Consider the following 56957-nt stretch of genomic DNA (forward strand, 5'->3'; position numbering starts at 1 on the left):
GCGCCGTCGCCGCCCGTGCCGACGATATCGACGGCATCGGCGGGGACATCGACGGGCAGCATCCGCGCCCGCATGGAGCCGACTGCGCCGCAGATTTCCTCGACAGTCTCGCCGCGCACCCGCAGCGCCATCAGGAAGCCGCCGATCTGCGACGGCGTGGCTGCGCCCGACATGATGATTTCGAAGGCGGCGCGCGCCTCCGTCCGGTCGAGCGGCGTGCCGAGGGCGACCTTCGCGATATGGGATTTCAGGTCGGACATGGAGCTCCGCCTCCTCTTAGCGGGGAACGTTCTGTTCGGCGAGCGTGCGGTTGATGGAAACGCCGTAGCGAGCCTGGAGGGCATTGACCATCTGGTCGAGAATGTCGTCGCCGCTGGCGCGGGCGACGGCTGCGACCTGTTGCTCCTCGCCGGACAGCGCGTCGCCGGCAGCGCCGGCATCGACTTCCGTCACCTGGAGAAGGATCTGGCCCTCGCCGTCGACGCCCGGAGCATTGGCGATGTGGCCGGCCGGCCCGCCGAAGGCGGCGGTGACCGCCGCAGCGCTCAGGACAGGATCCTGTGCTCCGCGCTTGAGACCGGTCTTGGTTTCGACCGCCAGGCCCATGTCGCTGGCAACCGTCGCCAGATCGTCGCCGTTGCGAAGGCTTTCCGCCAGTTCGCCGGCCTTTTCCGCGAGCGACTGGCGCTGCTGTTCGGCCGTCCAGTCGGCCACGACGCGATCGCGAACCTCCTCCAGCGTGCGGTCCCGGTCCGGAATGATGTCCAGCACCTCGAACCAGGCGTATCCTTCACGCCCGATGTTGACCGGCGCCGTCTCGGCGCCGACATCCGCCTTGAAGACATCGGCGAGAAGGGCCGTACGCTCGGGAATGCCGATGATTTCCTCACCTTCCGCATCATTACCCCGGGCGTCGATCGCCTCGATCGTGACGGCCTTGAGATTGGCCTGCTGCGCCGCCTCGGCAAGCGTCGCACCCTCGGCGCGGCTGTCCTCGATACGGTCGTGAACGCCGAGAATCCCTTCGGAGGCTTCCGACAGGGCGAGTTCCTGACGCAGTTCTTCCTTGACCTCGTCGAAGGATTTGACCGTTTCGGCGCGGATATTGGTGATCCGCAGGATGACCGGCCCGAAAGCGCCTTCTACGACGGGCGTCGTGCCGCCGTCGGCGGCGACGGCAAAGGCGGCTTCCGCCAGTTTCGGGTCGGGCAGGCCGCCGCTGGTGAAATCGCCGAGCAGCACGTCGGTCGAGGATTTTCCCTGTTCCCGGACGAGATCGTCGAAGGTGGAGCCGGAGGAAAGCTTCGCCGCCGCCGCATCCGCTGCTGCGCGGTCGGGGAAGGCGAGTTGCTCGACGGTGCGCGTGGCGGGCGTGCGGTAACGCTCCTTGATACGATCGTATTCGGCGTGGATCGCCTCCTCCGTCACGGTGGCCGTATCGACGAGGTCCTTCGGTTCCAGCGAGACATAGACGAATTTGCGATACTCGGGCGCCCGGTAGTTCGCCTTGTTTTGTTCGAACCACGGAGCGAGCACATCGTCGCCGGGGGCCTTGACCGGATCGATATTGGCGTTGGTCAGCAGCAGGTAATCGATGGTGCGGCTTTCGTCCCGGTAAAGGCGCAGCGCATCGACCAGTGTCGCGGGCGCCTCATAGCCGTCGGAAAGAGCCTCGACGATCTGGGTGCGGACCGCCACCTGGCTGCGGTTGTTGATATAGTCGTTTTCCGAAAGGCCGGCGTTGCGCAGGATCGCCGAGAAGGCGAGGCGATCGAACTGGCCGTTCGCGCCGTGGAACGCCGGATCGTCGGCGATGAGCTGCGCCAGCCGCCCTTCCGAAAGGCCGAGGTTCATGTCGCGCGAGAGCTGATCGAGGGCGGCTCCCGCGACGAGCTCGGCGTAAACCTGATTTTCGACGCCGAAGGCGCGCGCCTGTTCGGCGGTGAGCCGCGTGCCGAAGCGTTGCGAGAGCGTGGCCACCTGACGCTCATAGGCAAGCCGGAAATCAGTGGGTGAAACGGTGACATCCCCGACGGTGACCACCGCGTTGGCCCCGCCGGTTACGACGGAACTTGAAACGCCCCAGACCGCGAAGGAACCGACCAGAATGATAAGCAGGCCTTTGGCAACCCAGGTCTGGGCGCCGCGTCTCAGTGCGTCGAGCATCGTCTCTATGTCCTCATGTGGCGGCGGGTCGGCCGGAACCCGTCTCATAACGGAAAGTTCGGCGGAATTGAAGTCCGCGAACATGCGGTTTGAAACGCCTGTTTCCGGCAGTCTTTCCGCCGCCGGCGCAAATGGAGCAGGCAAGAGCGGTTTCTTTCGCCGGCAAAGGATTTTTTTCTGAAATTATACGCTTATCTCCGGGTTCCGCACTTTCGTTTATGGCCGGTTCATGCTCGCATGGGCGGCTTGCGCGGAGGTGGTCCCGGGCGCAGACGGAGCCGATAGATAGAGGATAGCCGTGGAATCGACCGTTGTCATGATCAACCTGTTCGGAGCGGTGGCGTTGCTGCTGTTCGGCCTGACGCTGGTCAAGGACGGTATGACCCGGGCTTTCGGCGTGCGGCTGCGCCGTGGCCTCGGGGTGGGGACGGGCGGTCCGGTGCGTTCTTTCGCCGCCGGCTTCATCGCCACGGTCGCGCTCCAGAGCTCCACGGCGACGGCGCTGATGATCGCTTCCTTTGTCGAACGCAATCTCGTTCGCGCCCGTATGGCGCAGGTCGTGCTGCTGGGAGCCAATGTCGGCACTGCCGTCACGGCCTGGCTGGTGGCTTCGGGCATCGAGTCCATATCGCCGCTGATCATCCTGACGGGGGTCGTCATCTACAAGTCGAGCAGTTCCAGCGCGCGCCAGGGACTGGGTTTCGCGCTCGTCGGCATCGGCCTGATGCTCCTGTCGCTGCACCTGCTCGGCCTTGCCACGGAGCCGATGCGCCAGTCGCCGGCGCTCGGAGCCTTCCTGACGCTGCTCGACGGGGCATGGCCGGCGGCGCTCGCCTTCTCGACCGTGCTTGCCATCCTCTCCTCGTCGAGCCTCGCGGTGGTCGTGCTGATCCTCTCGCTTTCGGCCATGGGCATCCTGTCGCCGCCGCTGACCGTCATTCTCGTCCTCGGCGCCAATCTCGGCGGCGCGGTGCCGCCGGTCATCGCGACGCTGAACGCGGCCGCCCCGGCGCGGCGGGTGACGATCGGCAATCTGCTGGTGCGGGCGATCGGCTGCCTGGCCGCGCTGCCGCTCGCCGACGAGATCGCCATGCTGCTCGCGGCGCTGCCGCTGCCGCCTTCGAAACTGCCGGTCGATGTCCATCTCGCCTTCAACATTGTCGTGGCGCTGGTCTTCTGGCCGCTCTCCGGGCTGCTGTCGCGGCTGATGGAACGGCTGGTTCCGGAAGAGGCGCAGCCGGAAACCGGCCCGAAATATCTCGACGAATCGGCCTTCTCCAGTCCGGTGGTGGCGCTCTCCGGCGCCACCCGCGAGGTGCTGCGCGTCGGCGATCTCATCGAAACCATGCTGATCAGGACGATGCGGGCCTTCAACGAGAACGATCTGGCGCCGCTCAAGGATATCGATGCGCTGGAGCAGCAGGTCGATGCCTTGCAGCAGGAGGTGAAGATCTATCTTTCCCGCCTCGGGCGGAAGGGTATCACCGGCGAGAATGCCGCCCGCTCCAGCGTCATCATCGATTATGCCATCAACCTCGAGCATATCGGCGACATCATCGACAAGAGCCTGCAAGGGCAGGTGCGCAAGAAGATCGTCAACGGCATGAAGTTTTCCGAGGACGGCTATCAGGAACTGTGCAACCTGTTCAACCTGACCATCGAGAACCTGCGCATCGCGCAGACGATCTTCGTCACCCGCGACACGGGGCTTGCCCGCCAGCTCATGGAGGTGAAGGTGGAGGTCCGGCATATGGAGAAGGACTCTTCCGAACGCCACCTCGAACGGTTGCGCGACGGCCGGCTCGACAGTCTCCAGACGAGTTCCGTCCATCTCGATATCCTGCGCGATCTCAAGCGCATCACCGCCCATGTCGTTTCCGTCGCCTATCCGATTCTCGACGAAAGCGGGCTGCTTTCCGAAAGCCGCCTGCGCAGCAGCGCCGAATAGACCGCAGGCGGCGTCGCTTTCCCGGTCGAAATCCCTTTGTGCGGCGCGATGGCTTTTTGCTAAGAAGCGGCAAGATCGAAAGACAGACGAGGATTCCCATGACCGCCGCTTCGACGAAACGTACATCCCTTGCCGTCGTTCTGGCCGCCGGCGAGAGCACGCGCATGAAATCGTCGCGTTCCAAGGTGCTGCATCCCGTGGCCAACCGGCCGATGATCGCGCATGTCGTCGATACGCTCGCCGGGGCGGGCATTTCGGAGGTGGCGCTGGTGCTCGGCCGCGACGCGGAGAAAGTGGCGGCGGCGGCGGCCCATCCGTCTGTCGAAAGCTCCGTCCATATCCAGACGGAACGTCTCGGCACCGCGCATGCCGTGCTTGCCGCCCGTGAGGCCATCGCGAAAGGGCACGACGACCTGATCGTCGTCTTCGGCGATACCCCGCTCATCACCGCAGCGACGCTCGAAGCCGCGCGTGCGCAGCTTGCGGACGGCGCGGACGTCGTGGTCATCGGCTTCCGCACCGCCGATCCGACCGGTTACGGCCGGCTGATCATCGAGGGCGAGGAACTGCTGGCGATCCGCGAGCACAAGGATGCGAGCGAGGCGGAGCGCGCCATAACCTATTGCAACGGCGGCCTGATGGCGCTGAACGGCTACAAGGCGCTCGACCTGATCGCGCGTATCGGCAATGCCAATGCCAAGGGCGAATATTACCTCACCGATATCGTCGAGGTGGCGCGGGCGGCGGGCGGCAGGGCCGTCGCGGTCGAAGCGGCCGAGGCGGAACTGACCGGCTGCAACAACCGCGCGGAACTCGCATTCATCGAGAAGCTGTGGCAGGAGCGCCGGCGGCGGGAGATGATGGTCGACGGCGGCGTCTCCATGATCGCGCCCGAAACGGTCTTCCTGTCCTGGGATACCGAAATCGCCGGCGATGTGACGATCGAGCCGAATGTCGTCTTCGGCCCCGGTGTCCGTATCGAGAGCGGCGCGGTGATCCACGCCTTTTCGCATATCGAGGGCGCGCGGGTGGCCGCCGGCGCGCAGATCGGTCCCTACGCCCGCCTGCGGCCCGGCGCATCGGTCGGCGAGGGTGCGCGGGTCGGTAATTTCTGCGAAGTGAAAAAGGCTGAGATCGGCCCCGGCGCGAAGGTCAACCATCTGACCTATATCGGCGACGCCTTCATCGGTGCGCGAACCAATATCGGCGCCGGCACGATCACCTGCAATTACGACGGCATCAACAAGCACGTGACGCAGATCGGCGCTGACGCCTTCATCGGATCGAACACCTCGCTTGTCGCGCCGGTCTCGGTCGGCGAGGGGGCCTATGTCGCCTCGGGCAGCGTTATCACCGCCGACGTGCCGGACGATGCCGTGGCCTTCGGCCGCGCCCGCCAGGAAAACAAGGAAGGGCGCGCCGCCGTCATCCGCGAGCGCAACAGGGCGCTCAAGGACGCGCGCGGCAAGTCCGGCGCCTGAGGCCCTTCGCCTGCAACAGCCGTGGTCGTCCGCGTTAACGCTTGCAATCGAAAGTGAGCACCCCCGTGTTGCGCCCCGGGCAAAAACCTCTACCAAGGGGCAAACATCTTCAGGCCTGATCGAGGGAAGCGGCTCATGTGCGGAATTGTCGGTATCGTTGGAAACCAGCCTGTTGCCGGCCGGCTCGTGGAAGCGCTCAAGCGGCTGGAATACCGGGGCTACGATTCGGCGGGCGTCGCCACCATCGTCGACGGCCGGCTGGAGCGCCGCCGCGCCGAAGGCAAGCTGTTCAACCTGGAGAGGCGGCTGGCCGAGGAGCCGCTGGGCGGCACGATCGGCGTGGCCCATACGCGCTGGGCGACCCACGGCGCGCCGACCGAAGCCAACGCCCATCCGCATTTCGTGGAGGGTGTCGCCGTCGTTCACAACGGCATCATCGAGAATTTCTCGGAGATCCGCGATGAAATGACCGCCGAAGGCGCCGCCTTCACCACCGAGACCGATACGGAAGTGGTGGCGCAACTGCTGGCGAAATATCGCCGCGAAGGCCTTGGCCGCCGTGAGGCGATGCATGCCATGTTGCGCCGCGTGACGGGAGCCTATGCGCTGGCGGTGATCTTCGAGGACGACCCGTCCACGATCATGGCGGCGCGCAGCGGTCCGCCGCTCGCCATCGGCTATGGCCAGGGCGAAATGTTCCTCGGCTCCGACGCGATCGCGCTTGCGCCCTTCACCAATGAGATCGCCTATCTGGTCGACGGCGACTGGGCGATCCTCGGCCGTGACGGCGCTTTCATCTTCGATAACGACGGCAATCGGGTCGAGCGTCCGCGCCAGATCTCGTCCGCCGCCGCCTATCTCATCGACAAGGGCAACCACCGGCATTTCATGGAAAAGGAAATCCATGAGCAGCCGGAGGCGATTTCCCACGCGCTGGGCCACTATGTGGATTTCCTGCGCCACGAGGTGAAGCCGGTCACGGGCGAGATCGATTTCGCATCGGTGCCGAGCCTTGCGATTTCGGCCTGCGGCACCGCCTACCTGTCCGGCCTGATCGGCAAATACTGGTTCGAGCGCTACGCGCGCCTGCCGGTCGAAATCGACGTGGCCTCCGAGTTCCGATACCGTGAAATCCCGCTCAATCCGGCCTCGGCCGCGCTCTTCATCTCGCAATCCGGCGAGACCGCCGACACGCTGGCGTCGCTGCGCTATTGCCGCGAACAGGGCCTGAAGATCGGCGCGGTGGTCAATACGCGCGAATCGACCATCGCGCGCGAAGCCGATTCCGTCTTCCCCATTCTCGCCGGGCCGGAAATCGGCGTGGCCTCGACCAAGGCGTTCACCTGCCAGCTCGCCGTGCTGGCGGCGCTTTCCGTCGGGGCGGGCAGGGCGCGGGGCACGATTTCGGCGGAAGAGGAAAGGGAACTCGTTCGCCATCTGTGCGAAATGCCGCGCATCATGAGCCGCGTGCTCAACACCATCCAGCCGGCCATCGAGCAATTGTCGCGCGATCTCTCGAAATGCCGCGACGTGCTCTATCTCGGCCGGGGAACCAGCTATCCGCTCGCCATGGAGGGCGCGCTGAAGCTCAAGGAGATTTCCTATATCCACGCGGAAGGCTACGCCGCCGGCGAACTCAAGCACGGACCGATCGCGCTGATCGACGAGAACATGCCGGTCATCGTCATTGCGCCGCACGACCGCTTTTTCGAGAAGACCGTATCCAACATGCAGGAAGTCGCCGCGCGCGGCGGACGGATCATCTTCATGACCGATGAGAAGGGGGCGGCGGCCTCGCGGCTGGAGACCATGGCGACCATCGTCATGCCGACCGTCCACGAGATCGTCGCGCCGATGATCTATTCCCTGCCGATCCAGCTTCTCGCCTATCATACGGCGGTCTTCATGGGCACGGACGTCGACCAGCCGCGCAATCTTGCGAAGTCTGTGACCGTCGAGTGATCGTCCGGACCGAGCAGGGCGGCGATGTCGAGGCGATCCGTCACCTGACGGAGAGGGCGTTTGCGAGCGCGCCGCATACGGACGGGACGGAACATCTGATCATCGATCGTCTGCGGGCCGCGGCGGCGCTGACGCTTTCGCTGGTCGCCGAGGACGCCACCGGGATCGTCGGCCATGTGGCCTTCTCACCGGTCGCTCTTTCGGACGGGACGGACGGCTGGTTCGGCCTCGGTCCCCTTTCGGTTGCGCCCGAACGGCAGCGGACGGGGATCGGCGGCGCGCTGGTGCGAACCGGCCTTGCCCGCCTGCGGGAAAAGCCGGCAGCCGGTTGCGTGCTGCTTGGCGATCCGGCCTATTATGGCCGTTTCGGTTTTGTCGCAGATGCGCGCCTGCGGCTGGAGGGCGTGCCGCCGGAGTATTTCCAGTCTGTGGCGTTTTCGCCGGTTTACGGCGAGCGAACGGTTACCTATCATCCCGCTTTTTACGGCTGAGCGCCTCCCACGTTCAGGCCGGTCTCGCCATGATGCTGGATGATCGATGAACGAAACGGTTCCGAGACAGTCGCTTGCAATGCGGCTGCGCAATAACTTTCTGGCCGGCCTCGTCATCTGCGCGCCGATCGCTATCACCATCTGGCTGACGTGGACCTTCATCCATTGGGCCGACAGCTGGGTGAAGCCCTATATTCCCGCCCGGTATAATCCGGAAAGCTATCTGCAATTCGCCATTCCCGGCTTCGGTCTGCTGATCGCCCTGGTCCTGATCACCCTCGTCGGCTTTCTCGGCAAGAACCTGATCGGACGTTCCGTCCTGCAATTCGGCGATTCGCTGTTCTACCGGATGCCGCTGGTGCGCACGGTGCACAAGAGCCTCAAGCAGATTTTCGAGACGGTGCTGCGCGACAAGGGAACCTCCTTCACGCAGGCGGCGCTGGTCGAATATCCAAGCGCCGGCCTGTGGTCGGTCGTCTTCGTGGCGACCGACGCGCGCGGCGAGATCGCCACGAAATTCCGGGCGATGGGCAAGGATATGGTCGCCTGCTTCCTGCCGCCGACGCCGTTTCCAACCGCGGGTTTCCTTGTCTATGTGCCGCGCGAGAAGATCGTCCCGCTCGACATGAGCGCCGAGGACGCCGCGAAGCTGATCATCTCCGTCGGCCTCGTGACGCCGCCGGTTGCATCAGGCGCGCCGCCCAAACCCGCGGAAACGGGCACGGCGGAGACATAGGCCGGCGTAAGGGGCCTGCCGTTATCACTCTGCGTCGGCGGGCGTCGTATCGCCATCCCGCTGGAGCACCGGAGCTTCCGTTGCCGGCAGGCGTTCCTGCTTCTGGGTGGTGCGGACGCTTGCCGTGACGATCGTCCGGTCGATATCGGCGGCGGCGCTTGCCTTGGTGTGCCATGCGCAATCGGCCAGAGCGGCCGAGGGTGAAAGCGCAAGCACGACTGCGACTGCGAGAACTGTCTTCATGGCATTTCTCCTTTTCGCGGATGGACCATAATGCGGCTACCGCAGCCATCTGCGAAATCACGTTTTCGTGGCGATGGAGAAGTCCCGTCAGCCGGCGCGCAGGAAGCGGATCGCCTCGTCGCGGCGATAGAGGTAAAGCAGGGTGCGGATCGCCTCGCCGCGTTCGCCCGTCAGGTCCGGATCGCGCTCCAGCGTATAGGCCGCATCCTTGCGGGCGATCTCCAGCAGATCGCCATGCGCCTCCAGGCTTGCGACGCGAAAGCCGGGCGTTCCCGACTGCCGGGTGCCGAGAAGCTCGCCTTCGCCCCTGAGTTTCAGATCCTCCTCCGCGATCCGGAATCCATCTTCCGTTTCGCGCATGATCGATAGCCGGGCGCGGCCGTTCTCGCTGAGCGGCCCCTTGTAGAGCAGGATGCAACTCGATGCCTCGTCGCCGCGCCCGACGCGACCGCGCAACTGATGAAGCTGTGCCAGTCCGAAGCGTTCGGCATGTTCGATCACCATGATCGTGGCGTCGGGAATGTCGACACCGACCTCGACGACGGTCGTGGCCACCAGAAGCCGGGTCTCGCCGTTCTTGAAGGCGAGCATCGCGGCGTCCTTCTCCGGCCCGCTCATCCGCCCGTGCACGAGGCCGGCAGCCGGGCCGAAGACACCCGCAAGCGTCGCATGCCGCTCCTCGACGGACATGAGATCGCTTTCCTCCGATTCCTCGACCAGCGGGCAGATCCAATAGGCCTTCTTTCCGGCGCCGAGTGCGCTGCGCAGGCGGTCGACGATCTCGCCGGTCCGCTCCTGCGGCATCACGACGGTCTGGATCGGCTTGCGGCCGGCCGGTTTCTCCGTGAGCCTGGACACGTCCATGTCGCCGAAGGCGGCGAGCACGAGGGTGCGGGGAATGGGGGTCGCTGTCATCACCAGCATATGCGGGGAAATGCCCTTTGCCGTCAGCCGCAGGCGCTGATGCACGCCGAACCGGTGCTGCTCGTCGACCACGGCGAGCACGAGATCATGGTAGCTGACATTGTCCTGAAAGAGCGCATGGGTGCCGATGACGATCTGTGTCTCGCCCGAGGCGATACGCTCCAGGATGGCGTCGCGCTCGCGTCCCTTGGTGCGGCCGGTGAGCACGTCGATCGCCACACCCGACGGCCCGGCCATGCGGGAAATCGTCGCGAAATGCTGGCGTGCGAGAATTTCGGTCGGCGCCATCAGCACCGCCTGTCCGCCCGATTCGACCGCCGCCAGCATGGCCATCAGCGCCACCGCCGTCTTGCCCGCGCCGACGTCGCCCTGAAGCAGCCGCAGCATCCGCAGGTCCTTGCCCATGTCCGCGAGAACATCGGCAATCGCCGCTTCCTGGCTGTTCGTCAGCGAAAACGGCAGGGCGTCGACGACGGGAGCGGTGAGCAGGCCGGTTGCCCGCACGGGCCGGCCCGCCACCTTGCGCAGTTTCTGCCGCACCAGCGCCAGCGAGATCTGTCCCGCCAGGAACTCGTCATAGGCAAGGCGGCGGCGCGCCGGAGCCTGCGGATCGAGATCGGTCTCGTCGCGCGGGTCGTGCAGGCGCTGGAAGGCGGCGGCGGCGCTGGAAAAACCCTGTTGCCGGCGCAGGCTTTCCTCGATCCATTCCGGAAGGTCGGGCAGGCGGGCGACGGCGGTTTCGACGGCCTTGCGCAGCACTTTCGGCGAGAGCCCGGCGGTGAGCGGATGGACAGGCTCCACCAGCGGCAGGTTCTCCTGCTCGTCGAGGCGGACCATGTGATCCGGATGCACCATCGAGGCGCGACCGTTGAACCAGTCCACCTTGCCGCTGACGACCACCGTCTCGTCGAGCGGAAGCGCCTTTTCCAGCCAGTTTCCCTTCACGCGGAAGAAGGTCAGCGCCAGTTCGCCGGTGTCGTCATGCAGGAAAACCCGATAGGGCACGCTGGATTTTCCGGAAGGCGGCGGCTGGTGCCGGTCGACACGGCCGGTAATGGTGACGATCGTCCCTTGCGGCGCATGGGCGATGCCGGGCTGGTTGCGCCGGTCGACGATACTGTGGGGGAAATGGAACAGGAGATCGACGACGCGGCAATCGTCGATGCTTTCCGCGTCGAGCAGGCGGGCGAAAAGCTCTCCCACTTTCGGCCCGATACCGGGAAGCGAGGCGAGCGGAGCGAAAAGGGGATCGAGCAGGGCCGGGCGCATGCCGGCAAAATCGCCGGAGAAGGACGCTTTGGCAAGGCTGACAAGCGGCTTTTGCCGGTTTATAGAGGCCACGACAGTCGCATGCGGTGAAGAAAGGCGGAACGATCATGACGGGAACGACACGCTCGAGTGCGGGGATCGATCCGCGCCGCAAGCGCATCCTGTTTCGCTGCTGGCATCGGGGCATCCGCGAAATGGATCTGGTTCTCGGTGCCTTTGCCGATGCGGAGATCGCGACGCTCGACGAGGCCGAACTCGACGAACTGGAGGAGATCATGGCGAAAGAAGACGCCGATCTCGTGAAATGGGTGACGGGAGAAGCGCCGCCACCGGAACGATATCGGACCGGCCTGTTCCCGCGGATTGCCGCCTACAGGCCCGATTTCTCGCCGCTCTTCGTCGAACGCACCGGAACAGACCCATGATCGCCGGCTTCTTTCCCGAGCGCGTCGCCGCCGCCGGCCAGCCGCTGACTATCGGCGGGGTTCCTTCCGGGCTCGAACCGCTGATCCTCGCCGATCTCGTGCGCGCCACGGGGCCGGTCGCCTATGTCCTATCCGACGGGCAGCGCATCGCCGATCTGGAGCAGATGCTGGGCTTCGTCGCCCCGGATGTTCCGGTCTTGACGCTGCCGGGCTGGGATTGTCTTCCCTATGACCGCGTTTCCCCGAGCGCCGAAGTTTCCGCGCGCCGGCTGTCGGCGCTTTCGGCGCTGATCGCGCACGCGAAAAAGCCGCATCCCGCCATCGTTCTCGTCACCGTCAACGCGCTGTTGCAGAAGACCGCGCCGCGCACCGTCATCGAGAGCCTCGCCTTTTCCGCCCGCCCCGGCAACCAGATCCGAATGGACGATATCGCCGGGCGGCTGGAGCGCAACGGTTTCGAGCGCGTGGCGACCGTCCGGGAGGTCGGCGAATACGCCGTCCGCGGCGGCATCCTCGATGTCTTCGTGCCGGGCAGCGGCGAGCCGCTGCGCCTCGATTTCTTCGGCGATACGCTGGAATCGATCCGCTCCTTCGATCCGGCAAGCCAGCGCACGACGGGTCAGGCCCGTTCTCTCGATCTCAACCCGATGAGCGAGGTGACGCTGACGCCGGAAACCATTTCCCGCTTCCGCACGCAATATCTCGCGCTCTTCGGCGCCGCGACCCGGGACGACGCGCTTTACCAGGCGGTTTCCGAAGGCCGTCGTTTCGCCGGGATGGAGCATTGGCTGCCGCTGTTCTACGACGGGCTGGAAACGATCTTCGACTATCTGGCGGGATTTCGGATCGTCACCGATCACACCGTGCGCGAGGCGGCGGTCGAACGCTCGCGGCTGGTGCGCGACTATTACGATGCGCGCCTCGCCTCGGCCACGCCCGGCAAGGGACAGGTGGCGCAGGCCACGCCCTACAAGCCGGTGCCGCCCGGCCAGTTCTATCTGGAGGCGGATCGCTTTGCGCGCGACCTCGATGAGCGCAACGCCATCCGGCTGTCTCCGTTCAACGAGCATGAGGGCGAAGCGCGCCATGTGGTGACCGTGGAGGCGCGGCCGGGCGTGCGCTGGGCGCGGCCCGTCGGCGGCGACGATGCGGAGACGGCGCGCGTCAATGTCTTCGAGCAGGCGGTGAAACATATCGCCGCGCGCCGGGCCGACGGCGACAAGGTGCTGGTGACGGGCTGGTCGGAAGGTTCGCTCGATCGTCTGCTACAGGTGCTGGCGGAACACGGGCTCGGCAATGTCGTGCCGGTGGAAAAGCTCTCCGATCTCGGCAGGCTGAAGCCGGGCGAGGCGGCATCGGCCGTTCTCAGCCTCGAAAGCGGCTTCGAGACCGGCGATATCGTCGTCATCGGCGAGCAGGATATTCTCGGCGACCGCATGGTGCGGCGTTCCAAACGCCGCAAGCGCGGCGCCGATTTCATCACCGAGGTTGCCGGCCTCGACGAGGGGTCCATCGTCGTCCATGCCGAGCACGGCATCGGCCGCTTCGTCGGCCTTCGCACCATCGAGGCTGCGGGCGCGCCCCATGCCTGCCTCGAATTGCGCTACGCGGACGACGCGAAGCTGTTCCTGCCGGTGGAAAACATCGACCTGCTTTCGCGCTACGGCGGCGAGGGAACGGATGCGGTTCTCGACAAGCTGGGCGGTGTCGCCTGGCAGGCGCGCAAGGCCAGGCTCAAGAAGCGCCTGCTTGAAATGGCCAATGGTCTCATTCAGGTCGCCGCGGCGCGGCTCGTTCGCCATGCGCCGGTGCTGACGGCGACGGACGGCGTCTACGACGAATTCGCCGCGCGCTTTCCCTATGAGGAAACGGATGATCAGGCGGGCGCCATCGATGCGGTGCGCGACGATCTCGTCGCCGGCCGGCCGATGGATCGGCTCGTCTGCGGCGACGTTGGTTTCGGCAAGACGGAAGTGGCGCTGCGCGCGGCCTTCATCGCGGCGATGAACGGCGTGCAGGTGGCCGTCGTGGTGCCGACGACACTGCTTGCCCGACAGCACTTCAAGACCTTCTCCGACCGTTTTCGCGGCTTGCCGATCCGCGTGCAGCAGGCCTCGCGCCTCGTTGGATCGAAGGAGCTGGCGCTCGTCAAGAAGGAGCTGGCCGACGGCAAGACCGATATCGTCGTCGGCACGCATGCATTGCTGGCAAGTTCGACCAGATTTGCCAATCTCGGCCTGCTCGTCATCGACGAGGAGCAGCATTTCGGCGTCAAGCACAAGGAGCGGCTGAAGGAGCTGAAGAGCGACGTCCATGTCCTCACACTTTCGGCGACGCCGATCCCGCGGACGCTCCAGCTTGCCATGACGGGCGTGCGGGAGCTGTCGCTGATCACCACGCCGCCGGTCGACCGCATGGCGGTGCGCACCTTCATTTCGCCCTTCGATCCGCTGGTCATCCGCGAGACGCTGATGCGCGAGCATTATCGCGGCGGCCAGAGTTTCTATGTCTGCCCGCGTATCAGCGATCTGGCGGAGATCCACGACTTCCTGCAACAGGACGTGCCGGAACTGAAAGTCGCCGTCGCACACGGCCAGATGCCGGCGACCGAGCTTGAAGACATCATGAACGCCTTCTACGATGGCCGCTACGACGTATTGTTGTCGACGACCATTGTCGAATCGGGCCTCGACGTTCCCACAGCCAACACGATGATCGTGCATCGCGCCGACATGTTCGGGCTGGCGCAGCTTTATCAGCTGCGCGGCCGTGTCGGCCGCTCGAAGGTGCGCGCCTTCGCACTGATGACGCTTCCGGTGAACCGCAAGCTGACCGGCACGGCGGAGCGGCGGCTGAAGGTGCTGCAATCGCTCGATACGCTCGGCGCCGGCTTCCAGCTCGCCAGCCACGATCTCGATATCCGCGGTGCGGGCAATCTGCTCGGCGAGGAACAGTCCGGCCATATCAAGGAGGTCGGTTTCGAACTCTATCAGCAGATGCTGGAGGAGGCGGTCGCCGAGATCAAGGGCGACGAGGAGGTCCTCGATACGGGCTGGTCGCCGCAGATTTCGGTCGGCACGCCGGTCATGATCCCCGACGACTACGTGCCGGATCTGCACCTGCGTCTCGGTCTTTACCGCCGCCTCGGCGAAATCACCGACCTTGCCGACATCGACGCCTTCGGCGCGGAACTGATCGACCGTTTCGGTCCCTTGCCGCTGGAGGTTCAGCACCTTCTGAAGATCGTCTATATCAAATCGCTTTGCCGTGTGGCCAATGTCGAGAAGCTCGATGCCGGGCCGAAGGGCGTGGTCGTGCAGTTCCGCAACAAGGAGTTTCCGAACCCGGCCGCCCTCGTCGGCCATATCGCAAGACAGGGCACCCTTGCGAAGATCCGGCCGGATCAGAGCCTCTTCCTCGCACGCGACTATCCGACCCCGGAAAAGCGTCTGACCGGGGCAGCGCAGGTGATGACACAACTTGCGGGACTGGCGAAACAGGAGGCCTGAGCCGGCGCCGCCGGTTCAGGCGGGCCTCAACAAGGCCGATCAGCTTGCGCCGGCGCGTTCCTGCGCCTTGAGCGCTGCGATTTCGCGGAAGGCATTGGCAAGGACGTCCGGGGTCTGCGCACCCATCACGGCATATTTGTTGTCGATGATGAAGCAGGGGACGCCGGTGACGCCCATTTCACGCGCCAGGCCGATTTCGTCCTGAACGGAATCGACGTCCGCGCCGGCTGAAAACAGAGCGCAGACGACGGCCCTGTCCATGCCGCTTTTTTCGGCGATATCAAGCAATACCGCCCGGTCGCCGACATCGCGGCCTTCCTCGAAATAGGCACGGAAGAGAGCAAGCCCCACGCGATCCTGGATCTCGGGGCCTTCGATCATCGCCCAGCGTAGCAGCCGATGGGCGTCGAGCGTGTTGGGGCTTAATTTCACCGCCGCAAAATCGAAGCGGATGCCGTCCTCCCGCCCGAGGTCGGCAAGCTTTTCATGGGCGCGCTGCACGGCTTCCGGGCCGCCGAGCTTTTCAGCGAGATGCGTCTTGTGGTCGACGCCTTCGGGCGGCGTGTCCGGATTGAGCTGATAGGGCCGAAACGCCACCGTGACGTGAAGGTCGCCGGCCACCGCCTCGATCGCCTTTTCCAGCCGCTTCCGGCCGAGATAGCACCAGGGGCATACCACATCGGAGACGATATCGACGGTGATGGTTTCCATCCGAAGTTCCTTTCGCATGCCGCACATGGCATCGCCCCTTCGAGATAGGAGCGATGGCTTTGCCGTTCAACCGGCGGACATCGTTCCACGAGGCGCCGCCAGACCGGATTACTGGGCGTTCTCGTCCCACCAGGCCGGCAGCTGATAGCCGTAGAGCGACGTGGCTTGTGGTCTTCCGATATGCTTCGACCGGGCGACCCATTGCTCGCCGAGATGATAGAGAGGCACGACATAATAGCCGGAAAGCAGCATCCTGTCGTGCAGCCGGACCGCGGAGCGGAAGTCTTCTTCGCTACGCGCCGTCAGGATCGCCTGCAGGATGCGGTCGATGTCCGGATCGGCGACACCGGCGAAATTCGAGCTGCCCGGCCGCTCGCGCGAGATCGATCCCCAGTAGCTGATCTGGTCGATGCCCGGCGAAAGCGACGAGGGGAAGGCCTTGATGATGACGTCGTAGTCGAACGTCTGGCTGCGCCGCTGATACTGCGAATCGTCGACCGTGCGCACGGATACGTCCACGCCGAGAGCCGCCAGGAAGCGCTGATAGGCGAGCGCCAGTTTCTCCTGGTCGGTGTTCTGCGTCATGATCTCGAAGGCGAGCGGCTGGCCGTCCCGTGAGACCATCCGCCCGTTGCGGATCGTGTAGCCGGCCTTCTCGAAATGATCCATCGCCAGGCGCAGCACCTTGCGGTCACGACCCGAGCCGTCGGTGACGGGCAGCCGGTGCGTTCCCGCCAGGATGTCCGGATCGATACGGGAAAGGGCAGGGCCGGCGATCGTGCGTTCCCGCGCGTCGGCGGCCACGCCCATGGAGGACAGGTCGGAGTTTTGCCAGTAGCTCTCGGTGCGCCTGTAGGCGTTTTCGAACAGGCTGCGGTTCACCCACTGGAAATCGAAGGCGAGCGTCAGTGCCTTGCGCAGCTCGACGTCGGTGAACGTCTCCCGCCGCGTGTTGAAGACGAAACCCAGCATGCCGGACGGTGTCTTGGGCTGGAACGCGTCGCGGACGACCATGCCGTTCCTGACGGCGGGGAAATCATAGCCGCGCGCCCATTTCGTGGGATTTCCTTCCTGGTATATGTCGATCACGCCCTTCTTGAAGGCTTCGAAGAGCGTATTCTCCTGAAGGAAATATTCGATGGAAATCTCGTCGTAATTGTCGAACCCGACCTTGGAGGGCAGGTCCCTGGCCCAATAGTCGGGGTTGCGGGCGTAGACGATCTTCTCGCCCGGCTTCACCTCCTTCACGCGATAGGGGCCGGAGCCGAGGGGCAAGGCGAGTGTTGTCCTGTCGAAACCGTCCACGTCGGTCGCGTGCTTCGGCAGTACCGGCGAAAGCGCAATGAGAAGAGGGGTTTCCCGGTCTGCCTTCTCGTTGAAGGTGAAGCGAACGCTGTGTTCGCCGCGCTTCTCCATCGCCTTCACGCCCTCAAGCCGGCGATTGAACGGCGCGCGGGCCTTGTCGCGCAGAAGCTCGAAGGTGAAGATGACATCTTCCGGCGTGACCGGCTCGCCGTCCGCCCATTTCGCTTCGGGATTGAGATTGAACTGGATGAAGGTCCGGTCGTCGTCCCACTCCACCGTTTTGGCGATAAGGCCGTACATGGTGAAGGCCTCGTCGCGCGAACGCTGCATCAGCGATTCGTAGACGAGATTGCCGAATTCCGGGTCCCACATGCCGCGCGCCGTCGTGCGCATGCTTTTCAGGATGAAGGGATTGAGATTGTCGAAGGTGCCGACCACTCCATAGGCGATATGGCCACCCTTCTTCACATCCGGATTGACGTAGGAGAAATGTGCGTAATCCGCAGGCAGGGCCGGTTCGCCGTGCATGGCGATGCCGTGCAGCGGCGCGGCAAGCGCCGCCGACGCCGCCAGGGCGAAGACGCCCGACAGGACGGCCGTGAGTAGTCGGTGCAAGATTGTCTCCTGTTGAACGCCGCTGATTCCCGGCCGCATTATAACGCCGCAGGCGCCATATCGGCACGACCTGCGCCGGATTTGAGGCAGCGCCATGAAAAACGCAAGAAAAGCTGGATATCCGATGCAGCCCATTGTAACAGAAAACCCGGAACCGGGTCATGCAAATGCCTCATTTCGCCGACACCAGAGCGCTCGACTGACCCAATCGCAAGAGAGCGAAAACCGTCGCTTCGGCACCGGACTTCAGGAGACAGAAACAATATGATCTTCACTTCCCATTTTCTCCGGCGAACCGCGCTTTCCGCGTTCGCATTGTCTGTCGCCGCTGCCGCGATGCCCTCGGCCGCGCTCGCCCAGCAGGCGGCCGCTCCCAAGGGCTGGTTCAAGGTGTGCACGAAGCAGGAGGACAACGATGTCTGCATCGTGCAGAATCTCCTGACCGCCAACAGCGGCCAGCTTCTGACCGCCGTCGGCCTGATCACGGTCAGCGGGAAGACGAATCGCAAGCTGATGCAGGTTTCCGTTCCGAGCGCGCGCCTCGTGCCTCCGGGTGTCCAGATGCAGATCGACGGCGGCAAGGCGCAGAAGATCGATTACGCCATCTGCATGCCGGACAAATGCGTCGCCGAGGTGCCGCTCACCGACCAGATGATCGCCAGCCTGAAAAAGGGCAACGAAGTCGTCTTCACCTCCATCAACTTCCAGCGCGCGCCGAACCCGATCAAGATCTCGCTTGAGGGCTTCACGGGTGCATTCGACGGCGACCCGGTCGAGCAGTCGCAGCTCGAAGAGCGCCAGCGCCTGTTGCAGGAAGAAATGCAGAAGAAGGCGGAAGAAGCCCGCAAGAAGCTGGAAGAGGCCCAGAAGGCCGCCAAGGGCCAGCAGTAAGCCGGCCGGGACCGGAGTGGACGCGTCCTGCATGCATCCGAAGGGATGATCGCGGGGCGCTCCGCGCAACGATTACGAAAAAGCCGGCGGAGATTTCCAACCGCCGGCTTTTTCTCGTTTTGCTTATACCGACGGTTACAATCCGTCGAGGATGGCGGACTGGTCGCTTTTCTGATCGCTCGCATCCTCGTTCAGAAGCACTTCGACATCCGTGTTGACGCCGGCCTTCACGGTGAAATCGCGCTGATAGATCTTTTCCTTGTTGCGGGCGATGGCGATGTAGCTGCCTTCGGCAAGAACCAGCGTGGGGAAGGCCCCGACGCTTTCGCTCACCGTATCGCCGGAAGACGTCAGGATCGACCAGGCCGTATCGGCGAGCGCTTCGCCGCCGGGTTCGGAGACCAGCTTGAGTGTCAGCTTGGCGGCGCGATGCTGGATGATCGCGCTCGTGAGCTTGCCCGCCTCTACCTGGATGTCCGCTCGAATGGCGGCATTGACCGTGCCGTAGTCGGAGACCACATGATAGGTGCCGGCATTGAGGCGCACCACGGTATTGGCCTTCACGTCGGCGAGCACGAGATTGCGTTCGCCGTCCTCGCGCACTTCGGCGGAATAGATCGAGAAGCTCAGTTCCTGCGGCGGGATGCGCACATCCGCGCCGGAAACGGCATTGAGCATGATGCCGCCGGCGTCGAGGATCATCACCTGCTTGTCGACCGCACCGCTTGCCGGGACGATCAGCTTCTTCGTCGCGCCGGCCCGGCCGAAGGCGACATTGACGAAATATTCGCCCGGTACGAGCTGGAAGGCCGCCGATCCGCCTTCGGAACTGGCAAGCAGCGGGAGTTTTCCGTCAGCGGCGGGAATAGGAGAGAAGACGCGCCAGGTCAGGCCGTGCCGCATCGGCTCGCCGTCCTTGACGAGCAGCGCCTCGCAAACCACCTCGTGCAGATCTTCCGAGGGCGCGGCCTTTCCCGTCACGAGCGGGTTGAAGGAGGTGATCTTGCCGCCCTTGAGAGGTGTGGTGATCTGCGAGAAGCTGTCCAGCGTATCCTGCGCCCACACGGGAAGCACCGGGGAAACAACGAAAAATGTGACCACGCCGAGGACGGCGACGGGGTTGATCGGCAAGCGCATGGCGAAGGTTGACTTCCTGACTGTGAGGCTCCACTTGAAGACCCGGCTAGTGGCATTTTCATGACCGCATCACGGCGTGTTTTTCATGGCCGCATCGCGGCACGTTATTGGAACTCCTTTGCAATGCAAACTGAAATCAAGTTGATCGATTACCTTTCGACGCGCCGTTCGATCCCGGCATTCCAGATGAGCGAGCCCGGCCCGTCGGCGGCGCAGGTCGAATCGATGCTGAAGCTCGCCTCGCGCGTGCCCGACCACGGCAAGCTCGCGCCATGGCGGTTCATCGTCTATCGCGGCGCCGAGCGGCGGCGCATCAGCGAGGAACTGGCGACGATCGCGCTTGCGAAAAAGCCGGACATGTCCGACGAGATGCGCAAGGTGGAAAACACCCGGCTGACCCGCGCGCCGGTCGTCGTCGCGGTGGTCAGCCGCGCCGCGCCGCATGCGAAGATTCCGGAGTGGGAACAGCTCATGTCGGCGGGTGCCGTCTGCCTGAACATGCTGATGGCGGCCAACGCCCACGGTTTCGCCTCCAACTGGCTCACCGAATGGTTCGCCTATGACGAAAGCGCCTATCCCGTCCTCGGCGTGAACGCAGGCGAGAAAGTGGCCGGCTTCATCCATATCGGCATGCCCTCCGTGCCGCCGACCGAAAGGCCGCGTCCGGATCTCGCCGAAGTCGTCACCTGGGTCGGCGAGAATGACTGAGCGCCGTTTCTACGAAACGGCGACCAATGCGCACGGCCTTGCGCATGATCCCTTCAAGGCCATCGTGACGCCACGTCCGATCGGCTGGATCGGTTCGAGGGCCGCCGACGGGCGGCTGAACCTTGCGCCCTATTCGTTCTTCAACGCCGTTTCGGACCGGCCGAAGCTGGTCATGTTTTCGTCCAGCGGCCGCAAGGACAGCGTGGCGAATATCGAGGAAACGGGTGTCTTCACCTGCTCGCTGGCAAGCGGCAATCTGGCGGCGGCGGTGAACGCCAGTTCCGTTGCCGTTCCCCATGGGGTGGACGAGTTCGCGATCGCCGGCCTGACCCCGGTTGCGGGCCGTCTCGTCGATGCGCCCTATGTCGCGGAGGCTTTCGCAGCGCTCGAGTGCCGGGCGACGCAGATCATGCGCCCCCTGGACCTCGATGGGCGGCAGACGGAGAACTGGGTGGTCTACGGCCAGGTCGTCGGCGTCCATATCCGCGACGACATCGTTCGAGACGGCCGGCTGGACATGGCCATCGCCCGCCCGCTCGCCCGCATGGGCTATATGGACTACTGCGAGGCGGGCGACGTCTTTGAAATGATGCGGCCGAAAGCGCCGTGAGGGTCAGGGGACAGCATAGAGCTGCTCGATGACGGCGATCTGCTCTGTCGTCGCCGCAAGGCAGCCGTAAAAGCCATCGTCCCGCGAGCGTTCGCAGATCCTTGCGAAAATGGCCGGTTCGTGCGGCTCGGCCGAATCGTAGACCGGAAGACCCGCCGCCCGTCCGGCAAGGAGCGCGGCGGCGCGGGCGGCTGCGAAAGGCGCCGTCCAGTTGCCTGCTTCCGTCTCGCAACGACGCGCGCCGAGGGTGCGGACGAGCGCTCCATGATCCCACACCAGTCCGGCCAGCCGGCGCACGGTAATCGCAAGAGCGGCTGCCAGATCGGCGGGAGCCGGCAGGATGCCGTCCGTCAGCCAGAGGATGCGCAGCGCGCCATCTGCCATCCCTTCCTCGGCTTCCGCGACATCCAGAAGAACGGCCAATCGCTGGAGGGCTTCGCCTTGCCGGCATCCGGAAAGCGCAACCCCGGCAAAACCGGCGGCAACCGCCCGGCGCAGATCGGAAAGCCGCTCATGTCCGCTTTCCTGGACCAGGAACGCACCTGCGCCAACATCTTCCATCGTGTCCGCGGCCAACAAGGCGCCGGGGCGAGCGGTCTGTCGGGTGGCGTGATGGATCAGGGCGCGGGGCAGGGCGGTCATGGCACCGGTCTAACGCTCCGTCCGCCCGCAAGGCAAGATGGTTTGGTTAAGGGACATGGTGAACCAATCTTAAACGTTTTGCCGCTAGGCTTGCGCCCATCGACAAAGCATTCAGGAATTGGGGCATTCCTTGATCGTTCACGCTTTTCTCCGCTGGGTGGAAACCGCAAGATCGTCCGACAGGGCCAAGGCTGCAAGCGTACTGGCGCGGGCGTTCGCCCGCAACCGTATCGCGGCCGGCGACCGGCATGCGGCGGAAATGGCCATGATTTTCCTGCTCGACGATCCCGCGCATCAGGTGCGGCTTGCCTTGGCGGAGGAACTGGCCGATTGCCCCCATGCCCCGCGCGCCGTCATCCTGCCGCTTGCCGAGGATCAGCCCGAGGTCGCAGCGCGGGTGTTGCTGCGTTCGCCGGTTCTGGCGGATGGCGATCTCGTGGATATCGCCGCCAAGGGCAACGGGGTCACCCGCATGCTGATCGCCCATCGCGCCTTCGTATCGCGGCCGGTATCGGCGGCGCTGGCTGAAATCGGCGAGGAAGCGGAGACGATGGTTCTTCTGGAGAATCCCGGCGCCATCCTGTCGCGCAGCAGTCTGGCGCGGCTGGCGGAACGATTCGCCGATCACGGCGAGATTCGCGCCCTGCTTCTTGGCCGCGACGATCTGTCGGGCGACGCCCGCTCACTGTTGATCGAGAAGGTCGGCGAGGCGCTCGCCGGTCTCGATCTGGTTCGCGCCACCATCGGTTCCGGCCGTGTCGAACGGGTAATGCGCGAGGCCTGCGATGTTGCCACCCTCGTCATGGCCGGCGAAGCGCCGGAGGCGGACATGCCGGCGCTCGTCGAGCATCTGCGCGTCAATGGCCGCCTGACGCCCGTCTTCCTGATGCACGCGCTTTGCACCGGTCGCGCCGAATTCTTCGCCACCGCCATCGTCAACCTGTCCGGTCATCAGGAGCGCCGGGTCCGTGCGCTGCTGTCGGACGGCCGGGAGGCGGCCTTGCGCGCGCTTTACGAGACCTGTGGCCTTGGCGGCGAGATCGCCGGGCTCTTCGCGCAGGCGACACTCATCCGGCGGCGCGGGACTGCGGCAGACGATGCGGCCTTCTCCGTGTCGGAACGCCTTCTGGCGGAAGCCCGCGGGCGCGATGACGCCGCCTGTCAGTCGTTGCTGGAACTGGTCGAGCGGCTGGCGCTCGCCGAGCAGCGGCGCACGGCGCGCAGCTACGCCATGCTGGTCACCCGGGAGGCCGCCTGACGCGGCGCAGCCTCAATCCGTAAGCCGGCGAACGACCCAGGCATAGCCGTCCTCGATCGTATGGACCGGCTTGACAAAGACCGCCTTGACATCGGCCGCATCGGGAAGCGCACCCTTGACGAAATCGAGCGTGCGCGCGGCCAGACCTTGTTTTGCTTTCGCATCGGGCGGGGCAGGCGCCTGCGCAACCGCAGTGCCCGGAGTATCCGCGGTATCGGCTTCGCCTTCCGCAAGCGAGCCGGCGTCCCGGTCCTCCATGCTTTCACAGACGGCGACGATGACCGGGTAGGGGCTGTTCTGATGACGGTTGATGTAGCTTTCCGCATCGGCGTCACAGAGCGACACCGTCTGCCAGCTTCTGTCGGTCGTATCGATGTAATGACATTGGGTGACGCTGTCATCGCACCCCATGATCGTCATGACGATAAGTGCGGCTTTCATGGCCTTTCCTTGCGCAAATGACGGCGGCCGTCAGGCGTGGTCCGCTCAGATATCCAGATTTTCGACGAAGACCGCGCGCTCCTGGATGAAGCGGAAGCGGGCTTCCGGCTTCGTCCCCATCAGGTCGTCGACGGCGGTGCGCGTGCCCTCGAAGTCGATGTCGTCGATCTCCACTTTCAGCAGCGTGCGTTTGGCCGGATCCATCGTGGTCTCCTTGAGCTGCGAGGGCAGCATCTCGCCAAGACCCTTGAAGCGGCCGATCTCGACCTTGCCGCGGCCGTTGAACTGGCTGCGCATCAGTTCCTCGCGATGCTGGTCGTCACGGGCATAAAGGGTCTTTCCGCCCTGACTGAGGCGGTAGAGCGGCGGTACGGCGAGATAAAGATGCCCGCCGCGGATGAGTTCCGGCATCTCCTGATAAAAGAAAGTGATGAGCAGGGAGGCGATATGGGCTCCGTCGACGTCGGCGTCCGTCATGACGATGACGCGCTCGTAGCGCAGGTCTTCCTCGCGGTATTTCGAGCGGGTGCCGCAGCCCAGCGCCTGCACGAGATCGGAAATCTGCTGGTTGGCGCCCAGCTTCTCCCGCCCCGCGCTCGCCACGTTGAGGATCTTCCCGCGCAGTGGGAGAATAGCCTGATTGGCGCGGTTTCGCGCCTGCTTGGCGGAACCGCCGGCCGAATCGCCCTCGACGATAAAAAGCTCCGCGCCGGCGGCTGAACTCTGCGAGCAATCGGCGAGTTTCCCCGGCAGGCGCAGCTTCCTGACCGCCGTCTTGCGGCTCACTTCCTTTTCCTTGCGCCGGCGCAGGCGTTCCTCCGCGCGCTCGATCACCCAGTCGAGCAGCTTTGCCGCCTCGGCGGGGTTATCGGCGAGATAATGGTCGAACGGGTCGCGCAGCGCATTCTCGACAAGGCGCTGGGCCTCGGCGGTCGCAAGCTTGTCCTTCGTCTGGCCGACGAATTCCGGCTCGCGGATGAAGACCGAAAGCATGCCGATGGCCGAAATCATCACATCGTCGGTGGAGATCATCGACGCGCGCTTGTTCTGCGTCAGTTCGGCGTAGTTCTTGAGCCCCCTGGTCAGCGCGATGCGCAGGCCCGCCTCATGGGTGCCGCCGTCGCCTGTCGGGATGGTGTTGCAATAGGAATGGATGAGCGAATCGCCGCCATGCCACGTCACCGCCCATTCGATCGATCCGTGGCCGCCGGCCTTCTCGCTCTTGCCGGCGAAGATCTCCCGGGTGACGGTATAATCCTTGCCGAGCGTCGCCTGAAGATAGTCCTTCAGGCCGCCGGGGAAGTGGAACACCGCCTTTTCCGGCGTGTCGGAACCTTCGGGCAACAAGGCGGGATCGCAACTCCAGCGGATCTCCACGCCGCCGAAAAGATAGGCCTTGGACCGGGCCATGCGGAACACCCGCCCCGGATCGAAGCGCACCTGCGGGCCGAAGATCTGCGGATCGGGATGGAACCGGACCTTCGTTCCGCGACGGTTGTGGACATCGCCCAGTTCCTCCAGCGGCCCGAGCGGCTTGCCCCGGGAAAAGCACTGGCGATAGAGCTTGCGGTTTCGCGCGACTTCCACCTCGAGGCGATCGGACAGCGCATTGACCACCGAGACGCCGACGCCGTGCAGGCCGCCCGAGGTCTCATAGGCCTTGCCGTCGAACTTGCCGCCGGCGTGAAGCACGGTGAGAATCACCTCCAGCGTCGACTTGCCGGGCATTTGCGGATGGTTTTCCACAGGAATGCCGCGACCATTGTCGGTGACGGACAGAAAGCCCTCGGCGTCGAGATTGACCTCGATGAAATTGGCATGGCCAGCGACGGCCTCGTCCATCGCGTTGTCGATGACTTCCGAAAACAGATGGTGCAGGGCCTTTTCGTCCGTGCCGCCGATATACATGCCCGGACGCATGCGCACCGGTTCGAGCCCTTCGAGAACGCGGATTGCCGAGGCATCGTAATCGTCGCCGCCGCCGCCGTTTGCCGGCGCGGCGCGGGATGCGGGTTCCCGTAGCGGTTTCACAGCCGCGGGCACCGGCTGCCGTGCGGGCTCGGAGGGAAACTGGGCGAAGAGATCGTTGTCGTCCTGCATGGGCTGTTCAGATTTTGTTCCGTGCGTCATTTTCGCGTCGCGGCCGGTGCGGCCTTTGGATGGGCGATGGGTGTCGGTTGGGCGAATCACTTGCGACTTTGCCAGATTCCGCGCGATTTCGCGATGCTGCGCCGCATAGTGGTCTCGGGAGGGCCGCATTGCGGTCTCGCGAGGATTGCGTCTGCCGCAGGCGGATGGCAAGAGTTTTCACCTGAATGGATCGACAGTTTATGCCAAAGTCCACAATTCATTGTCTCTTCCGGATGGCATGCGCCATATGGCTCACCGTCGTTTCGGCAAACGGCGCGGCCGCGCTGACGCTTGAGCCGTGGAAGGACGACCTCTTCTCCTACGGCGAGGTCGTGGAAACGGCCGAAGGCGGCGCCCTGCGGGTGATCGACTATCAGGAGATGCGCGACATCAACGGCCGCGACCAGACGCCGGAGCGCCGGGTCAGATCCGCCTATGTCTCGACCGACATCCGGAAGGTCCAGCAGAACCTGGCGCTGGAAACGCCGGCCGGCCGTCTGGACGTGACGATGACCGGAAAGGCGCAGGGCGCGTCCTTCACCGTCATCTTCATCCACGGGCGTGGAGGAGACCGCAGGCTGGGCGGCAACGACTGGACGTTCGGCGGCAACTTCAATCGTCTGAAGAACCTCGCGGCGCGCAACGGCGGCGTCTATTATGCCCCGAGCGTGCCATCCTTCGACGACCGGGGCAGGGCGCTGGTCTCCGGCCTCATCGGCAAGGCGAAGGCCGCTTCGCCGGGCGCGCCCGTGGTGCTTGCCTGTGCGTCCATGGGCAGTTTCATCTGCGCCCGCGTGGCGCGTGACTCCGAGGCCGTCGGCAATCTCTCGGGCATGATCCTGATGGGCGGCGCAGCCGATGCGGAGTACCTTTCGACGCCGGCCTTCCGGGCGAAGCTGCCGGTCTATTTCACCCATGGGGACATGGACGGCGTCTATCAGGCGAATGACCAGATCGCCCTGTTCCGCAAGCTGCGCAAGGCGGGGATCCCCACGCGTTTCGTCCTGTTCCAGACCGGCGGCCACGGCACGCCCGTCCGCATGACCGACTGGCGCGAGGCGCTCAACTGGATTTTCGCCCGCTGAGAGGAAAAGCGGGCAATTCGCACCAAAGGGCGCGGCGCTCTTTCGCGGAGCCACGCGATTTGCTACGCCCCGGAACACAACGATATGGCAGGAAAGGGAGGCCACATGACACCGGACGTAACCCCGCTCGTCGCCGGCAACTGGAAAATGAACGGCACGCGCGCATCGCTCGACCAGATCAAGGCGATGGCCGAAGGTGTGAAGGGCGCGCTTTCCGACAAGGTCGAAACGCTGATCTGCCCGCCCGCCACGCTGCTTTACGTCGCGACCGCGCTTTGCGACGACAGCCCCCTTTGCATCGGCGCGCAGGATTGCCATGAAAAGGCGTCGGGCGCCCATACGGGCGATATCTCGGCGGAAATGATCGCCGACTGCTTCGGAACCCATGTCATCGTGGGGCACTCCGAGCGGCGCAGCGACCACGGCGAAAGCGACGCCCTCGTGCGCGCCAAGGCGGAAATCGCCCATGCCAGCGATCTCGTCGCCATCGTCTGCATCGGCGAGACGGGGCAGGAGCGCGAGGCCGGCCGGACGCTCGATGTCCTGAAAGCGCAGCTTGCGGGCTCCGTACCGGACGGGGCGACGGCCGCCAATACCGTCATCGCCTATGAGCCCGTGTGGGCGATCGGCACCGGCGTGACGCCGACGGCGGCGGATGTAGAGGCTGCCCATGCCTTCATGCGTGCGGAACTGGAGGCGCGTTTCAAGGACGAGGGGGCGAAGATGCGCATCCTTTACGGCGGTTCGGTCAAGCCCGGCAATGCGCAGGAACTGATGGGCGTGAAGAACGTCGACGGCGCGCTGATCGGCGGGGCCAGCTTGAAAGCGGCGGACTTCCTCGCCATCTACCGGGCTTACGAAACGCTGCTGGCCTGAGGCGGGGAATGCCGGCCAAGGGCTTGGAATGCGGCCCGTCATGGTATAAGTGAGCCGCAAATCTTTCATTTGGGCCTCTCGGTCCGGGATATCAAAACATGCAGACCATCTTGCTCGTCATCTATCTCATGGTCGTCGTCGTGCTGATCGGCGTCGTGCTGATCCAGCGGTCTGAAGGCGGCGGCCTTGGCATTGGCGGCGGATCCGGCTTCATGTCGGCGCGCGGCACGGCCAATGCGCTCACGCGCACCACGGCGATCCTGGCGGCGCTGTTCTTCGTGCTCGCGCTCGGCATGGGCATTCTCGCCCGCTACGAATCGCGCCCGACCGACATTCTCGACCGCATTCCCGGCACGACCGGCACCGGTGGCGTTCTCGACGCGCTCGGCGGCGCCGAAGAAAGCCAGCCGCAGAGCGATGCCGCCACCCCGCCGCCTGCGACCGACGGCGTCCCGACCGAAGGCGGAACCGCCGCGCCCGCGCCGTCGGGCGGGGGAGCCACTGAGAATAATTCCGGCGTTCCGAGCGGCCAGTAACCGCCAGCGCCCGAACGAGCCGGCCGGTTGGAGAAAACCAACCGGCCTTCTTCTTGTGTAAAACGCAGATTGCCCCTTCCCGAAAGTCCCGCCGGGTGATTTTTCGGTAGCGGAATCGTTTTTGAAAAGGTATCCGGTGAATCCCATGGCGCGATATGTATTCATCACTGGCGGCGTGGTTTCCTCTCTCGGAAAGGGCATCGCGGCCGCCGCTCTCGGAGCCCTCCTTCAGGCCCGGGGTTACCGGGTCCGTCTCAGGAAGCTGGACCCCTACCTCAACGTCGATCCGGGCACGATGAGCCCGACGCAGCACGGCGAGGTCTTCGTCACCGACGACGGCGCGGAGACCGATCTGGACCTCGGCCACTACGAGCGCTTCACCGGCCGTTCCGCCACGAAGACCGACAACATCACCACCGGCCGCATCTACAAGAACATCATCGACAAGGAACGTCGCGGCGATTATCTCGGCGCGACCGTGCAGGTGATCCCGCACGTCACCAATGAGATCAAGAATTTCGTCATTGACGGCAACGACGATTACGACTTCGTGCTCTGCGAGATCGGCGGCACGGTAGGCGATATCGAGGCCATGCCGTTCATGGAGGCCATCCGCCAGCTCGGCAACGATCTGCCGCGCAATACGGCCGTCTACGTCCATCTGACGCTGATGCCCTATATAAAGGCCGCCGGAGAACTGAAGACCAAGCCGACGCAGCATTCCGTCAAGGAGTTGCAGGCGCTCGGCATCCATCCCGACATTCTTCTGGTGCGCGCCGACCGGGAAATCCCCGAGTCGGAGCGTCGCAAGCTGTCGCTGTTCTGCAATGTCCGCCCGTCCGCGGTGATCCAGGCGCTGGACGTTTCCTCCATCTACGACGTGCCGCTCGCCTACCACAAGGAGGGCCTGGACGACGAAGTGCTGGCCGCCTTCGGCATCGAGCCGGCGCCCAAGCCGCGCCTCCAGCCGTGGCAGGACGTGGCCGAGCGCATCCGCACGCCGGAAGGCGAGGTGACGATCGCCATCGTCGGCAAGTACACCGACCTCAAGGACGCGTACAAGTCGCTGATCGAGGCGTTGCATCATGGCGGCATCGCAAACCGCATCAAGGTCAATCTCGAATGGATCGAGGCGGAAGTCTTCGAAAAGGAAGACGCCGCGCCCTATCTCGAGAAGGTGCACGGCATTCTCGTGCCCGGCGGCTTCGGCGAGCGCGGCGCGCAGGGCAAGATCAACGCCGCCCGTTTCGCCCGCGAGCGCAAGGTTCCCTATTTCGGAATCTGCTTCGGCATGCAGATGGCGGTCGTCGAGGCGGCGCGCAATCTTGCCGGTATCGAGGCTGCCTCCTCCACCGAGTTCGGCCGCACGGCCGAGCCCGTCGTCGGCCTGATGACCGAATGGCTCAAGGGCAACGAACTGGAAAAGCGCTCCGCCAGCGGCGATCTCGGCGGCACGATGCGCCTCGGCACCTATCGCGCCACGCTCAAGACCGGCACGAAGATCGCCGAAATCTACGGCTCGACCGATATTTCCGAACGCCACCGCCATCGCTACGAGGTGAATGTCGCCTACAAGGACCGGCTGGAGACATGCGGCCTCGTATTTTCCGGAATGTCACCCGACGGCCTGCTGCCGGAAACCATCGAATATCCGGACCACCCGTGGTTCATCGGCGTGCAGTACCATCCGGAACTGAAGAGCCGGCCGCTCGATCCGCACCCGCTTTTCGCAAGCTTCGTCGCCGCCGCGCTGGAGCAGAGCCGCCTCGTCTGACCAGCGGCATCTACTGTTTGAATACAAGAAAACCGGCCGCAAGGCCGGTTTTTCTGTTGCGGGTTCATGACCTCGATCGCGGTGTCCGGCTGCAACCGGAAAACCTCCCGCCCGGAAGCGGGAGGCCGCCGTGTCCGCTCAGGCGGAATAGTACATGTCGAATTCGACCGGATGCGGCGTCATCTCGTAGCGGATGACCTCGGCCATCTTCAGCTCGATGAAGGCGTCGATCTGGTCGTCGTCGAAGACGCCGCCGGCCGTCAGGAACTTGCGGTCCTTGTCGAGGCTTTCCAGCGCCTCGCGCAGGCTGCCGCAAACCGTCGGGATCTTCTTCAGTTCCTTCGGCGGCAGATCGTAAAGATCCTTGTCCATGGCCTTGCCCGGATGGATCTTGTTCTTGATGCCGTCGATGCCGGCCATCAGCATGGCGGCGAAGGCCAGATAGGGATTGGCCAGCGGATCGGGAAAGCGGACCTCGACGCGCTTGGACTTGGGCCCGGTGCTGAGCGGGATGCGGCAGGAGGCCGAGCGGTTGCGGGCGGAATAGGCGAGAAGCACCGGCGCTTCGTAACCCGGGACGAGACGCTTGTAGGAGTTCGTCGTCGGATTGGTGAAGGCGTTGATCGCCTTGGCGTGCTTGATGATGCCGCCGATATAATAGAGGCAGCTTTCCGACAGGCCGGCGTATTCGTCGCCGGCGAAGGTCGGCTTGCCGTCCTTCCAGATCGACTGGTGCACATGCATGCCCGAGCCGTTGTCGCCGAAAACCGGCTTCGGCATGAATGTTGCGGTCTTGCCGTAGGCGTTGGCGACCTGATGCACGACATATTTGTAGATCTGGATCTTGTCGGCGTTGCGGAGCAGCGTGTCGAACTTGACGCCGAGTTCGTGCTGGGCGGCGGCGACCTCATGGTGCTGCTTTTCGACGGTGACGCCCATTTCGGCAAGAACCGTCAGCATTTCCGAGCGCATGTCCTGGCAGCTGTCGATCGGCGGAACCGGCATGTAGCCGCCCTTGAGGCGCGGCCGATGACCGAGATTGCCGGTTTCATAGGCCGTATCGTCGTTGGAGGGCAGTTCCGACGAATCGAGCTTGAAACCGGTGTTGTAGGGGCTCGCCTTGTATTTGACGTCGTCGAAGACGAAGAATTCCGGCTCGGGACCGACGAAGACGGTGTCGCCGATGCCGGAGGCCTTCAGGTAGGCTTCCGCCTTCCTGGCCGTGCCGCGCGGATCGCGATTATAGGCTTCACCGGAAACCGGGTCGAGGATGTCGCACATCACGACCATCGTGGACTGCGCGAAGAACGGGTCCATATGGACCGTGGCCGGATCGGGCATCAGCACCATGTCGGATTCGTTGATCGCCTTCCAGCCGCCGATCGAGGACCCGTCGAACATGATGCCGTCGGCGAACATGTCCTCGTCGACGCAGGAAACGTCCATCGTGATGTGGTGCATCTTCCCCCTGGGATCGGTGAAGCGCACGTCGAGGAACTTGACGTCGTTTTCCTTGATTTGCTTGAGAATGTCGTTGGCAGTCGTCATAAGTATGTTTCCTGTGAGGGGACGAAATGGAAGGCCACGGCCGGAAGGGCCGGGCAGTGCTAGATGGCGTCGGTACCGGTTTCGCCGGTGCGGATGCGGATGACTTCCTCGACATGAGAGACGAAGATCTTGCCGTCGCCGATGCGGCCGGTTTGCGCCGCATTGCGGATCGCCTCGATCACGGCGTCCGCATTCTCATCCGCCAGGACGACCTCGACCTTCACCTTGGGCAGAAAGTCGACCACGTATTCGGCGCCGCGATAAAGCTCCGTGTGCCCCTTCTGGCGTCCAAAACCCTTCGCCTCGGTGACGGTGATGCCCTGAACGCCGACCTCCTGCAAGGCCTCCTTCACCTCATCCAGCTTGAAGGGCTTGATGATCGCTTCGATCTTTTTCATGTGAAAATGTCTCTCCGCTTTGACTTGCCGCGGGGCCATCCCGCGGACCATTTCCAATACACGTTCACAAGCATGTCGCGTGCCAACTTTTGCAGATTCCATGCCAGACGGGAGAAATCGGTGTTTCTTTCGTTCCTCCGCCTGCCTGGCGGCGGTGATGATGCGGCTTTCGCGGCGAAAGGGCTAGGGGAGGGATCGGGAAAATTATCCCCATCCGGGAGACTGTCGATTTCCTGAGCCGCCCGCGAAGGCTTCCGGTATGGCGTGAGATGCCGGCCGAGGCGTGAAAACGGGCATATGCCTAAAAAATGTGCGGTTGCCGGGGTGATTTCAGGCCTGTTCGCATGGCGGGTTTCTTGGCATGGTGACGATGATGCACAAGGAACTCGAAACACTCATCATCCCGCCGGACGTCATGAACGACATAGACCGTGCGGCCGCCGGAGAAGGGCTGGACAGTCTCGGTCTCATGGAGCGCGCCGGCCGGGCCGTCGGTGCGGCGGCGCTGCGGCGCTATCCCGGGGCGTTGCGCTTCGTCGTGCTCTGCGGTCCGGGCAACAACGGCGGCGACGGTTATGTGGCCGCGCGCCATCTCCGCGAGGCAGGAGCGCCGCCGGCGGTCCATGCGCTTGGTGATCCGGCCATGCTTACAGGAGACGCGGCCGCGATGGCCACGGCCTTCGGCGGGCCGATCCTGCCGCTTTCGGACTTTGCGCCGCGCCCCGGCGATGTCGTCATCGACGCCCTTTTCGGCGCGGGCCTCTCGCGCGATGTTCCCGCCGACGTCATCGCTATCATCGGGCGCGTACGCGATCTGGCGCTGCCCGTTCTGGCCGTCGACCTGCCTTCGGGTGTTGACGGGCGGACGGGAGGCATATGCGGCGCGGCCTTCCAGGCCGAGGCGACCGTCACTTTCGTCTGTCGCAAGCCCGGACACCTGCTGCTGCCGGGCCGCATGCTGAGCGGGACGGTGGAACTGTTCGACATCGGCATCCCGGCGCGGACCGTCCTGCGCCATTCCAGTCACCTGCGCGTCAATTCTCCGTCGATCTGGCGCAGTGCCCTGACGCCCGCCGGCGCGGGCAGCCATAAATATACGCGTGGACATCTCGCCGTCTTCTCGGGACCTTTCACCGCGACGGGTGCGGCCCGCCTTGCCGCCGCCGCCGGCCTGCGCGCCGGGGCGGGGCTGGTCACCGTGCTCGCCGCAGGGCCGGCGCTTGCCGCGAACGCCGCGCATCTGACGGCCGTCATGCTGCGGCGGATCGATGACGGCGAGGGGCTTTCCGCACTTCTGGAGGACCGCCGGGTGACAATTTTCGTCCTCGGCCCGGGCTTCGGCGATGGCGAAAGGGCACGGGACTATGCCGCCCGGATCGCCGCGGCCGGCCGGCGTCTCGTTCTCGACGCCGACGGTATCAGCGCGTTCCGCGATGCGCCGGATCGGCTTTTCTCGCTATTCTCCGGGCAGGTCCGTCTGGTGCTGACACCCCACGATGGTGAATTCGAACGCCTCTTTCCCGATCTTGCCGCCAATCGCACTTTTTCCAGGATCGATCGGGCCTTGCAGGCAGCCGCCCGCAGCAACGCCGTCGTCATCCTGAAAGGGGCCGATACGGTGATCGCCGTGCCGGACGGGCGGGCGCTGGTCAATGTAAACGCGCCGCCTTTCCTGGCGACGGCCGGCTCCGGTGATGTGCTTTCGGGCATCGTCGGTGCGCATCTGGCGCAGGGGCTTGCTCCCTTCGAGGCCGCCGCGAGCGCGGTCTGGCGTCACGGCGAGGCGGGCCGGATCGCCGGCGACGGGCTGACGGCGGAGGATTTGCCGGATGCCGTTCCGCCCTGGCCGCGCGATTGAACGCCGCCGTCAGGCGACCTTGCGCTGCAACGCGCGCGCGCCGTTCGGGGCATTAACCTTGCCGGAGGTGATGAAGAAGGCGAAGACGTCGCGCGGTTGCCTGGCGGGTCTCGTGCCCGGATCGATCCGCGGCAGGTCGGCAGGTTCGCCGCCCTTCGCCCAGTCCTCCAGCCGCCCGGCCCAGGCGTCGAGCGCTGCGGGCGCATAGCAGGTCTCGATCTCGTCGGAGCCCTGTTGCAGGCGCGCATAGACGAAATCGGCGGTCACATCGGCGATCTCGGGATAGGCGGGATGATGGGCATAGACGATGGCCGCGCCGCACTTGCGGGCGAGCGCGGCGAACTCCGGAACCTTGAAGGAATCATGCCGCACCTCCAGTGCATGCCGTAGCGGCAGGCCGTCCCGGCTTTTTGGCAGGAGCTTGAGAAAGCCCTCGAAATCTTCCGGGTCGAAAGCCTTCGTGGGGGCGAACTGCCAGAGGATCGGCCCCAGGCGGTCGCCCAGTTCGGTCAATCCTTGCCCAAGGAATTTTTCAATTGATTCAGACGATTGTGAGAGTATCTTGCGATTTGTCGTGAAGCGGCTTGCCTTGAGGGAGAAGACAAAGCCGTCCGGTACGTCGGCTGCCCATTTGGCAAAGGTTTCCGGCTTCTGCGAACCGTAATAGGTGCCGTTGATCTCGATCGTCGCCAGTTCCTGCCCGGCGAACTGGAGCTGTCGCGTCTTCGGAAGCTTGTCGGGGTAGAAGGTGCCTTCCCACGGCGCGAAGGTCCAGCCGCCGATTCCGGTGCGGATGGTGCCGGATGTGCTCATGTCGTCTCCTCCTGCGCTTCGCTTCACTCCGCCGCGACGGTCCGCATCGGCCGGCGTTCCAGAAGATCCCTCAGGAACCGGCCGGTATAGGAGCGCTCGATCTTCACCACGTCTTCCGGCGTGCCCTGCGCGATGACCTCGCCGCCGCCGTCGCCGCCCTCGGGGCCGAAGTCGATGACCCAGTCGGCTGTCTTGATGACTTCCAGATTATGTTCGATCACGGCGATGGAATTGCCCTGATCGACCAGTTCGTGCAGCACCTCCAGCAGTTTCGCCACGTCGTGGAAATGAAGTCCGGTGGTGGGCTCGTCGAGGATATAGAGCGTGCGGCCGGTGGAGCGCTTGGACAGTTCCTTGGCGAGCTTGACGCGCTGCGCTTCGCCGCCCGACAGGGTATTCGCCTGCTGGCCGACCTTGATATAGCCGAGCCCGACGCGATTGAGCGTGACGAGCTTGTCGCGCACCGCCGGCACGGCGGCGAAGAACTCGACGCCTTCCTCGACCGTCATGTCCAGCACATCGGCGATCGACTTGCCCTTGAAGGTCACGTCGAGCGTCTCGCGATTATAGCGTTTGCCGTGGCAGACGTCGCAGGTGACATAGACGTCCGGCAGGAAGTGCATCTCGATCTTGATGACGCCGTCGCCCTGGCAAGCCTCGCAGCGTCCGCCCTTGACGTTGAAGGAAAAACGGCCTGGCTGATAGCCGCGCGCCTTTGCCTCCGGAAGGCCGGCGAACCAGTCGCGGATCGGCGTGAAGGCGCCGGTATAGGTCGCCGGATTGGAACGCGGCGTGCGGCCGATCGGCAACTGGTCGATATCGATCACCTTGTCGATATATTCGAAGCCGTCGATGCGCTCGTGCTCGGCGGGGATTTCGCGCGCACCCATGATGCGGCGGGCCGCGGATTTGTAGAGCGTCTCGATCAGGAACGTCGACTTGCCACCGCCCGAAACCCCGGTGACGGCGGTGAAGACGCCAAGCGGGATGGCCGCGGTGACATTCTTCAGATTGTTAGCTTTCGCGCCGACGATCTTGATTTCCTTGCCTTTCTTCGGCTTCCGCCTTTCCGGGGGAACCGGGACGGAAAGCGCGCCGGCAAGATATTTTCCCGTCAGCGAGGCCGGATTGGCGATGATTTCTGCCGGCGTGCCCTCGGCCACGACCTGGCCGCCGTGGATGCCGGCGGCCGGCCCGATGTCGACGACATAGTCGGCCGTCAGGATGGCATCCTCGTCGTGCTCGACGACGATCACCGTATTGCCGATATCGCGCAGATGCCGCAGCGTGTCGAGCAGGCGGGCGTTATCGCGCTGGTGCAGGCCGATCGAGGGTTCGTCGAGGACGTAGAGAACCCCCGTCAGGCCCGAGCCGATTTGCGAGGCGAGCCGGATGCGCTGGCTCTCGCCCCCCGACAGCGTGCCGGAATTGCGCGACAGGCTCAGATATTCCAGCCCGACATCGTTCAGGAAGCGCAGACGTTCGCGGATCTCCTTGAGGATGCGGACGGCGATTTCGTTCTGCTTGGCGTTGAGCCGTTCCGGCAGGCCGTCGAACCAGTCGCGCGCGGTGCGGATCGACATGTTGGTGACTTCGCCGATATGCAGCGTGTCGACCTTCACCGCCAGCGCCTCGGGCTTCAGCCGATAGCCGTTGCACGCCGGGCAGGGGGCCGCCGACATGTAGCGCTCGATTTCCTCGCGCGCCCAGGCGGAATCGGTTTCCTTCCAGCGTCGTTCGAGATTGGGGACGATGCCCTCGAAGCTCTTCACCGTCTTGTAGGAGCGGGCGCCGTCCTTATAGTGGAACTCGACCTTCTCCTTCGTTCCGTTGAGGATGGCGTTCCGCGCCGCGTCCGACAGGTCCGACCAGCGGTCCGACAGCTTGAAGCCGTAAGCCGCGCCCAGCGCTTCCAGTGTCTGGTTGTAATAGGGCGAGGAGGATTTCGCCCAGGGCGCAATCGCCCCGCCGCGCAATGTCCGCTGGGCCTCCGGCACGATCAGGTCCGGGTCGATCTTCTGCTGGCTGCCGAGGCCGTCGCAGGTCGGGCAGGCGCCGAAGGGATTGTTGAAGGAGAAGAGCCGGGGCTCGATTTCCGAGATGGTGAAACCGGAAACCGGGCAGGCGAATTTTTCCGAGAACAGCACGCGTTCGTGGGTTTCATTCAACGACTTGTTGGCCGAACCACCCGCCGCCGTTTCTTCCACAGGCAGCGGTTTTTCCGCGAATTCGGCGATGGCGAGCCCTTCGGCGAGCGTAAGGCAGGTCTCGAGGCTGTCGGCCAGTCGCGCGGCGAGGTCCGGCCGCACGACGACGCGGTCCACCACGACATCGATATCGTGCTTGTATTTCTTGTCGAGCGGCGGGACGTCGGCGATCTCGTAGAACTGACCATCGACCTTGACGCGCTGGAACCCCTTTTTCATCAGTTCCGCGAGTTCCTTGCGATACTCGCCCTTCCGGCCGCGCACGATCGGCGCGAGGATATAGAGCCGCGTTCCCTCGTCGAACTCCAGCACCCGGTCGACCATCTGGCTGACGGTCTGGCTTTCGATCGGCAGGCCGGTCGCCGGCGAATAGGGAATTCCCACCCGCGCGAACAGTAGCCGCATGTAGTCGTAAATCTCCGTCACCGTGCCGACGGTGGACCGCGGGTTCTTCGAGGTCGTCTTCTGCTCGATGGAGATGGCCGGCGACAGGCCGTCGATCTGGTCGACGTCCGGCTTCTGCATCATCTCCAGGAACTGGCGTGCGTAAGCCGAAAGGCTTTCGACATAGCGCCGCTGTCCTTCGGCATAGATCGTGTCGAAGGCGAGCGACGATTTGCCGGAGCCCGATAGCCCGGTCATGACGATCAGGCTGTTGCGGGGCAAGTCGAGATCGATGCCCTTGAGATTGTGTTCGCGTGCGCCGCGGATGGAAATTGTCTTGAGTTCGCTCATGATGTCCAGCGTCAGAAATCCCTGCGCACCCTATGTAGGAACTGGCCCGGGCCTGTCCATGCGCAACCTGCTAATCCGTGGCCCTTTCCGATTCGATTGACAAGATAGTAGGAAAATATTAGAACAAATAAAGAACGAATTGCGCAATTGATCTGTGGATTACGTTGCAAGCGGGGCGGCGCGGCAAAGGCGCAGCCGATAAGATGCCGTATTCGTAGGATGAGATGGTGCCGGCTTCAGGTTCGGCCGACAACGGAAAGCGACAGGTATGGCTGGTAGCGTCAACAAGGTGATCTTGATCGGAAACGTCGGGGCGGATCCGGAAATCCGTCGGACGCAGGACGGCCGGCCGATCGCCAATCTCCGTCTCGCGACGTCGGAATCCTGGCGCGACCGCAATAGCGGCGAGCGCCGCGAACGTACCGAATGGCATACGATCGTCATCTTCAACGAAGGCCTGTGCAAGGTCGTCGAGCAATATGTGAAGAAGGGGGCGAAGCTCTATATCGAGGGGCAGCTCCAGACGCGCAAATGGCAGGACCAGAACGGCAACGACCGCTACAGCACCGAAATCGTTCTGCAAGGCTTCAACTCGACGCTGACCATGCTTGACGGGCGCGGCGAGGGCGGCGGCGAGCGTCGCGGCGGTGGCGATTTCGGAGGCGCTCCGAACTATGACGACTACGGTTCTCGTCCGGCGTCCGGCGGCGCGCGCCCTGCGGGCGGATCGTCGATTTCGCGCGACATGGATGACGACATTCCGTTCTGACGGGAATGGCGGCCGCCGCTATCGGGACCGCCTGATCTTTCGGGATCGTTCAGGGACGACACCGCAAGCGGCACGGTCCGTTTCGGGTCGCAAAAGGCGTTGCCGGCAATGAAGGTCGCGTCGGATGGCGCGGCGAAACCCTCCGTAAGGGTGGGGAACAGGGTCGATAGTCGATCGGCCCCGATCCGGTTCGGCGTGTCGGCTTGGCGCGATCGCCGTCCTATTCCGGAAGTTTGCGCGGGGCGATCTGCGGCAGCAGGTCGCGTGGATAGTTTTCGCCCCCGATGAAGTCGAAGCCTTTGGTCTTTTCAATCGCGAACTGGTTGAACGGCAGTGCGAGGATGGGATTCTGCACCGCCTCGGCGAAGTAGATCGCGTATGGGGCCACCAGCGTCGGTTCGAATTTCCGGGAGTGCTGCCAGATGGAGGCGGAGAAATCGTCTCCCCCGACGATGCCGCCCTCCATCACCTTCGGATAGATCTGGATCAGGTCGATGGCGATGCCCCGCAGGGTGTGGTCCCCGTCGATATAGGCCAGCCCGAGAGAGGCGTCGGCAATTTCGGGCGCCGCCTCCAGGGTCGTGCCGCGCAGGACGATCCGGCGGTCCGCCGCGAATTCGGTCTTTTCCATCGCCTGCCGATAGGCGTCCTCGAACACATCCCGCTCGGTATTATAGGGCTTGTTCCATTGCTCCAGCGGACGCCACGGGTCGATCATGTAATAGCGCTCCAGGCCGGGACACGCGCTGAGGATCGCCTTTGCGAAATCACCCCGCCAGACACCGACCTCGACCATCGCCTTGATCTTCAGCCTGTTGATCGTTTCTATCCAGAGGGCGGCTCTGTTTGCGGGCCGGAACGTACGCAGGGTATCGATATGCATGAGGGAGATCCACAGTAGCTGCTATCTGGCCTTGTATCCCATCGGCATCGAAAGGGTGCAACCGAAAAAGCCGTTGCTTTTCGAACGATCTTGCCTTCGTTGCGATGATCGGTTTGGATGCGCGGCGATCACGGTTATGTCGTCCACCGCCGGATGTCGCTCCGGAACAGGAAAGGCGGCGACACCGTTTTTTCCGCTGCGGCGACCGATCCGGATCTTTTTATCGACTGGCGCGTCTAGCAGGGATTTTTACGCATGAGCAGGACGAACTGACGTATGGATGTGAATCTCCCTTCCTTTCTCTGTATCGGCGCGCAGAAGGCCGGAACGACCTGGCTGCATCGGAATCTCGAAAAAAACCCATGCCTGTGGATGGCCGATTTCAAGGAATGTCAGTTCTTCAATTCCGTGCATGAGCCGAGACATCGCGCCTGGAGCGGCGGGCACGTCAGGAAAATATGCGTCCGCCATATAAGGCGCGAAATCGCGAGCGGGAAGGCGAACTTCCGGTCGATCGAGCGCTATGCGAAACTCGGCCAGGCGGGTTTCATGTTCACCGACGAATGGTATCGGCTGATCTTCACGCATCCGGCGGCGCAGGGGAAGATCACGGGCGACATCACGCCGGAATATAGCGCCATGCCGAAATCGGGAATCGAGCATGCGCTTCGAATGCTGGGACCGGTGCCGGTCATCTACCTGATAAGGGATCCCGTGGCTCGTGGTCTTTCCCATGTGAAAATGCGGGTGAGTCGCAAGAAGCTGGCGATCCCGCAGGTCGACTGGATCGCCGAGGTCAACGACTGGAACACGCTCAATCGCGGCGATTACAAGTCCGCTATTCCGCTGTGGGAATCGGTCTGGCCGCGCGAGAAGATCCTCTATATCCCGTTCGGAAGGATCAGAAGCGAGCCGGAACGGGTGATGGCGGACGTGGAGAACTTCCTCGGGATCGACACGGTCGCCTATAGCGGGCTTGAAGATGAGGTCTTCAAGGGGCCGGAGATCGAGATCCCGCCGGAAGCCGTCGACGCGATGCATCGCGTCATGGCGGGGCAGGCGGAGTTTCTGGGTGAACGCTTTGGCGAGGAATTCCTGAAGCAGATAAAATAGCCATGATTCCCATGGAAAGATTCGATTGATGGCGGAAGGTCGTGCGATGCACCCTTATCAGGATCTCGACGAGAAGCATTTCTGGGCCACCGCCGTCGCGCAAAGGACGATGGACGGGATCGATCGCCTCTGGGAGCCGAAATTCCGCATCCGGCGGAAGACGAAAGTCGCGACTTACGGCTCCTGTTTCGCCCAGCATATCGGCCGCGCATTGCACGGGCGGGGATTTCACTGGCTTATAACCGAGCCCGGCCCTTCCGGCCTGTCGAAAGAGGCGGCGAAGCAATTCAATTACGGTGTTTTCTCGGCCCGGACAGGAAATATCTACACGGCCTCTCTCTTGCAGCAGTGGGTCGACTGGGCTTTGGGCGAAAAAACGGTTCCCGAGGAGATATGGCAGGCGGGCGATCGCTTCTTCGACCCGTTTCGGCCGCGAATCGAGCCGGACGGCTTCCAGTCCCGCGAAGAACTCGTCCGTTCGCGGGAAGGGGCGATCCGCGCCTTCCGGTCCTCGATCGTCGACGCCGATGTTTTCGTCTTCACCCTGGGACTGACGGAAAGCTGGTTCAACAGGGCGGACGGCTACGAGTATCCCATGTGTCCGGGGACCGTGGCCGGGACGTTCGATGCCGGGAGGCATGTCTTCCTCAATCAGCAATATCAATTCGTCCGATCCCGATTGGTCGACGCCATCCGGAAGATGCGCGCGGCGAACCCCCGGCTGAAGATCCTCCTCACCGTCTCTCCCGTCCCGTTGACCGCGACCGCATCGGGAAACCATGTGCTTGTCGCCACGACGCAATCGAAGTCGGTGCTGCGGGCGGTGGCGGGTTCGTTGCAGGACCAACTCCGCTTTGTCGATTATTTTCCGTCGTACGAGATCATCACCGCTCCGCCTTTTCAGGGCAAATTCTACGAGAAGAACCAGAGAAGCGTCACGCCGGAAGGCGTGAACCACGTCATGGCGACCTTCTTCAAATGCCTCTCGGAGACCTTCGATAAGGACGGACCGGCTCCCGCAGAGGGCAAATCGAAGGAAGCTTCAAGCAACGATACGAAGGTTTCCGAAGAGGACATCGTCTGCGAGGAAGAGTTGCTGGATGCCTTTTCGCCGCGTTGAGGGTAGGGCCAAATTGAGTAGCGGAAAAATACGGGTCTGCGTCATCGGCAATAGCCATGTGGCTTGCGTGAAACGGGCGTGGGATGACATTCGGCACGAGCAACCCGGAGTGGAATTGACGTTCTTCGCCGCCCGGGGCCGTGCCTTGCAGTTCCTCGAGGTGGCGGGTCGCGTTCTCGCGGCCGGCGATGAGAGGCTCAGGGAAAACCTGGTCTTCACCAGTGGCGGGCGTGCTGAGATCGATCCGGAAGAGTATGATTTTTTTCTGTTGTTCGGCCTTGGATTTCAGCTTCCCGGGATAGCCTCCTTCACGTCATCGGCCGCCGCAAGCCAGGCCAGCGCCGGCTCTTTCGATCGCAGCCTGAACTGCAAGATCGCCGGGCTCCTCCGGCAGGTGACCGACAAGGACATTTTCATCGGCCATAACCCGCAGTGGGCGAAAAATGCGGAGAAGGCCTATCATGAAGGGGTGTATGACATCGCCTTCGGGCTGGTCCGATCCGCGGTTCGGGAACGGGGCTTCACGCTGGTGCGGCAGCCGGCGCAAACGATCGTCGACGGCTGGTTCACGGAGCCGGCGCTTTCCGCAGGATCGTTGCGTCTCGATGTGTCCGGCAAGGTGGCCGGGGAGGCGCACCGTCAGAAAGACGTGTCCCACATGAACGTCACGTTCGGAAAAATCTGGCTGACGGAATTCCTGCGCCTGCACGCAACGCGGCCGACGGCGATCACGGCGGACGTGCTTCCCTGATAAGACGCCGGCGATGGCTCGACCCGGAAAGGCAGCACGCAGGAGCGAATCCTGGGGCCGTGAAAAAAAGCGGACGAATCTAAAAGTCAATAAAATAAATGGTTTAAGTGGTGAGCGCGCAGGGATTCGAACCCTGGACCTACTGATTAAAAGTCAGTTGCTCTACCGGCTGAGCTACGCGCTCCCTGATGGGGCGAGCGCCCTCTGGAAGTGGGCGGAACATATGCAGGAGGCCATGCGGGGTCAACCCGGAAAATGCGGCTTCAAAAGGCTTTTGCTGCATTTCGCCGCGTTCTCCAAAAGGTGACTGGCCGCCGGCGGCGAGGCCGGCTATCAGGAGGCCGATCCTTGCGGGGCGCAGCGGCGGTTTGTGCCGGCGGCCTGCCGAACGGTCACGGAGTCGTACTGGTGTCCATTGCCGATATTTCCCTGCTGAGCGCGCTGCTGGCCGGTGCGCTTTCCTTCCTGTCGCCCTGCGTGCTGCCGCTGGTTCCGCCCTATCTGTGCTATATGGCGGGCGTATCGGTGGAGCAGTTCCGGGGCGACGCACCGGCATCCGGCCGCGGCACGAGAGGCGCGGTCCTGCTCGCCGCCGTCTGTTTCACCCTCGGATTCGCCACCGTCTTCGTGGCGCTCGGCGCAGGCGCGTCGACGATCGGCATGACGCTGCGGCGACATATCGATATTCTGGCGCAGGTGGGCGGGGTGGTCATCATCCTGATGGGTCTGCATTTCCTCGGCGTCCTGCGCATCGGTCTCTTCGCCCGTGAAGCGCGATTCCAGGGGGGCGGCAAGCCGGCGACCGCCTCCGGCGCCTATGTCATGGGGCTGGCCTTCGCCTTCGGCTGGACCCCGTGCATCGGTCCCGTGCTCGGCGCGATCCTCGCCGTCGCGGCCGCCCGCGAGACGGTGAGCGACGGGGCGTCGCTGCTGGCCGTCTATTCGCTCGGCCTCGCCATCCCGTTCTGGATTGCCGCAGGTTTTTCAGGCGCATTCATGCGCTTCCTGATCCGGTTTCGCAGGCATCTCGGAACGGTCGAGAAAGTCATGGGCGGCCTGCTCGTGCTGACGGGGCTCGCCTTCATCTTCGGCTATATCAGCGTCGTGGCCATCTGGTTCCAGCAGACGTTCCCGATCCTCTCGCAGATCGGGTGATCCGGAAGCATTTCCAGCAAAAGCGTGAAACGGTTTTGCGTCCGGAAATGCGGCTAGAAAAAAGAGATAGAGCGGTTCTACCGAACCTGTGAAAACCGGAACCGCTAGCCGTTCAGGCGCTTCTGCGATCCAGGCGCTGCCGGATCTCCTCCCGAAACGCCTTCAGCGCCCCGCCGGGTTCGATCCCCTCGCGCATGGCAAGGCCTCTCAGCGGCCCCAGCGCGCCGAGCAGGTGAAGTCCGGCGGCGCGCAGGAATTGCACCGGCAGGAAATCGGAAAGCAGCGACCGGTTGAGCAGATCGACGCTTGCCGTGCGCGAACGCACATCGGCGCGCCGCCGCCGGTCAAAGCGATCGCCGAGCGTTTCATAAGCGCCGCCGCCGCGCAGCAGATCTTCCAGTGCGATGATGTCGCGCAGGCTCAGATTGAGCCCCTGCGCGCCGATGGGCGGAAAGGCGTGGCCGGCTTCGCCGATGAGCGCGACACGACCACGGCCGAAACGCTCGGCTGTCATGCCGGAGAGCGGAAAACTCTGGACATCGCCTGCGAGCGCGACTTTTCCGAGCATGGACTGCATGCGATCCTCGATCGCGCGGGCGATTTCGTCTGCTGTCTTCCGCCGCATGACGTCCGCCTGGGGGGGCGGCAGGACCCAGACAAGGCTGGACCGGTCGCCCGGCAGCGGCACCTGCGTGAAGGGGCCGCTTTCGGTATGGAATTCGCAGGATGCGTTTCCATGCGGCCGCTCGTGGGAAAAGTTCAACACCAGCGCCGTCTGGGGATAGGACCAGCTCTTCACGCCGATTCCGGCGGCTTCCCGGACCAACGACCTGCGCCCGTCGGCGCCGATGACGAAACGCGTCGTCAGTCTTTCGCCGTCGGCAGGGGTCAGTTCGATATGGTCAGGGTGAAATGTCAGCGCGGTGACGCCGGCCGTCACACGCTCGATTTCCGGCCGCGCCGCGATCCTTTCCTCCAGCAGCGCGATGAAGGGCGCATTGGGAATATTGTAGCCGAAGGCGTCGAGGCCGACCTCCCTTGCCCGGAACGTGACGGCCGGCGCGCGCAACAGCCGGCTGGTGCCGTCGAGGATGCGCATCGCCTCGAGGGGCGCGGCATGCGGTGCGACGGCCTCCCAGATGCCGAGGCGCTTCAGGAAGGCGATGGACTGGTCCATGAGCGCCGTGGTGCGTCCGTCGCCGGCGTGCGCCGGCGGCGCGACAAGCGCCACGCGACGTCCGGCTTCGGCCAGCGCCAGCGCTGCCAGGCTGCCGGCGAGGCCTGCGCCGACGACCGCAATATCGAATTCCTTCATGACCCGACCTCCGCAAGACGGATATGTTGCCCGCAGGCTTCTAGCGCCTCAGGTTAGGTCGGCAAAGGAGGAATTTCCATGGGGTGAAACGGCGCAGGCCTGTGAAACCCCGGCACAGAGAGAGGACATTGGCGATTTTCTCTGGCGACAAGGGGCAATCAATGCATATTACCGTCATAAAAAGGCCGGACAGGGCGCGGTCGGCGGTTCGTGGCCGGCAGACGCTTTGCAGGATGGACAGCGAAAGACGATGAAGTTCTTCAACTACCGGCGCGTTCCCTATGCGGAGATCCGCGCCTTTTCCGTACATATCCTGACAGCCTCCGGCTCCTTTCTCGCCTTTCTGGGCGTGGTCGCCGCAGCGGAGCATCGTTTCGTGGATATGTTCTGGTGGCTTGCCCTGGCGCTGCTGGTGGACGGCATCGACGGACCGATCGCCCGCAAGGTCCGGGTCAAGGACGTGTTGCCCAACTGGTCGGGCGATACGCTCGACAATGTGATCGACTATGTGACCTATGTTCTGCTGCCGGCTTTCGCCCTCTACCAGAGCGGCATGATCGGCGAGCCCTGGTCCTTCGTCGCCGCCGGAGCGATCGTGGTGTCGAGCGCCATCTATTACGCCGATATGGGCATGAAGACGGGGGAGAACTTCTTCTCCGGATTCCCGGTCGTCTGGAACATGCTGATCTTTACGCTTTTCGTGATCGAGCCGAGCGAGGCGCAGGCGTCGGTCATTGTGTTCGTGTCGGTTCTGCTCACCTTCATGCCCGTCAATTTCCTCCACCCGGTGCGCGTCGAGCGGTTGCGTCCGCTCAACCTGGCGGTTTTCTGCCTCTGGGCGCTTTTTGGTGGTTATGCATTGCTTCTCCATTTCGATACGCCGGCCTGGGTGGTCTGGGGCGTCGTCGGCAGCGGGGTCTATCTTTACGTGATCGGCGCCGTGTTGCAGGCGTTTCCCAATCTCGGCCGGCGCCAGCGGGCATGAGCATCCGGAGTATTTCCAGCAGAAGTGTGAAACGGTTTTGCGTCCGGAAATGCGGCTGAAACAGAGATGGAGCGGTTCTGCCTACTTTGAAAGAACCGGAACCGCTCTAACGTTCAGGAGAATGACATGACCAGAGCGATCGTTGTGCGCAGCCTTGGCGGCCCGCAGGTGCTGAAGCTGGAGGACGTGCCGCTTGAAGCTCCCGGACCGGGGGAGGTGCAGATCCGTCAGGCGGCGATCGGGCTGAATTTCATCGACGTTTATTACCGCACCGGGCTCTACACGACGGAACTGCCCTTCGTGCCCGGCAAGGAGGGCGCGGGCGTCGTGACGGCGCTCGGCGAGGGGGTGGAGAGCTTTTCCGTGGGCGATCGGGTGGCTTACGCCTCGGCCGACGGCGCCTATGCGCAGGAACGCAATGTCGCCGCGCGACATCTGGTCAAGGTGCCGGAAGACATAACGCTCGAAACTGCTGCCGCGATGATGCTGAAAGGCATGACTGCGCAATATCTGCTGATGCAGACCTATCCCGTCGGCCCCGCGACGACGTTGCTGTTCCACGCCGCCGCCGGCGGCGTCGGCCTCATCGCCGGCCAATGGGCAAAGGCGCTGGGCGCAACCGTGATCGGCACGGCGGGGTCGCCGGAGAAGGCGAAGCTGGCGCTTGCGCATGGCTACGACCATGTCATCGACTATTCGCAGGAGGATTTCGTCGCCCGGGTGCGGGAAATCACCGGCGGCGCCGGCGTCGACGTCGTCTATGATTCTGTCGGCAAGGACACGTTTCCCAGATCTCTCGATTGCCTGAAGATGCGTGGTCTTTTCGTCAGTTTCGGCAATTCCTCGGGGCCGGTCGGCGGTTTCGACATGGGCCTTCTGGCGCAGAAGGGCTCGCTCTTCGCCACCCGCCCGACGCTCTTTCATTACATCGCCGGGCGTAAGGCGCTGGATGCATGTGCAAACTCGCTCTTTGATGTTGTGCGCACCAGCAAAGTGCGTATCAATATCAATCAGACTTATGCGCTTGCCGACGCCGGGCAGGCGCATGCCGATCTGGAAGCAAGAAGAACAAGCGGAACCACGCTGCTCCTTCCATAAGGGAAACCTGAACGGGCAGCCGGGAAAGAGCCGCGGAAGAGAGGGGAAGCGTGTCAGCCGTTGCAGCGTCCGGGGCCAGCCCTTTGCTGGCCGTCCGCAGCCTGACCAAATTGTTCGGCTCTTTCGCCGCCTGCAATGCCATCGATCTCGAGGTCAGGCCGGGTGAGATCCATGCCTTGCTGGGAGAGAACGGCGCCGGCAAGTCCACGCTCGTGAAGATGCTTTTCGGCGTCCTCGCGCCGACCAGCGGGCAGATCCTCTGGAAGAGCCGGCCTGTCGTCATCTCCAGCCCCGGCGTGGCGCGACGTATCGGCATCGGCATGGTCTTCCAGCATTTTTCGCTGTTCGAGGCGCTGACCGTGGCCGAGAATATCGCCCTGTCGCTGCCGCCCGGCATCTCGCTCGGCAAGGTCGCGGAGGAGGCATCGCGCCTGTCGGAACTTTATGGCCTGCCGCTCGATCCCAAGGCGCATGTAGCCGATCTTTCGGTCGGTGAGCGCCAGCGTATCGAGATCGTGCGCGCGCTGCTGCAAAATCCTGATCTGATCATCCTCGACGAGCCGACCTCGGTTCTGACCCCGCAGGAAGCCGACCGCCTTTTCGAAACGCTCGCCAAACTGAAGGCCGAGGGGCGCTCCGTTCTCTACATCAGCCACCGTCTCGAGGAGGTGCAGCGCATCTGCGACCGCGCCACCGTTCTGCGCCATGGCAAGGTGACCGGAGCCTGCGATCCGCGAGCCGAAACGCCGGCCTCGCTCGCCCGCATGATGGTCGGCAGCGACGTCGCCGCCGTCAACGCCGTGCAAGTCGCGGCGAAGGGCGACGTGCTGCTGGAAACGAGAAATCTCAGTGTCCCGGCCCGCAGTCCCTTTGCCGTTTCGCTGAAGAACGTCTGTCTTGAGGTTCATGCCGGAGAGATCCTCGCCATCGCCGGCGTCGCCGGAAATGGCCAGAGCGAATTGTTCGATGCGCTTTCCGGCGAATTTCCCGTGGCGGACGCCGGCACCGTCTCCATTCGCGGCAGGCCGGTGGGCGCGCTCGGAATTTCGGCGCGGCGGCTTCTCGGCGCGGGCTTCGTTCCGGAAGAGCGTCACGGCCATGCGGCGGTGCCGTCCCTGCCGTTGTCGGACAATCTGGTTCTGGCGCGCAATCAGTCGGATCGCCGGAGCTTTCTTGGCGGCGGCGTGCTCGGCATCATCCGCCATGCCGCCGTGCGCCTGGCGTCGCAAAGGATTTCCCAAACGATGGATGTGCGCAAGAGCGGCGAGGATCCGGCCGCTGGCTCGCTGTCCGGCGGCAACCTGCAAAAATATATCGTCGGGCGTGAGCTTGATCGCCAGCCCGCCGTTCTGGTCGTCAATCAGCCGACCTGGGGCGTGGACGCCGGTGCGGCGAGCCGCATCCGCCAGGCGCTGGTCGATCTGGCGCGATCCGGCTCCGCGGTGCTGGTGATCAGCCAGGATCTCGACGAAATCTTCGAGGTGGCGACCGAGGTCGCGGTGATCAGCGAGGGGCGCCTTTCCGAGATCCATCCGACGACGACCCTGACGCGCGAGAAGATCGGCCTGCTGATGGGCGGCATGCACGGCAGGAACGAGAGCGGGGAGGCGGCCCATGCGCATTGAGCTGGAGAAACGGGCGAAGCCTTCGATGCTGCTGTCCATTCTTTCGCCCTTCCTCGCTCTCGGTCTGACGGTTATCGCCGGCGGCATCATGTTCGCGCTTCTCGGGAAAAGCCCGGGCATGGCGCTCTACAGCTTTTTCGTCGAGCCGCTGCTCGATGTCTGGTCGCTGCACGAGATCGCGATCAAGGCGACGCCGCTCATTCTCATCGGCGCGGGCCTCACCGTCTGCTATCGATCCAACAACTGGAACATCGGCGCCGAGGGCCAGTTCATCGCCGGCGCCATCGCCGGCGCCATTGTTCCGGTGCTCTTCCACGACTGGCATTCGCCGCTCGTGCTGCCGCTGATGCTGGTGTTCGGCATGATCGGCGGCGCGCTCTATGCCGCCATTCCCGCCTTCCTCAAGGCGCATATGAACACCAATGAAATCCTGACCAGCCTGATGCTCGTCTATATCGCCCAGCTCTTTCTCGACTGGCTGGTGCGCGGCCCCTGGCGCAGTCCGGATGCCTATAATTTCCCCGTGACGCGCGACTTCATGCCCGAGGCGGTGCTGCCGGAGATTCTTGCGTCCGGCCGCACCAACCTCGGATTCGTCTTCGCCCTCGTCGCAGCGGCCGGCCTGTGGTTCATGATGCGCTACACGCTGAAGGGCTTCGAGATTTCCGTGCTCGGCCAGTCGGAGCGGGCAGGGCGCTTCGCGGGCTTCTCTTCCCGCCGCATGATCTGGTTCTCGATGCTCGTTTCCGGCGGGCTTGCGGGCCTTGCCGGCGTATCCGAGGTCAGCGGCGTCATCAACAAGCTGCAACCGATCATCTCCCCCGGCTACGGCTTCACCGCCATCATCGTCGCCTTTCTCGGCCGTCTCAATCCTCTCGGCGTCATCGCCGCCGGGCTGGTTCTGGCGCTGACCTACGTCGGCGGCGAAGCGGTGCAGCTCACGCTCAACATCTCCGACAAGATCACGCGTGTATTTCAGGGACTGCTGCTGTTCTTCGTCCTTTCCTGCGATACGCTCATTCAATACCGGATCAGGCTGGTCTTTTCCCGGATCGGCCGGTCCAGCGAAGGCGGAGCGCTCTGATGGGCATGATCGAAGCCATTCTGCTGACCGTCATCACCGCCGCCACGCCGCTGGTCATTGCATCGCTCGGTGAACTGGTGACGGAGCGCTCCGGCGTGCTGAACCTCGGCGTCGAGGGCATGATGGTGATGGGGGCGGCGATCGCCTTCGCCATGACACAGGTGACCGGCTCGCCCTATCTCGGCCTGCTGGCCGGGATCGGCGGCGGCGCGCTTTTCTCCCTGCTGTTCGGTTTCCTGACGCTGACCCTCGTCGCCAATCAGGTCGCCACGGGTCTTGCGCTCACCATCCTCGGACTTGGGATTTCCGGCCAGATCGGCGAGCCCTATGTCGGCGTTTCGGGGATCAAGCTGCCGCAGATCGTGGTTCCCGTCCTTTCCGACATTCCCTTTTTCGGACCGGTGCTCTTCCGGCAGGACCTCGTTTTCTATCTGTCGATCACCCTGGTGGCAGGCGTCTCATGGTTCCTGTTCAGAAGCCGGACGGGCCTCAAGATGCGGGCGATCGGCGACAATCACGCCTCCGCTCATGCGCTCGGGATCCATGTCATCCGCACCCGCTATCTCGCCGTCATGTTCGGCGGCGCCTGCGCGGGGCTGGCCGGGGCGCAGCTCTCGCTAGTCTATACGCCGCAATGGGTGGAAAACATGTCGGCCGGGCGTGGCTGGATCGCGCTGGCGCTGGTGGTCTTCGCCTCCTGGCGGCCGTGGCGCGTGCTGGCCGGCGGCTATCTTTTCGGCGCGGTCTCGATCAGCCAGCTGCATGCCCAGGCCTTCGGCGTGGGCATCCCCTCGCAGTTCCTGTCAGCGCTTCCCTATGCGGCGACGATTGTCGTCCTGATCCTGATATCCCACAATCGGCGGGTGACGCTGATCAATACGCCGGCCTCGCTGGGCAAGCCCTTCGTACCCGACCGTTGAGACCAACCGGAAAAAGACTTCACCGCGAACCTACAGAGGACCCCATGAAGAAACTCATTTTCGCCCTTGCAACCTCGGCCGCCGTCCTTGGCTTCACCGCCGCCACCAGTGCGCAGGACAAGACCAAGGTCTGCTTCATCTATGTCGGCCCCAAGACCGACGGCGGCTATTCCGAAGCCCACGACCACGGACGCCAGGCTCTCGAAAAGGCGCTTGGCGACAAGGTCGAGACCGCCTATCTCGAAAACGTTCCGGAAGGCCCAGACGCCGAACGCGCCGTCGAACGCATGGCGCGCTCCGGCTGCGCGCTGGTCTTCACCACCTCCTTCGGCTTCATGGACGCCACCATCAAGGTCGCGCAGAAGTTCCCCGACGTGAAGTTCGAGCATGCGACCGGTTTCAAAAGCTCGGAAAACGTCGGCACATACAATGCGCGCTTCTATGAAGGCCGCTATATCCAGGGCGTGATCGCCGCCAAGACGTCCAAAGCCGGCGTTGCCGGCTATATCGCCTCCTTCCCGATCCCCGAAGTGGTGATGGGCATCAACGCCTTCATGCTGGGCGCGCAATCCGTCAATCCCGACTTCAAGGTGAAAATCGTCTGGGCCAACACCTGGGCCGATCCGGGCAAGGAAGCCGATGCCGCCAAGGCGCTGGCCGACCAGGGCGTCGATATCCTGACCCAGCACACCGATTCGACCGCGCCGATGCAGGTTGCCGCCGAGCGCGGCATCAAGGCCTTCGGCCAGGCGTCCGACATGATCGCCGCCGGGCCGCAGACGCAGCTGACCTCCATCGTCGACACCTGGGGCAATTACTATATAAAGCGCACCGAGGCCGTCATCGACGGCACCTGGAAATCCGAACAGATCTGGGACGGTCTCAAGGACGGTATCCTGGAGATGGCGCCCTACACCAACATGCCCGACGACGCGAAGGCGCTTGCAGAAGAGACGGAAGCGAAAATCCGCTCCGGCGAGCTTCATCCCTTCACCGGCCCGGTCAAGAAGCAGGACGGTTCCGATTGGCTGGCCGATGGCGAAGTGTCCGATGACGGCACGCTGCTCGGCATGAACTTCTACGTGGCCGGCATCGACGACAAGCTTCCGGACTGAGCCCGGCTTTTCCATCTTCAGGGAAAGGGCGCTTTCTTCCGGGAAGCGCCCTTTCCTGTGTCGCGTGCGGTGCGCGGGCTTTGCGGAACCGGCCGTGCGTGTTCTATATCATTTGCAAAGCCTTCGGCAGCGTGGGCGGCCGGAGAGGGGAGGAAGCCTTGCGCAGGGGATTGCTGGAAACCGTCATCAGTGGCGTCAGCACGCGCACCAGCCATGCGCAGGTGGTCAATGAGATCGGTCGGGCGATCGTCGCGGGCGATTATCCCGTCGGCAGCATCCTGCCGGGCGATGCCGAACTGGCAGCCCGCTTCCGGGTTTCCCGCACGGTGCTGCGCGAGGCGATGAAGACGCTGGCGGCCAAGGGGCTGATCGTTCCGCGCGCGCGCATCGGAACCCGGGTGATGCCCGATACCCAGTGGAACCTCTTCGACAGCGATATCCTCACCTGGTATTTCGCCGTCGGCCTCAATGAGGCGTTCCTCGTTCATCTGAGCGAGGTGAGGCTGGCGTTCGAGCCGCATGCGGCGGCGCTGGCCGCCCGGCATGCTTCCCCCGAGGATATCAGCCAGATGATGCGCCTTGCCGTCGCCATGGGCGATCCCGCCCATACCGCGGAGACCATGGCGGTGGCCGACCTGAAATTCCATCTCTGCGTGCTGGAGGTTTCGGGCAACCCGTTCCTGCGCACCGTCGGCAGTCTCATCGAGGCGGCGCTGGTTGGCGCGTTCAAACTGAGTTCGCCCGCCGCCGACCGGGCCAAGATCGACGAAGCGGCCGCCAATCACATCCGTATCGTCGAGGCGATCGACCGCCACGATGAGGACGATGCGCGCCGGGCGATGGAGCATGTCATCAAGCTCGGGCGGGAACGGGTGGTGCAGGCGCTCAAGGCCTGACGGAAGCCGGCCCGTGTGGCGCCAGGCGAGGATGCCGGCCGGGGATGACTTTCATCATCCCCGGGGAGGTGGATCAGCTCTGCGGCATCAGGGTGACGGACGTACCCGTGGCGGCGAGATTGAGGCCGAGCTGGCCGCCGACGCTCAGCGTCTGGAGCTGGATCGAGCCGGATGTGCCGCCGACCAGGATATTGGCGCCGACGCCTGCCAGCACCGTCGCCTCGGCCGTCGCGCCCTGATAGAGCCCGCCGAGCGAGCCGCGATGATAGCCGGCGGTGGGGGCGAAGACGGCCCAGACGATGCGGCCGCGCGTGGTGAAGCCGATGTCGACGCCCATCTTGCGGATGACGCCGGAATAAACGTCCTCCTCGCCGCGCACCGACTTGAAGATGCAGTCGACGGACTTGGCCGACCCCAGGACGTAGCCGACGCCGCCGCCGACGTCGCAGGTCAGAACGCCAAGCTTGACGCCGTCGCGCGAATCCGCCTCGCGGTAGACCGGGGCCGGCTCGGGGGAAACCATGTCGGCTGCACTGACGGCCGTCGCAGCCAGCGGTATCACGGTCATGGCAAGGATGGTTCCGAGCTTTTTCATGAGAGGGTCTCCTTCTGTTCGAACAGAAATGACGCCGGCAGGGAATCGTTCCCCGTCTTGCCGTCACTCTTTTCCAAAACGTGCCACGATCATGGCGGAGTAGAGGCGGCACCGCCAAGCACACGCCCTTATTGACGCCACCCCGCTCCACCCTGTAAAGCCGCTGCACCAACCGGAAACGGAAGAGTGGCCGAGCGGTTTAAGGCACCGGTCTTGAAAACCGGCGTGCGGGAGACCGTACCGTGGGTTCGAATCCCACCTCTTCCGCCATTTCGGTATGAAACCGGGAATGCCGGTTCCGCAGATAGTCGACGATCATGGGGCGAGCAGTTCATCGGGACCGCGCGATCTTTGCGGCCCGTCTTTGGCGGGCGACCTTGTGACGCTATGGTTGAAAATGCGCCGTCCGCTTTTCGCCGTTGCAGAGAGGACGGCGATTTGATACCAAATCCGACGGCTCGGGACGACGGTTCCGGGTCGGGGGGCTTTTATTTTCAGTCAACCGGCCGCAAGGAGGCCGGCAATCAGAAAGAAGCGGCGCGATGGCGGAACGTTCTCAAAATCTGCAGGATCTTTTTCTCAATACCGTTCGCAAGCAGAAGATTTCCCTGACGATCTTTCTCATCAACGGCGTGAAGCTGACGGGAGTGGTCACCTCTTTCGACAATTTTTGCGTGCTCCTGCGTCGCGACGGTCATTCCCAACTGGTTTACAAGCACGCCATCTCGACCATCATGCCGGGCCAGCCGTTGCAGATGTTCGAGTCGGAAGACAACGGCGCCTGACGGGACGATATCATTCACAAGTCCGGGACATCCAGGGATTCCAACATTCCGCACGTTGACAAGAACCGGGACGACATGCGCGCTGTCGTCATCGTTCCGGTCCTGAAGGCCGCAACACGCGCCACGGCGGAGGCCTCCGCCACCTTGCAACGCTCCGATGAGGCGCGTCTGGAAGAGGCCGTCGGCCTTGCCCGCGCCATCGACCTTGAAATCGTTCACGCCGCCGTCGTGCCGGTCAGCCAGCCGAAGCCCGGCACTTTGCTCGGCGGCGGCAAGATCGCCGAGATCGGCGCGGTGCTCGATGCGCAAGAGGCGGGGCTCGTCATCGTCGATCATCCGCTGACGCCGGTGCAGCAGCGCAATCTGGAAAAGGAATGGGACGCCAAGGTCATCGACCGCACCGGCCTCATCCTTGAAATCTTCGGCCGCCGCGCCTCCACCAGGGAGGGCGTGTTGCAGGTGGAACTGGCGCATCTCAACTACCAGAAGGGCCGGCTGGTCCGTAGCTGGACCCACCTCGAACGCCAGCGCGGCGGAGCGGGCTTCCTCGGAGGACCCGGCGAAACGCAGATCGAGGCCGACCGGCGACTGTTGCAGGAAAGGATCGTGCGGCTTGAGCGCGAGCTGGAGCAGGTGCGCCGCACCCGCCAGCTTCACCGCTCCAAGCGCAAGAAGGTGCCGCATCCGATCGTGGCGCTCGTCGGCTATACCAACGCCGGCAAGTCGACGCTGTTCAACCGGATCACCGGGGCAGGGGTGCTCGCCGAGGACATGCTGTTTGCAACCCTCGATCCGACTTTGCGGCGCATGAAGCTGCCGCAGGGGCGCACCGTGATCCTGTCGGATACGGTCGGCTTCATCTCCGATCTCCCGACCCATCTCGTCGCGGCCTTCCGGGCGACGCTGGAAGAGGTTCTGGAAGCCGACCTGATCCTGCATGTCCGCGATCTGTCCGATCCCGACAATGTCGCCCAATCGGCCGATGTCCTGCGTATTCTGACCGATCTCGGCATCGACGAGAAGGACAGGGCCCAGCGCATCCTGGAGGTCTGGAACAAGATCGACCGGCTGGAGCCGGAGGCCCGCGCCGCACTGGTGCAGAAGGCGGAAAGCCAGCCGAACGTCATCGCGGTCTCCGCCGTCAACGGCGAGGGCGTCGACCGGCTGCTCAGCGAAATCAACGAACGGCTTTCCGGCGTGCTCGTCTACCGCAGCGCCGTCGTGCCCCTCGAAAAGCTTCAGTTGCTGCCCTGGATCTACGATCACTCCATCGTCGATGCGCGCGAGGACTTGGAAGACGGCAACGTACGGCTCGAACTGCGGCTGACCGAAACGGAAGCCGCCGAACTCGACCGCCGTCTTGGCGTCATCGCAAAGCCGCGGCGCGAGGATTGGGAACGCGAGTAGGAGCGTCTCCCGGCTCGCAGACGAAAAATCCCGGAACGTTACCGGAGCAGTTGCCGCTCGATTGTCTTGGCGGCCTGCCACAATTCCTCCATCCGCTCCAGCGTCGCCGCTTCGAGGCTTTCGCCATTGGCGGCGAGGCTTTCCTCGATATGGGAAAAACGGTTGCGAAACTTGGTGTTCGTTCCCCGCAGCGCCATTTCGGGATCGGCGCCGACATGCCGGCCGATATTGACGAGAGCGAAGATCAGGTCGCCGAGTTCGTCGGTGACGGCAGCACTGTCCCCCTCGGCGAGCGCCTCGCGCAATTCGCCGATCTCCTCCTCGATCTTGTCGAGGATCGGCGCGGGCTCCGACCAGTCGAAGCCGACCCTGGCGGCGCGCTCCTGAAGCTTCAGCGCCTCGACGAGCGCGGGAAAGGATCGCTGCACGGAGCCGAGATGGCCATGCAGCGGATCGTCCGGCAGGCCGCGGCGCGCGCGCCGCTCGCGGCGTTCGTGCTTTTCCGCCTGCTTGATGGCATCCCACTGCAATTTCACAGCCTCGGGCGTCTCGGCGCCGGAGCGGGAAAAGACATGCGGGTGACGGCGGATCATCTTGCGCGTTACCGCCTCGACGACATTGCCGAAATCGAAATCCCCGCGCTCCTCGGCGATACGGGCATGGAAGACGACCTGAAGCAGGAGATCGCCGAGTTCCTCGCACAGGTCGTCCATGTCCGCCCGCTCGATGGCGTCGGCGACCTCATAGGCCTCCTCGATCGTATAGGGCTTGATCGTCTCGAACGTCTGCACGACGTCCCACGGGCAGCCGGTTTCCGGCTGGCGAAGGGCCGTCATAATGTCGAGAAGGCGCTGGATGTCGCGGCTGGGTTCCATGGTCGAAGTCCCGGTCAGTTGAGCGGAATGCTGTTTGCCGACTTGCCGGACTGGTAGACGGCTGAAAGATCGGCATAGGCGCCACGGATTTCCTCAGCCTTGCTCTTCAATGCCGAGCGCACCGGCTCTGCCACCGTCGAGACGAGATCGGAAATCGCCGCGGAACGCCAGAAGGCGTTGGTTGCGGCGTAGCCGCCGGGGTCGAGCCGGAACACTTCCTTGAGAATGCGCAGATCGTGCGGGATGGCGAAACGGTCGCGCGAATCCGCATGACTGAAGAAATAGTAGAAATTGTCGAAGCCGGCCCAGGTGATGGCGGAAAGGCACATCGAACAGGGTTCGTGCGTGGACAGGAACAGGAGGTCCTTCGTATCCGGCCGTCCGGCCTGCTCGTAGAAGCGCTTCAACGCGTGGACTTCCCCGTGCCAGAGCGGGTTCTCGGTTTCGTTGTTGGTTTCGGCAAGGACCAGTGAGAGGTCCGCCTTGCGCAGGATCGCCGCGCCGAACACCTTGTTGCCGGCCGCGACGCCCCGCCGGGTCAGGGGCAGGATGTCGACTTCGATGACCTCGAGAAGGCGTTTGGAAAGTGTGGCGTGATCCATGGCGCGATGCCCCGGCTGAAACGGATAGGGGCTTCCTTACCGGTCGCCGGCGGCCGGAGGCAAGAGGCTTGTGGGAGGGGGCCTGCACGGCCGGCGGATGGAATCTCCTTCCCGCCGTTCCGGTCGGCGCAGGGCGCCAGAGAGCGTCCGGGCATGCCCATGCTCAAAATGCCATGCGGGCGAGTAAAACAATACGCTCCCGGAGCGACGGGAGGATTTCTGTTTCTTCCGATGCTGGCCGGTTTTCGCGATAGTGCGCAGACTTTAACGGGACCGTACGATGACCAGCGCAAACGACAAGCTGACGACCTTTCCGGCCTTCTTCCGCGTGAGCGGCAGAAGCGTCGTGATCGTGGGCGAGGGCGACGAGGCTTTCGCCAAGGCGCGGCTCGTCGCCAATACGCAGGCCCATATCGTCGTCGTCGCGGAAAA

The 56957-nt window shown here is 63.9% G+C and carries 50 protein-coding genes and 2 tRNA genes (2 of these 52 cut by a window edge); 32 read left to right on the forward strand and 20 right to left on the reverse strand.

What is annotated here, in order from left to right; all coding sequences use genetic code 11:
- Together trpD and KYK29_RS00295 are read right to left on the reverse strand one after the other, a co-directional pair.
- Nucleotides 1-260, reverse strand: partial view of an anthranilate phosphoribosyltransferase gene (trpD, locus tag KYK29_RS00290; protein ID WP_254688859.1) — the start only. Its footprint begins 763 nt before the window's first position; the window shows 260 of its 1023 coding nt (coding positions 1-260); its start codon is at nucleotides 258-260; its stop codon lies off the left edge, out of view.
- Between the two features lie 16 nt (nucleotides 261-276).
- Entirely contained in the window at nucleotides 277-2166 is a 1890-nt protein-coding gene (locus tag KYK29_RS00295; RefSeq protein ID WP_254688860.1) for a peptidylprolyl isomerase, read from the reverse strand.
- A gap of 298 nt (nucleotides 2167-2464) precedes the next feature.
- On the opposite strand from KYK29_RS00295, the gene KYK29_RS00300 reads away from it, so the two are divergent.
- The 5 genes from KYK29_RS00300 to KYK29_RS00320 all read left to right on the forward strand — a co-directional run bounded on the left by KYK29_RS00300 (nucleotide 2465) and on the right by KYK29_RS00320 (nucleotide 8784).
- The gene (locus tag KYK29_RS00300) at nucleotides 2465-4114 is read left to right on the forward strand and encodes a Na/Pi cotransporter family protein (RefSeq protein ID WP_254688861.1); all 1650 of its coding nucleotides are present in this window, start codon (nucleotides 2465-2467) and stop codon (nucleotides 4112-4114) included.
- Between the two features lie 98 nt (nucleotides 4115-4212).
- Nucleotides 4213-5595, forward strand: a complete 1383-nt coding sequence (gene glmU / locus KYK29_RS00305) for a bifunctional UDP-N-acetylglucosamine diphosphorylase/glucosamine-1-phosphate N-acetyltransferase GlmU (protein WP_254688862.1) — start codon at nucleotides 4213-4215, stop codon at nucleotides 5593-5595.
- Nucleotides 5596-5730: 135 nt separating this feature from the next.
- Nucleotides 5731-7557, forward strand: coding sequence for a glutamine--fructose-6-phosphate transaminase (isomerizing) (gene glmS, locus KYK29_RS00310; protein WP_254688863.1), 1827 nt, complete (start codon nucleotides 5731-5733; stop codon nucleotides 7555-7557).
- On the forward strand, nucleotides 7554-8048 hold the full coding sequence (locus KYK29_RS00315) for a GNAT family N-acetyltransferase (protein ID WP_254688864.1): 495 nt from the start codon (nucleotides 7554-7556) through the stop codon (nucleotides 8046-8048). Before glmS ends, KYK29_RS00315 begins: the two co-directional genes overlap by 4 nt.
- A gap of 46 nt (nucleotides 8049-8094) precedes the next feature.
- Complete coding sequence (locus tag KYK29_RS00320) at nucleotides 8095-8784, forward strand: DUF502 domain-containing protein (protein ID WP_254688865.1); 690 nt, start codon at nucleotides 8095-8097, stop codon at nucleotides 8782-8784.
- A 24-nt stretch (nucleotides 8785-8808) separates the two neighbouring features.
- Here KYK29_RS00320 and KYK29_RS00325 read toward each other — a convergent pair whose 3' ends face one another.
- Nucleotides 8809-9027, reverse strand: a complete 219-nt coding sequence (locus tag KYK29_RS00325) for a hypothetical protein (protein ID WP_254688866.1) — start codon at nucleotides 9025-9027, stop codon at nucleotides 8809-8811.
- 87 nt (nucleotides 9028-9114) lie between these two features.
- Nucleotides 9115-11220: an ATP-dependent DNA helicase RecG gene (gene recG / locus KYK29_RS00330; RefSeq protein ID WP_254690032.1), complete on the reverse strand. Its 2106-nt coding sequence runs from the start codon at nucleotides 11218-11220 to the stop codon at nucleotides 9115-9117.
- A gap of 107 nt (nucleotides 11221-11327) precedes the next feature.
- On the opposite strand from recG, the gene KYK29_RS00335 reads away from it, so the two are divergent.
- Nucleotides 11328-11645 (forward strand): FAD assembly factor SdhE, encoded by a 318-nt coding sequence (locus KYK29_RS00335; protein WP_254688867.1) that lies wholly within the window; start codon nucleotides 11328-11330, stop codon nucleotides 11643-11645.
- Nucleotides 11642-15154, forward strand: coding sequence for a transcription-repair coupling factor (mfd, locus tag KYK29_RS00340; RefSeq protein WP_254688868.1), 3513 nt, complete (start codon nucleotides 11642-11644; stop codon nucleotides 15152-15154). Before KYK29_RS00335 ends, mfd begins: the two co-directional genes overlap by 4 nt.
- A 39-nt stretch (nucleotides 15155-15193) precedes the next feature.
- Here the strand turns inward: mfd and KYK29_RS00345 are convergent, their stop codons facing one another.
- On the reverse strand, nucleotides 15194-15865 hold the full coding sequence (locus KYK29_RS00345) for a DsbA family oxidoreductase (protein ID WP_254688869.1): 672 nt from the start codon (nucleotides 15863-15865) through the stop codon (nucleotides 15194-15196).
- Nucleotides 15866-15973: 108 nt separating this feature from the next.
- Entirely contained in the window at nucleotides 15974-17785 is a 1812-nt protein-coding gene (locus KYK29_RS00350; RefSeq protein ID WP_254688870.1) for an extracellular solute-binding protein, read from the reverse strand.
- Nucleotides 17786-18049: 264 nt separating this feature from the next.
- On the opposite strand from KYK29_RS00350, the gene KYK29_RS00355 reads away from it, so the two are divergent.
- Nucleotides 18050-18676, forward strand: coding sequence for an invasion associated locus B family protein (locus KYK29_RS00355; RefSeq protein ID WP_254688871.1), 627 nt, complete (start codon nucleotides 18050-18052; stop codon nucleotides 18674-18676).
- Nucleotides 18677-18811: 135 nt separating this feature from the next.
- Here KYK29_RS00355 and KYK29_RS00360 read toward each other — a convergent pair whose 3' ends face one another.
- Nucleotides 18812-19813 carry an RgsD C-terminal domain-containing protein gene (locus KYK29_RS00360; protein ID WP_254688872.1) on the reverse strand — a complete coding sequence of 334 codons (1002 nt, stop codon included), beginning with the start codon at nucleotides 19811-19813 and terminating at the stop codon, nucleotides 18812-18814.
- Between the two features lie 123 nt (nucleotides 19814-19936).
- On the opposite strand from KYK29_RS00360, the gene KYK29_RS00365 reads away from it, so the two are divergent.
- A complete protein-coding gene (locus KYK29_RS00365) occupies nucleotides 19937-20521 on the forward strand; it encodes a nitroreductase family protein (protein ID WP_254688873.1) in 585 nt (194 codons plus the stop codon).
- The gene (locus KYK29_RS00370; protein ID WP_254688874.1) at nucleotides 20514-21131 is read left to right on the forward strand and encodes a flavin reductase family protein; all 618 of its coding nucleotides are present in this window, start codon (nucleotides 20514-20516) and stop codon (nucleotides 21129-21131) included. Before KYK29_RS00365 ends, KYK29_RS00370 begins: the two co-directional genes overlap by 8 nt.
- A gap of 3 nt (nucleotides 21132-21134) precedes the next feature.
- Here KYK29_RS00370 and KYK29_RS00375 read toward each other — a convergent pair whose 3' ends face one another.
- Nucleotides 21135-21773 (reverse strand): hypothetical protein, encoded by a 639-nt coding sequence (locus KYK29_RS00375; RefSeq protein WP_254688875.1) that lies wholly within the window; start codon nucleotides 21771-21773, stop codon nucleotides 21135-21137.
- Nucleotides 21774-21903: 130 nt separating this feature from the next.
- Here KYK29_RS00375 and KYK29_RS00380 point away from each other — a divergent pair, with 130 nt between their 5' ends.
- On the forward strand, nucleotides 21904-23031 hold the full coding sequence (locus tag KYK29_RS00380) for a DUF2336 domain-containing protein (protein ID WP_254688876.1): 1128 nt from the start codon (nucleotides 21904-21906) through the stop codon (nucleotides 23029-23031).
- A 12-nt stretch (nucleotides 23032-23043) separates the two neighbouring features.
- Here KYK29_RS00380 and KYK29_RS00385 read toward each other — a convergent pair whose 3' ends face one another.
- Nucleotides 23044-23472, reverse strand: coding sequence for a hypothetical protein (locus KYK29_RS00385; RefSeq protein ID WP_254688877.1), 429 nt, complete (start codon nucleotides 23470-23472; stop codon nucleotides 23044-23046).
- Between the two features lie 45 nt (nucleotides 23473-23517).
- Nucleotides 23518-25572, reverse strand: a complete 2055-nt coding sequence (parE, locus tag KYK29_RS00390; protein ID WP_254688878.1) for a DNA topoisomerase IV subunit B — start codon at nucleotides 25570-25572, stop codon at nucleotides 23518-23520.
- Between the two features lie 230 nt (nucleotides 25573-25802).
- Between parE and KYK29_RS00395 the strand changes: the two genes are divergently transcribed.
- The 4 genes from KYK29_RS00395 to pyrG all read left to right on the forward strand — a co-directional run bounded on the left by KYK29_RS00395 (nucleotide 25803) and on the right by pyrG (nucleotide 29873).
- A complete protein-coding gene (locus KYK29_RS00395) occupies nucleotides 25803-26687 on the forward strand; it encodes an alpha/beta fold hydrolase (protein ID WP_437437202.1) in 885 nt (294 codons plus the stop codon).
- A 105-nt stretch (nucleotides 26688-26792) separates the two neighbouring features.
- On the forward strand, nucleotides 26793-27563 hold the full coding sequence (gene tpiA, locus KYK29_RS00400; RefSeq protein ID WP_254688880.1) for a triose-phosphate isomerase: 771 nt from the start codon (nucleotides 26793-26795) through the stop codon (nucleotides 27561-27563).
- A 98-nt stretch (nucleotides 27564-27661) separates the two neighbouring features.
- The gene (gene secG / locus KYK29_RS00405) at nucleotides 27662-28099 is read left to right on the forward strand and encodes a preprotein translocase subunit SecG (RefSeq protein WP_254688881.1); all 438 of its coding nucleotides are present in this window, start codon (nucleotides 27662-27664) and stop codon (nucleotides 28097-28099) included.
- Nucleotides 28100-28244: 145 nt separating this feature from the next.
- Nucleotides 28245-29873 (forward strand): CTP synthase, encoded by a 1629-nt coding sequence (gene pyrG, locus KYK29_RS00410; protein ID WP_254688882.1) that lies wholly within the window; start codon nucleotides 28245-28247, stop codon nucleotides 29871-29873.
- A 138-nt stretch (nucleotides 29874-30011) separates the two neighbouring features.
- Here the strand turns inward: pyrG and glnA are convergent, their stop codons facing one another.
- On the reverse strand, nucleotides 30012-31421 hold the full coding sequence (gene glnA / locus KYK29_RS00415; protein ID WP_254688883.1) for a type I glutamate--ammonia ligase: 1410 nt from the start codon (nucleotides 31419-31421) through the stop codon (nucleotides 30012-30014).
- Between the two features lie 59 nt (nucleotides 31422-31480).
- Nucleotides 31481-31819 carry a P-II family nitrogen regulator gene (locus KYK29_RS00420; protein ID WP_254688884.1) on the reverse strand — a complete coding sequence of 113 codons (339 nt, stop codon included), beginning with the start codon at nucleotides 31817-31819 and terminating at the stop codon, nucleotides 31481-31483.
- Between the two features lie 373 nt (nucleotides 31820-32192).
- On the opposite strand from KYK29_RS00420, the gene KYK29_RS00425 reads away from it, so the two are divergent.
- A complete protein-coding gene (locus KYK29_RS00425) occupies nucleotides 32193-33677 on the forward strand; it encodes an NAD(P)H-hydrate dehydratase (RefSeq protein ID WP_254690033.1) in 1485 nt (494 codons plus the stop codon).
- A gap of 9 nt (nucleotides 33678-33686) precedes the next feature.
- On the opposite strand, the gene KYK29_RS00430 is transcribed toward KYK29_RS00425, so the two are convergent.
- Both KYK29_RS00430 and uvrA read right to left on the reverse strand, forming a co-directional pair.
- Entirely contained in the window at nucleotides 33687-34490 is an 804-nt protein-coding gene (locus KYK29_RS00430; RefSeq protein ID WP_254688885.1) for a DUF72 domain-containing protein, read from the reverse strand.
- Between the two features lie 23 nt (nucleotides 34491-34513).
- A complete protein-coding gene (gene uvrA, locus KYK29_RS00435) occupies nucleotides 34514-37432 on the reverse strand; it encodes an excinuclease ABC subunit UvrA (RefSeq protein ID WP_254688886.1) in 2919 nt (972 codons plus the stop codon).
- Nucleotides 37433-37700: 268 nt separating this feature from the next.
- Between uvrA and KYK29_RS00440 the strand changes: the two genes are divergently transcribed.
- The gene (locus KYK29_RS00440) at nucleotides 37701-38201 is read left to right on the forward strand and encodes a single-stranded DNA-binding protein (RefSeq protein WP_254688887.1); all 501 of its coding nucleotides are present in this window, start codon (nucleotides 37701-37703) and stop codon (nucleotides 38199-38201) included.
- 220 nt (nucleotides 38202-38421) lie between these two features.
- Here KYK29_RS00440 and KYK29_RS00445 read toward each other — a convergent pair whose 3' ends face one another.
- Entirely contained in the window at nucleotides 38422-39084 is a 663-nt protein-coding gene (locus KYK29_RS00445) for a class I SAM-dependent methyltransferase (RefSeq protein WP_254688888.1), read from the reverse strand.
- 276 nt (nucleotides 39085-39360) lie between these two features.
- On the opposite strand from KYK29_RS00445, the gene KYK29_RS00450 reads away from it, so the two are divergent.
- The 3 genes from KYK29_RS00450 to KYK29_RS00460 are packed head-to-tail and all read left to right on the forward strand — an operon-like array spanning nucleotide 39361 to nucleotide 42068.
- Nucleotides 39361-40197 (forward strand): sulfotransferase, encoded by an 837-nt coding sequence (locus KYK29_RS00450; RefSeq protein ID WP_254688889.1) that lies wholly within the window; start codon nucleotides 39361-39363, stop codon nucleotides 40195-40197.
- A gap of 28 nt (nucleotides 40198-40225) precedes the next feature.
- Nucleotides 40226-41317 (forward strand): GSCFA domain-containing protein, encoded by a 1092-nt coding sequence (locus tag KYK29_RS00455; RefSeq protein ID WP_254688890.1) that lies wholly within the window; start codon nucleotides 40226-40228, stop codon nucleotides 41315-41317.
- Nucleotides 41298-42068, forward strand: a complete 771-nt coding sequence (locus tag KYK29_RS00460; protein WP_254688891.1) for a hypothetical protein — start codon at nucleotides 41298-41300, stop codon at nucleotides 42066-42068. Before KYK29_RS00455 ends, KYK29_RS00460 begins: the two co-directional genes overlap by 20 nt.
- A 108-nt stretch (nucleotides 42069-42176) precedes the next feature.
- Here the strand turns inward: KYK29_RS00460 and KYK29_RS00465 are convergent.
- Nucleotides 42177-42252: transfer RNA gene (locus KYK29_RS00465), tRNA-Lys, on the reverse strand.
- 224 nt (nucleotides 42253-42476) lie between these two features.
- Between KYK29_RS00465 and KYK29_RS00470 the strand changes: the two genes are divergently transcribed.
- Nucleotides 42477-43223 carry a cytochrome c biogenesis CcdA family protein gene (locus KYK29_RS00470; RefSeq protein ID WP_254688892.1) on the forward strand — a complete coding sequence of 249 codons (747 nt, stop codon included), beginning with the start codon at nucleotides 42477-42479 and terminating at the stop codon, nucleotides 43221-43223.
- A 112-nt stretch (nucleotides 43224-43335) separates the two neighbouring features.
- Here the strand turns inward: KYK29_RS00470 and KYK29_RS00475 are convergent, their stop codons facing one another.
- Complete coding sequence (locus KYK29_RS00475; protein WP_254688893.1) at nucleotides 43336-44538, reverse strand: UbiH/UbiF family hydroxylase; 1203 nt, start codon at nucleotides 44536-44538, stop codon at nucleotides 43336-43338.
- A 250-nt stretch (nucleotides 44539-44788) separates the two neighbouring features.
- On the opposite strand from KYK29_RS00475, the gene pcsA reads away from it, so the two are divergent.
- From pcsA to KYK29_RS00510, 7 genes are all read left to right on the forward strand, one after another.
- Complete coding sequence (pcsA, locus tag KYK29_RS00480) at nucleotides 44789-45523, forward strand: phosphatidylcholine synthase (RefSeq protein ID WP_254688894.1); 735 nt, start codon at nucleotides 44789-44791, stop codon at nucleotides 45521-45523.
- A 126-nt stretch (nucleotides 45524-45649) separates the two neighbouring features.
- Entirely contained in the window at nucleotides 45650-46621 is a 972-nt protein-coding gene (locus tag KYK29_RS00485; RefSeq protein WP_254688895.1) for a quinone oxidoreductase family protein, read from the forward strand.
- 50 nt (nucleotides 46622-46671) lie between these two features.
- A complete protein-coding gene (locus KYK29_RS00490) occupies nucleotides 46672-48246 on the forward strand; it encodes an ABC transporter ATP-binding protein (protein WP_254688896.1) in 1575 nt (524 codons plus the stop codon).
- Nucleotides 48236-49330: an ABC transporter permease gene (locus KYK29_RS00495; protein WP_254688897.1), complete on the forward strand. Its 1095-nt coding sequence runs from the start codon at nucleotides 48236-48238 to the stop codon at nucleotides 49328-49330. Before KYK29_RS00490 ends, KYK29_RS00495 begins: the two co-directional genes overlap by 11 nt.
- Nucleotides 49330-50250 carry an ABC transporter permease gene (locus tag KYK29_RS00500; protein WP_254688898.1) on the forward strand — a complete coding sequence of 307 codons (921 nt, stop codon included), beginning with the start codon at nucleotides 49330-49332 and terminating at the stop codon, nucleotides 50248-50250. The genes KYK29_RS00495 and KYK29_RS00500 overlap by 1 nt, the downstream gene beginning before the upstream one ends.
- A gap of 44 nt (nucleotides 50251-50294) precedes the next feature.
- Entirely contained in the window at nucleotides 50295-51365 is a 1071-nt protein-coding gene (locus KYK29_RS00505) for a BMP family ABC transporter substrate-binding protein (protein WP_254688899.1), read from the forward strand.
- A gap of 158 nt (nucleotides 51366-51523) precedes the next feature.
- Entirely contained in the window at nucleotides 51524-52261 is a 738-nt protein-coding gene (locus tag KYK29_RS00510) for a FadR/GntR family transcriptional regulator (RefSeq protein WP_254690034.1), read from the forward strand.
- Nucleotides 52262-52334: 73 nt separating this feature from the next.
- Here KYK29_RS00510 and KYK29_RS00515 read toward each other — a convergent pair whose 3' ends face one another.
- Nucleotides 52335-52856, reverse strand: coding sequence for a DUF992 domain-containing protein (locus tag KYK29_RS00515; RefSeq protein ID WP_437437203.1), 522 nt, complete (start codon nucleotides 52854-52856; stop codon nucleotides 52335-52337).
- A 180-nt stretch (nucleotides 52857-53036) separates the two neighbouring features.
- Between KYK29_RS00515 and KYK29_RS00520 the strand changes: the two genes are divergently transcribed.
- From KYK29_RS00520 to hflX, 3 genes are all read left to right on the forward strand, one after another.
- Nucleotides 53037-53126 (forward strand) — tRNA-Ser (locus tag KYK29_RS00520).
- A gap of 272 nt (nucleotides 53127-53398) precedes the next feature.
- The gene (gene hfq, locus KYK29_RS00525; protein ID WP_254688900.1) at nucleotides 53399-53641 is read left to right on the forward strand and encodes an RNA chaperone Hfq; all 243 of its coding nucleotides are present in this window, start codon (nucleotides 53399-53401) and stop codon (nucleotides 53639-53641) included.
- A 75-nt stretch (nucleotides 53642-53716) separates the two neighbouring features.
- Complete coding sequence (hflX, locus tag KYK29_RS00530) at nucleotides 53717-55048, forward strand: GTPase HflX (protein WP_254688901.1); 1332 nt, start codon at nucleotides 53717-53719, stop codon at nucleotides 55046-55048.
- Between the two features lie 38 nt (nucleotides 55049-55086).
- Here hflX and mazG read toward each other — a convergent pair whose 3' ends face one another.
- Nucleotides 55087-55923 carry a nucleoside triphosphate pyrophosphohydrolase gene (gene mazG, locus KYK29_RS00535; RefSeq protein ID WP_254688902.1) on the reverse strand — a complete coding sequence of 279 codons (837 nt, stop codon included), beginning with the start codon at nucleotides 55921-55923 and terminating at the stop codon, nucleotides 55087-55089.
- Between the two features lie 14 nt (nucleotides 55924-55937).
- On the reverse strand, nucleotides 55938-56525 hold the full coding sequence (locus tag KYK29_RS00540) for a deaminase (protein WP_254688903.1): 588 nt from the start codon (nucleotides 56523-56525) through the stop codon (nucleotides 55938-55940).
- Between the two features lie 280 nt (nucleotides 56526-56805).
- Between KYK29_RS00540 and cysG the strand changes: the two genes are divergently transcribed.
- A protein-coding gene (gene cysG / locus KYK29_RS00545) for a siroheme synthase CysG (RefSeq protein ID WP_254688904.1) crosses the window boundary here: on the forward strand, nucleotides 56806-56957 show its beginning. Its footprint extends 1288 nt past the window's final position; the window shows 152 of its 1440 coding nt (coding positions 1-152); it begins with the start codon at nucleotides 56806-56808; the stop codon falls past the right edge of the window.

Origin of the sequence: Shinella daejeonensis, from assembly GCF_024281235.1 — a bacterium.
Lineage (GTDB): Bacteria > Pseudomonadota > Alphaproteobacteria > Rhizobiales > Rhizobiaceae > Shinella > Shinella daejeonensis.

Bases quoted from the DNA above. Each gene is read 5' to 3' on its own strand.
- KYK29_RS00335 (WP_254688867.1), top strand. From the start codon at position 11,328: ATGACGGGAACGACACGCTCGAGTGCGGGGATCGATCCGCGCCGCAAG.
- KYK29_RS00450 (WP_254688889.1), top strand. From the start codon at position 39,361: ATGGATGTGAATCTCCCTTCCTTTCTCTGTATCGGCGCGCAGAAGGCC.
- KYK29_RS00370 (WP_254688874.1), top strand. From the start codon at position 20,514: ATGACTGAGCGCCGTTTCTACGAAACGGCGACCAATGCGCACGGCCTT.
- secG (WP_254688881.1), top strand. From the start codon at position 27,662: ATGCAGACCATCTTGCTCGTCATCTATCTCATGGTCGTCGTCGTGCTG.
- KYK29_RS00345 (WP_254688869.1), bottom strand. From the start codon at position 15,865: ATGGAAACCATCACCGTCGATATCGTCTCCGATGTGGTATGCCCCTGG.
- KYK29_RS00320 (WP_254688865.1), top strand. From the start codon at position 8,095: ATGAACGAAACGGTTCCGAGACAGTCGCTTGCAATGCGGCTGCGCAAT.
- KYK29_RS00505 (WP_254688899.1), top strand. From the start codon at position 50,295: ATGAAGAAACTCATTTTCGCCCTTGCAACCTCGGCCGCCGTCCTTGGC.
- KYK29_RS00360 (WP_254688872.1), bottom strand. From the start codon at position 19,813: ATGCGCTTGCCGATCAACCCCGTCGCCGTCCTCGGCGTGGTCACATTT.
- tpiA (WP_254688880.1), top strand. From the start codon at position 26,793: ATGACACCGGACGTAACCCCGCTCGTCGCCGGCAACTGGAAAATGAAC.
- pcsA (WP_254688894.1), top strand. From the start codon at position 44,789: ATGAAGTTCTTCAACTACCGGCGCGTTCCCTATGCGGAGATCCGCGCC.
- glmS (WP_254688863.1), top strand. From the start codon at position 5,731: ATGTGCGGAATTGTCGGTATCGTTGGAAACCAGCCTGTTGCCGGCCGG.
- mazG (WP_254688902.1), bottom strand. From the start codon at position 55,923: ATGGAACCCAGCCGCGACATCCAGCGCCTTCTCGACATTATGACGGCC.
- KYK29_RS00445 (WP_254688888.1), bottom strand. From the start codon at position 39,084: ATGCATATCGATACCCTGCGTACGTTCCGGCCCGCAAACAGAGCCGCC.
- KYK29_RS00355 (WP_254688871.1), top strand. From the start codon at position 18,050: ATGATCTTCACTTCCCATTTTCTCCGGCGAACCGCGCTTTCCGCGTTC.
- KYK29_RS00455 (WP_254688890.1), top strand. From the start codon at position 40,226: ATGGCGGAAGGTCGTGCGATGCACCCTTATCAGGATCTCGACGAGAAG.
- KYK29_RS00295 (WP_254688860.1), bottom strand. From the start codon at position 2,166: ATGCTCGACGCACTGAGACGCGGCGCCCAGACCTGGGTTGCCAAAGGC.
- glmU (WP_254688862.1), top strand. From the start codon at position 4,213: ATGACCGCCGCTTCGACGAAACGTACATCCCTTGCCGTCGTTCTGGCC.
- KYK29_RS00385 (WP_254688877.1), bottom strand. From the start codon at position 23,472: ATGAAAGCCGCACTTATCGTCATGACGATCATGGGGTGCGATGACAGC.
- hfq (WP_254688900.1), top strand. From the start codon at position 53,399: ATGGCGGAACGTTCTCAAAATCTGCAGGATCTTTTTCTCAATACCGTT.
- KYK29_RS00395 (WP_437437202.1), top strand. From the start codon at position 25,803: ATGCCAAAGTCCACAATTCATTGTCTCTTCCGGATGGCATGCGCCATA.
- KYK29_RS00430 (WP_254688885.1), bottom strand. From the start codon at position 34,490: ATGAGCACATCCGGCACCATCCGCACCGGAATCGGCGGCTGGACCTTC.
- mfd (WP_254688868.1), top strand. From the start codon at position 11,642: ATGATCGCCGGCTTCTTTCCCGAGCGCGTCGCCGCCGCCGGCCAGCCG.
- KYK29_RS00420 (WP_254688884.1), bottom strand. From the start codon at position 31,819: ATGAAAAAGATCGAAGCGATCATCAAGCCCTTCAAGCTGGATGAGGTG.
- KYK29_RS00500 (WP_254688898.1), top strand. From the start codon at position 49,330: ATGGGCATGATCGAAGCCATTCTGCTGACCGTCATCACCGCCGCCACG.
- KYK29_RS00460 (WP_254688891.1), top strand. From the start codon at position 41,298: ATGCCTTTTCGCCGCGTTGAGGGTAGGGCCAAATTGAGTAGCGGAAAA.
- pyrG (WP_254688882.1), top strand. From the start codon at position 28,245: ATGGCGCGATATGTATTCATCACTGGCGGCGTGGTTTCCTCTCTCGGA.
- KYK29_RS00365 (WP_254688873.1), top strand. From the start codon at position 19,937: ATGCAAACTGAAATCAAGTTGATCGATTACCTTTCGACGCGCCGTTCG.
- KYK29_RS00440 (WP_254688887.1), top strand. From the start codon at position 37,701: ATGGCTGGTAGCGTCAACAAGGTGATCTTGATCGGAAACGTCGGGGCG.
- KYK29_RS00515 (WP_437437203.1), bottom strand. From the start codon at position 52,856: ATGAAAAAGCTCGGAACCATCCTTGCCATGACCGTGATACCGCTGGCT.
- KYK29_RS00475 (WP_254688893.1), bottom strand. From the start codon at position 44,538: ATGAAGGAATTCGATATTGCGGTCGTCGGCGCAGGCCTCGCCGGCAGC.
- parE (WP_254688878.1), bottom strand. From the start codon at position 25,572: ATGCAGGACGACAACGATCTCTTCGCCCAGTTTCCCTCCGAGCCCGCA.
- KYK29_RS00485 (WP_254688895.1), top strand. From the start codon at position 45,650: ATGACCAGAGCGATCGTTGTGCGCAGCCTTGGCGGCCCGCAGGTGCTG.
- glnA (WP_254688883.1), bottom strand. From the start codon at position 31,421: ATGACGACTGCCAACGACATTCTCAAGCAAATCAAGGAAAACGACGTC.
- KYK29_RS00540 (WP_254688903.1), bottom strand. From the start codon at position 56,525: ATGGATCACGCCACACTTTCCAAACGCCTTCTCGAGGTCATCGAAGTC.
- KYK29_RS00425 (WP_254690033.1), top strand. From the start codon at position 32,193: ATGCACAAGGAACTCGAAACACTCATCATCCCGCCGGACGTCATGAAC.
- hflX (WP_254688901.1), top strand. From the start codon at position 53,717: ATGCGCGCTGTCGTCATCGTTCCGGTCCTGAAGGCCGCAACACGCGCC.
- KYK29_RS00495 (WP_254688897.1), top strand. From the start codon at position 48,236: ATGCGCATTGAGCTGGAGAAACGGGCGAAGCCTTCGATGCTGCTGTCC.
- uvrA (WP_254688886.1), bottom strand. From the start codon at position 37,432: ATGAGCGAACTCAAGACAATTTCCATCCGCGGCGCACGCGAACACAAT.
- KYK29_RS00375 (WP_254688875.1), bottom strand. From the start codon at position 21,773: ATGACCGCCCTGCCCCGCGCCCTGATCCATCACGCCACCCGACAGACC.
- recG (WP_254690032.1), bottom strand. From the start codon at position 11,220: ATGCGCCCGGCCCTGCTCGATCCCCTTTTCGCTCCGCTCGCCTCGCTT.
- KYK29_RS00325 (WP_254688866.1), bottom strand. From the start codon at position 9,027: ATGAAGACAGTTCTCGCAGTCGCAGTCGTGCTTGCGCTTTCACCCTCG.